The sequence below is a fragment of the Paraburkholderia sp. SEWSISQ10-3 4 genome (assembly GCF_030464785.1).
GTDB lineage: Bacteria > Pseudomonadota > Gammaproteobacteria > Burkholderiales > Burkholderiaceae > Paraburkholderia > Paraburkholderia aspalathi.
Genome location: NZ_JALPRI010000028.1, coordinates 1 through 57,531, shown reverse-complemented (window position 1 = coordinate 57,531; position 57,531 = coordinate 1). Strand labels below are relative to the sequence as shown.

The window sequence follows — 57,531 nt, the reverse complement described above, 5'->3', positions numbered from 1 at the left end:
ACGCTGGGTGGGGCCTACGCCGCTGTTCCTGCGCGCTGAGTTCCGCGCGCAAGAACGTGTTTGCCACGTTCGATGGCGGCATGTGGGGTCTGGTCAGGCTGCCGGGGACAGGTTGCGCCAGACGTGAAAATTAACCGTGCGGTAGCGGCTGGGTAGCCGCATCCGGGCTTTGACGTACTGCGCTTTTCTGCGCGGCGCGTTGTCGTCCATTGCCGCCGGAGTCGCAGGCAACACGCTCAACTTTTCGCGTGATGCGGCTCGACAATTTGATTGCACGTCTTATGAAAACTCGGTTATCCCGTGGTCTGGGGACTCTTTTTGCCTTTTTTGTGCTGGCCGGCTGTGCCACGCCTCCGGGCGCGAGCAGCACGTCTGACAGCGGCGCGCCGCTGAGCACAAAGAATGCGCAGGCAGGTTCCTTCGGCCCGCAAGCTTTCGGTAGCGCGCCGGCATCCGGCGCAGCCGCCCAAGGCTCGTCGCTGGCCGATGCGCAGCCGCTTACTGACGACAATTCCGGCGTCTCGGACTTTCATCAGATCGGTCGCGCCTCGTGGTACGGCCGCGGGTTCCATGGCCGCCGTACCGCCAACGGCGAACGTTTCGACATGCACGCGCTGACTGCGGCACATCGCACGTTGCCGCTCGGCTCGTATGTTCGCGTGACCAATCCGGCCACCTCGCGCTCGGTTGTCGTGCGCATCAACGATCGTGGCCCGTATGCGCGTGGCCGGATCATCGATCTGTCAATGGCCGCCGCCGCCGCGCTCGACATGCGCCACGCCGGTACCGCGCGCGTTCAGATCGAAGGATTGACGCGACAGGAAGCACGCGCTGAGATGAATGAAACGCTGGCGTCGAACTCAGAGAAGTAATGAAATGGCCGCGGGCGCGTCTCTGACGCGCTTGTGACGCCGCGCAACATGGCGCTTACTCGCGCCGTTGTTCGCCAAAAGACAAAGGGCCGCTTCGCGCGGCCCTTTTCTTTTACTCATCAACCGTGGCTGCACGCAGCCGCTCATCCCTTGTGGTCCGGGCTTGTGCTGCGAGCCTGATTCGCTGGCGGACCTCCCTTCTCGTCCGCCTTATTCCTCGTCTTTCTTCAACGCCAAAGCGCGCGCGTAGAGCGCATTGCGCGACGCGCCGGTGAGGGTCGCGGCAACTTTTGCCGCGCTGCTCACCGTCAATTCTTCCAGCAGGATGCCCAGCAACGCGTCGTGATCGTGTTCGCCCGCGGCTTCCGGCTGCGCGCCTTCCACCACCAGGACGAACTCACCGCGTTGCCGGTTCGGATCGGCTGCGAGCCACGTTGGCCCTTCGGCCAGGGTGCCGCGGTGCAGCGCTTCATGTAACTTCGTCAATTCCCGTGCGATCAGCAGTTTGCGTTCGCCGCCGAATGCGTCCGCCATGGCCTGCACCGTTTCGACGATCCGGTGCGGCGCTTCGTAGAACACCATCGCGTGCGGATGGTTCGCGAGCGCTTGCAGTGCCGCGGCGCGTGCTTTTGCCTTCGGCGGCAGGAAGCCGAGGAACGAGAACGTCGCGACCCAGTCGCCGGCCGCGCTCAAGGCGGTGGCGAGCGCGCTTGCGCCGGGTAGCGGAATGACCGGGAAGCCGGCTTCGCGCACCGCGTCGACGAGTTTCGCGCCGGGGTCCGAGATGCCGGGCGTGCCCGCATCGGATACGTAGGCCACGCGTTCGCCTGCTTGCAGATGCTCGATCAGGCGCAGCGCCGCGGCCCGCTCGTTGTGCTGATGAACCGCGACGAGCGGCTTCGAGATGCCGTAACGCGCGAGCAATTGGCCGGTGTTGCGGGTGTCTTCGGCGGCGATGCGGTCCACCAGTCCGAGCACATGCAACGCGCGCAGCGTGACGTCGGCGATATTGCCGATCGGCGTGGCCACCACATAGAGCGCGGCGGCAGGGTACTGCTGCCCTTGCGCGAGTTCGGAGAGAGGAGTCATGAGGCAGAAGACGCAGACAGACAGAACGAGGCCGCCATTGTGCCACGCAGCGGCGCGTGAACTGGATGGTGGGCAGGTGAGGGCGCGGGCCGGCGGCCACAACTTTTCGAGACCAACCGGGTCCAAACTCGTCGGCGCGGCTTTCGAGGCGCGTGCGATGGAGTTTTTGCAGCGGCAGCGTTTGCGTTTCGTCGCGCGCAACGTGCTGTGCCGGGGTGGCGAGATTGATCTGGTGATGCGCGACCGTGACGGCGCTCTGGTGTTCGTCGAAGTTCGCGCGCGTGCGCAGCAGCATTATGGCGGCGCGGCAGCCAGCATCGGCTGGCAAAAGAAGCAGCGGATCGTGCGTGCCGCGCGGCATTACCTGGCAACCCGCAGCAGGCGTTCGCATGATGAGCCCGCGTGCCGTTTCGACGTAATTGCGTTCGAAGCCGGCCGGCTCGTGTGGCTGCGCGATGCGTTTCGCGCGGACGAAGTCTGATGCAGTGCGGGGAGAACAGGCGTGAGTGCGATAAACTTGCGCTCGCGTGCGGACCTCGTGAACCACACCGGTGTATGGAAAGCAGCGACGGGATAGCGCATTTCGCGATGTTTTTGCGCACCTACACTGTGTGTCCGGCACGGTTCATCAGAGCGGCACGACTTCGCAATACGACTTCACAACACGGCCGCGTACTGCGGTCTATTCGCGGTAGAAACTAGAGACTCGATGTCAGTCGAACGCATTCAACAACACTTCCGCGACAGCGCGGCAGTCAAACTCGAAGCCCTCGAATCCCTGTCGATGCCGATCGCCGCAGCGATCGACACGATGTTCGCCGCGCTTGCCAACGGCAGCCGCATTCTTGCGTGCGGCAACGGCGGCTCAGCGGCCGACGCGCAACATTTCGCCGCCGAACTGATCGGCCGCTTCGAGCGTGAGCGCCCGGGCTTGCCGGCGATTGCGCTGACCACCGACACCTCCGTGCTCACCGCCATCGCCAACGACTACTCGTTCGAGCAGATTTTTTCGAAGCAGGTTTGGGCCCTCGGCCAGCCCGGCGATGTGCTGCTGGCCGTCACCACGTCCGGCAATTCCGCCAATGTGCTGGCCGCGATCGAGGCCGCGCACGAGCGCGAAATGATCGTGGTCGCGCTAACAGGCAAGGGCGGCGGCCGTATGCAGGAAGTGCTGGGCGATACCGATATCCACATTTGTGTGCCGTCCGATCGCACCGCGCGTATTCAGGAAGTGCATTTGCTGACCATCCATTGTCTGTGCGACGGCATCGATGCCATGTTGCTGGGCGAAGACTGAGATTGATTCCGAAGGAGAGCTAGTTGATGAGCGTATTCCGCGTCAAGAAGACACTGGTGAGAACCGTGCTGGTGGTCGGGTTCGCCGCGGGACTGTCCGCGACGTTGCAGGGATGCTTTCTCGCCGTTGCTGGCGCGGCGGGCGGCGGCGCGCTGGTGGCGACCGACCGGCGCACGCTCGGCGCGCAGACCGAGGATCGCGAGATGCAGGTGAAGGCGCTGTCGCAGATCAGCCAGAACTTGCCCGACAACGCGCACGTCAACGTGACGGTGTTCAACCGCCGCGTGCTGCTGACCGGCGAAGTGGCGGGTGACGTCTCGAAGCAACGCGCGGAGTCCATCGTGCGTGGCTTGAACAACGTCAACACGATCGTCAACGAACTGGCGATCATGCCGGCCAGCTCGTTCTCGTCGCGCACGAATGACACTTACCTCGAGACGCGCGTGAAGACCGCGCTGATCGCTGAGAAGAACATTTCGGCGAACAACTTCAAGGTCGTGGCCGAGCGCGGCTCGGTGTATCTGATGGGCCTTGTCACGATGGACGAAGGCAATCGCGGCGCCGATGTTGCGAGCCGCGTGCCGGGCGTGGTGCAGGTCGTGAAGGTGTTCCAGTACATTCAGCCGCAGGAAGCCGCGGCGGCGGCCGCTGCAGCGGCGACCGCACCGGTTGCCGCTTCGCAGCCGGACGCGAGCACGCCGACTGTCGGCGCGATCCCCGATTCATCGGTGAGTTCGCGTCCGCTCGATCAGCAGGCGCCGGCGCCGGTCACCAATTCGAACGCCGTGCATCCGGGTAATCCGAAGGCGACGACGCCATGACGCGGGGCGTTGCTTTCGCTGTAGCGATGTTGATGGCTGGCGCGTTGGCCGGCGCTTTTACCTCTTCAGCACGTGCGGCCGATGCACCGCGTGGTCAGATCGTTGCTAACTCGAATGCCTGCATGGGATGTCACGCGGTAGACCGCAAACTGGTCGGCCCGTCGTTCCAGCAGATCGCTACGAAGTACAAGGGCGATGCGCAAGCGCCGGCAAAATTGTCGCGCAAGGTGAAGGACGGGGGCTCCGGCGTATGGGGGATGATTCCGATGCCGGCGCATCAGTCGATGAGCGATGCGGATATTCGCACAGTGGTCGATTGGGTGCTGGCTGGCGCGCCGTCCAAGTGATGTTTTGCCGCCCCTTTTGCCTCCGGGTTTTACCGCCGCGGGGGCTTGGCAAAACGCAAAATGCCTGTGCTAGAATTGTTTGCACGTTGGGGGGGTAGCTCAGCTGGGAGAGCGTCGCGTTCGCAATGCGAAGGTCGGGAGTTCGATCCTCCTCCTCTCCACCAAAGATCACGTCGAAAGTTGTCCGAGATTGTCCGAAAACCCCGCAGCCGAAAGGCTTGCGGGGTTTTCTGTTTCTAACGAAATCCAATCGCCCTTATCTCCCCCAAAGGGAGATGTCGCGCATGCGACTTACGCTCACTCCCGAAACTCCACCCCATCCAAACGCCTCAATTGCGCGATGTCGCGAAGCGGCGGCGCGCCGAAGTGCCGGCTATATTCGCGACTGAACTGCGAAGGGCTGTCATACCCGACCCGGACCGCGACCGACCCGACATCTCCGCTATGCCGGAGCAGTAATCTGCGCGCCTCGTGTAGCCGCAGTTGCTTCTGATACTGCAGCGGAGTCAGTGTCGTGACGTTCTTGAAGTGATGATGGAGCGACGACACGCTCATGTTCACCGCATGTGCCAGCGTCTCCATCCGCAAAAGCTCGGTGTAGTGATTCTGGATCCACTCGATTGCCCGCGCGATCCGGTACGTCTGACTCCCGTTCACCGCGACCTGCCGCAGCCTTTTTCCTTGCTCGCTCGTCATCAGCCGGTAGAGCAATTCCTTTTCGATGAGCGGTGCGAGTACGGGAATGTCACCCGGAGTATCGAGCAATCGTACGAGTCGCAGCGCGGTATCGAAAACCGGTGCCGAGAGCGTGGCCACAGCGATGCCTTCGCCCGCCGACGCGGCATCCGGTTCAGGCAGGCGCAACTGCGTCGCCAGTTCGACGATCCGCTGCGGATCGAGCGTGAACTTCACACACAGATAGGGCGCGTCGGGTGAGGCCCGCGTCACCCGCGACATCACCGGCAGATCGACGGATGTCACGAGGCAATGCAGATGATCGTAGACGTACGCCTGCCCCGCGACCATGACCCGCTTGGCGCCCTGCGCCGCGAACACGAATGCGGAGCTCGTCACGCCGCAGCCGAGATCCACGGGCTGCGAGTAGCGATAGAACGTGAGCGATGGGATCGCCGTCTGATGGGTACCGTCCGTCGGCGCGAAGCGGCTGATGAGCGCGGCGAGTTCCCGGCGCGCGGTTTCGCGTTCCGCCGAAGGATCGGGCCGGGAGGAATGCTGTTTCATGCGCATGGAACTCCGTGAACGGAATTGAGCGTACCCAACCGCTGCCGGACAAGCGCGGCTGGCCTGCTCGATTTGCAGCATTGTTCAATAAATTTGCAGGATTGTGTAAGCGCAACCGCAGGCAGTCGGTACACACTGCCGCGTACACCCGGCGCCAAGTCCGGGCTTTCCCCACGGAGAGGTTCCATGTCCACATCGTTTGTCCTCAACGGCAAGAACGTTACGCTCGACGCCGATCCCACCACGCCGCTCCTTTGGGCAATCCGCGAGGACGCGGGCCTGCACGGCACGAAGTTCGGCTGCGGCATGGCGCAATGCGGCGCCTGCACGGTTCATCTGGAAGGCGAGGCCACCCGCTCGTGCGTGCTGCCGCTTGCGGCTATCGCGGGTAAGCGCATCACGACTATCGAAGGCATCGAAAGCCGGCCCGCGAAAGCCATCCAGGCTGCATGGGTCAAGCTGCAGGTGCCGCAGTGCGGGTACTGTCAGTCCGGACAGATCATGTCCGCGACAGCCTTGCTCGAACATAACGCCACGCCCACCGACGCCGACATCGATGCCGCGATGAACGGCAACATCTGCCGGTGTGCGACCTATACCCGCATTCGCGCGGCCATCCACGAAGCCGCTGCCACCCTGAAGGCCTGACCATGACGACCGATCTCGATCTCAAGGATGCGGTACGCCCGTCGCGCCGAACCTTTCTGAAAGCAGCCGGCGCCTTCGCGGCAGTCGGTCTCACCATCGGCTTCGAATGGGCGGGCACGGGCCGCCGCGCGCTCGCCGCCACGATGCCCGACGCGACGTTCGCACCCAACGCGTTCCTGCGCGTCGCGCCGGACAACAGCGTCACGGTCATCGCGAAGCATGTCGAGATGGGCCAGGGCGCGTATACCGGCATCGCGACGATCGTCGCGGAAGAGCTGGATGCGAACTGGCAGGACGTGCGTGTCGAAAGCGCGCCCGCCGATGCAAAGCGCTACGCGAATCTCGCGTTCGGCACGATCCAGGGCACGGGCGGCAGTTCGGCGATGGCCAACTCGTGGATGCAATTGCGCGAAGCCGGCGCGAAAGCGCGCGCGATGCTGGTCTCCGCCGCCGCTGCGCAGTGGCAGGTGCCCGCATCCGAGCTGACGACGCTCGACGGCAGCGTTCATCACGCGGCCACGAACCGGACCGCGACCTACGGTTCGCTCGCGTCGGCCGCGGCCCGCTTGCCGGTGCCGGATACGGTCACGCTCAAGTCGCCGAAGGATTTTCGTTTGATCGGCCATCAGCTGCCGCGTGTCGACGTGCCGCCGAAAACCAACGGCACCGCGCAGTTCACGCTCGATGTGACGTTCCCCGGCATGCTGGTCGCGCTGCTGCAGCGTCCGCCGCTCTTCGGCGCGACGGTCAAATCGTTCGATGCGTCGGCCGCGAAAGCAGTGCCCGGCGTCGTCTCGGTCGTGCAGGTGCCGGGTGGCGTCGCGGTGGTCGCGAAGGGTTTCTGGGCGGCGAAGCAGGGCCGCGATGCGTTGAAGGTCGAATGGGACGATTCAAAGGCCGAAAAGCGCAGCTCGGACGCGATCATGGCTGAATACCGGCAGCTCGCCGAGCAGCCCGGCATGTCCGCCCGAAAAGACGGTGATGCGACGAAGGCGCTCGCAGGCGCGGTGAAGAAAATCTCCGCCAGCTATGCGTTCCCGTATCTCGCTCACGCGCCGATGGAACCGCTCGACGCGGTTGTCAAACTCACCGCTGACAGTTGCGAAATCTGGGCCGGCGACCAGTTTCAGACCGTCGATCAGGCCAACGCCGCACATACGGCGGGACTCGATCCGCAGCAGGTCAAGATCCACACGCTGTATGCGGGTGGCAGTTTCGGCAGACGCGCGAACACCCAGTCGGACTATATCGTCGAGGCCGTGTCGATCGCGAAGGCGCTGGGTGCGAACGGCACGCCGGTCAAGCTGCAGTGGACCCGTGAGGACGACATCCACGGCGGCCTCTACCGGCCGATGTACTTCCACAAGCTCGACGCGGGCCTGAGCGCCGACGGCAAGCTCGTCGGCTGGCGGCATCGCATCGTCGGTCAGTCGATTCTTGCCGGCACGCCGTTCGCCAGCGTGATGGTCAAGAACGGGATCGACGGGACGTCCATCGAGGGCGCCGCTAACGTGGCCTACGCGATTCCGAACGTCTCGGTCGAACTGACGACCACACAGACCGGCGTACCTGTGTTGTGGTGGCGGGTGGTCGGCAGCTCGCATACGGCATTCGCGGTCGAGGCGTTCATGGACGAAGCCGCGCACGCCGCGCGCAAGGACCCGTTCGTCTTCCGCCGCGATCTGCTCGCGCATGAACCGCGTATGCGGGGCGTGCTCGAACTCGCTGCGCAGAAAGCGGGCTGGGACCCGGCCAAACCGTTGCCGAAAGGCCGCGGGCGCGGCATCGCGGTAGCCGAGGCGTTCAAGACGTTCGTCGCGCAAGTCGCGGAAGTCTCCGTCGACAAGGACGGTAACGTGAAAGTGGAGCGCGTCGTGTGTGCGGTGGATTGTGGCACGCCGATCAATCCGGACGTCATCGCCGCACAGATGGAAGGCGGCATTGGCTTCGGTCTCGGCGCGGCGTTGCACAGCGCGATCACGTTAAAGGACGGCAAGGTCGAGCAGAACAACTTCGACGGCTACCAGGTGCTGCGGTTCGCGGAGATGCCCAAGGTCGAGGTGCATATCGTGCAGTCCGGCGAAGCGCCGACGGGTGTCGGCGAGCCGGGTGTCGCACCGGTCGGGCCGGCGGTCGCGAACGCGATCTTCGCGGCCACCGGCAGGCGGATTCACTCGCTGCCGTTTCCTGCCGCTTCGGAAAAGACCGCCTGACGGGCTGACCTAAGACGACGCGCCGCGTCGTGATTGACTGCGCTCCCGCATGCTTGTCATGCGGGAGCGTGGCGCTTTCCTGAATCAGAACTTATCCCACCCTTCATCTACAGTTGCAGTAGCAAGCGCAGCAACCGGCGCAGCGGCCGTAGCCCGCGCAACGCGTTTAGGAGCAGCAGCAACCGCAACCTCGCGTCGCTGCGCCTCCCGCCGAGCAGGAACCGGAGCTGCCGCTACCGCAGCCGCCGAATCCTTCACCTGAAAAAACGCCACGGCGTCAGTCAGTTGTTCCCCCTGGTCTTCCATCGACCGCGAAGCCGCAGCCGCCTCTTCCACCAAAGCCGCATTCTGCTGCGTGACGTTGTCCATCTGCGTAATCGCAAGATTGACCTGCTCGATGCCACGGCTTTGTTCGGTCGATGCCGCCGCGATTTCCGACATGATGTCGGTGACTCGTGCGACTGCCTGAGTCACCTCGGTCATCGTCTTGCCCGCCTCGCCGGCAAGCGCGGACCCGTCACGGATCTTGTCCACGGAAGTGGCGATCAGATCCTTGATCTCCTTGGCCGCACTCGATGAACGTTGAGCCAGGCTTCTGACTTCGCTTGCCACCACCGCGAAACCCCGCCCCTGTTCGCCCGCACGCGCGGCTTCGACGGCCGCGTTCAACGCGAGGATGTTCGTCTGGAACGCAATGCCTTCGATGATGCCCGTGATGTCCGCGATCTTCGTCGAGCTGTCGCTGATGTCGTGCATGGTGTTCACCACCTGACCGACGACCTCGCTACCCTTCTGCGCCACCGACGATGCATTCGCAGCCAGCATGCTGCCTTGCTGCGCGTTGTCGGCGTTCTGCTTAACCGTGGAGGTGAGTTCTTCCATGCTGGAAGCCGTTTCCTGCAACGAAGCGGCCTGCTGCTCGGTACGCTGGCTCAGGTCCATATTTCCCGCCGCGATCTGACGTGCCGCGCCGGCGATGCTGGTGCTGCTGTCGCGCACCCGTCCAACGGTCACCGTCAGCCGTTCATTCATCTCGCGCAGGGCGGTCAGCAGTTTGCTGGTTTCGTCGCGCCCCTCGACCGTGATGCGCGTTCGCAGATCGCCTGCCGACACCGTGCGCGCGACGTCGATCGCAAAACGCAGCGGTCCGGTCACGGCACGCGTGATCACCACGCATGCGCCGACGGCGAGCCCCAGCGCGATAAGGCAGATCGCGATCAGCAGATTGCGCTGGCTTTCGTAATGCGCCGTGTACTCGTTGACCAGTTGTTCCTGGCGTGAGCGCGTGTAGTCAGCGTACGCGTTGGTCGCACGAATCAGCGCGGCGAGCAGCGGCCGGCAATGCTCGTCCATCTCGGCGATCGCTTCATCTCTCTTGTTAGTGAGCGCGAGATTGACGATGTTGAGGGCAACCGGGCCATAAGCCGACTCGACCCGGTTGATCTCGGCGACGAGACTGCGTGCTTTCTCCGACGTGTCGGTCGCGCTGGCGATCATGTCGTTGAGCTTTTTCAGGTCGGTTTGCACGTCTTCGTGCGCACGCGTTACGTCAGCTTTCTCTACTTCGAGGTCCTGGGGTTTGGTCACGAGCACAAGGTTGCGCGCCGCGATTGCTCTACGATCCACGGCGGTTCGAACCTGCACCGCCATATCGGCGCGTGCGTTGATGCCGTGTACGAAGTTGGAAAACCCATCGGTCGAATCGCTCAGCGCCTTCAGGGAAAGGCCGGAAACCGCGACGACAACGACAGACAGCATGCCGAAACCGGCGATGAGTTTGGTTTTGATGGTGAGGTTTTTGAGGGTCACGATTTTTTATTCTCCAATAACGAAACGTTGAAGCGTTCGCAGTGGACTCTCAGGTCCGGGCATGGGAGCGTCTATCTGGCAGCCGATCATCGTGGCCGCCCCGCGCGGTTTACCCTTCGTGCCTTTCGCAGGACGCGTCCGAAGGTGCGTCGAACGTCAGGCGATAAATGGGTATCCCATTTACTGGTTATCGGATCGAATTCTTACGGACTTAAGAAATCCCGGGTATTCCTCTACAAAGCTTGCGCACGATGCGCGAAGAACGCATCGTTTTCGGTTGATTTGAATATATTTAGGTGCGCGGTGAAAGCATGAAACTTACATATTCATTTCATTTTCCGACGTGCGTCCGGGCAAATAACCTACTGGCGAACATCAGGCAACAAAAAATGGCTTGAACTAGCGGCCACACATGGATATGATTGAGCAATCACTCATTAATTACTTGTAGTCGAAACGACCTGCATGGCCCGTCCGAAAAGCGAAGACAAACGCAACGCCATCCTTGCTGCCGCAACGGAGGTCATTGCCGAGCAGGGTTTGAGCGCACCCACCGCGCGCATCGCAAAACTCGCAGGCGTGGCTGAAGGAACGTTGTTCACGTATTTCGACAATAAGGACGAGCTGCTGAACCAGCTCTACCTGGACATCAAGGCGGAGCTGCGCGAAGTGATGATGACGACCTATCCGAAGCAAGCCAGCGTGCGCGAGCGCATCCAGCACGTGTGGAACAGGTTTGTCGACTGGGGCGTGGCGCAGCCGCAAAAACGCCGGGCCGTGGCGCAACTGTCCGTGTCGGAGCGTCTGTCCGACTGCACGCGTGCAACTGGCATGGAGTCTTTCGCAGACATCAACACAATGATTCAGGCAAGCGTGGCGAGCGGCGCCTTGCGTGATCATCCGCCGGCTTTCCTGTCGGCAATCATGGCGGCATTGGCCGAAACCACCATGGATTTCATCGCTCGCGAACCGGCTAACGCCGACCGTTATCGCAAGGCCGGCTTTGAGGCGTTCTGGCACGCGATTGCCCAGAACTAATTTTTTTACCTTATTAATGAGCGCGCACACGCTCAATTAATCGAAAGGAGCACATTATGTCGAAGGTCTGGTTGGTTACGGGAAGCGCCCGCGGGCTTGGGCGCGATATCGTCGAAACGGCGTTGCGTGCCGGTGAGCGGGTGGTGGCTACGGCGCGCGATCCGCGGCAGTTGGCGGATCTGGTGACACGCTACGGTGAGCAGGTTCGCGCGGTCGCGCTAGATGTCGCGGATCCGGCGGCGGCACGCGCGGCCGTGCAGGCCGCAGTCGATGCTTTCGGCCGGCTCGATGTGGTCGTCAACAACGCGGGCTTCGGTCATCTGGCGCCGTTCGAGCAAACGACCGAAGACGATTTCCGTGCGCAGATCGACACCAACTTCTATGGTGTGGTTAACGTCACGCGTGCGGCGCTTCCGGTACTTCGGAAACAGCGATCCGGCCACGTGATCCAGATTTCGTCGGTGGGCGGCCGCGTCGGGATCGCCGGTTTGAGCGCGTATCAGGCCGCGAAGTGGGCGGTCGGCGGTTTCACCGAGGTGATCAGCCAGGAACTCGCGCCGTTTGGCGTCCACGTCACTGCGCTCGAGCCGGGCGGTATGAAAACGGAATGGGGCACGGGCGCGATGGGTGAGGCGCCGGAATTGCTGCTGGACTATGTGCCGTCGGTTGGCGCCGTCGCGGATATGCTGTCCCAGTACGTCGGCAAGGAAGCCGGCGATCCCGCAAAAGTTGCGCAAGTGGTGCTGAAGCTCGCGTATCACGATTCGTTGCCGGCGCATCTTCTGCTCGGTAGTGACGCATTGCATTTCGCCGGCGAAGGCGACAAGGCGCGCGCTGCAGCCGCCGAAGCGTGGCGAGCGGTCAGCGCGGCCACCGATTTCTCCGCGCCGACGCCGCTGCCGGAATTTCCGGGCGCACCGGCGAAAGCCTGAGCACGCATGCGGCCGCCCCGGGCGTCGCCCAGATCGCCCGCCACACTCAGGACAAAGCGGTCGCCGCCTGCTTGTAGGACATATCTGAAGGTTCGACCAATGCGCGCTGGCCGGGCGCAATCATGGAGCACGCATCATGAAGGTTCTGATTTTCGGCGCGACCGGCATGGTCGGGCAGGGCGTATTGCGCGAATGCCTGCGCGCGCCTGACGTCGAGGTAGTCCAGACAGTTGGCCGCACCCGCACCGGCCAACTCGATCCGCGTCTGAACGAACTGATTCAACCGGACTTGATGGACTACCGGACGGTGGAAGACTCGCTGACGGGTTTCGACGCGTGCTTTTTCTGTCTGGGCGTCTCGTCGGCAGGTCTGCAGGAGGCCGAGTATGTGCGCCTTACCTACGACCTGACGCTGGCCGCCGCGCAGACGCTGGCCCGTCTCAATCCGCAAATGACTTTCGTCTACGTGTCGGGCGCGGGTACCGATAGCACTGAACACGGCCGCACCATGTGGGCGCGGGTCAAGGGCCGGACGGAGAATGCGCTGCTACGGCTGCCGTTCAAGGCCGTCTATCTGTTCCGACCCGGTGTGATCGAGCCGCTGAACGGAGCCGTTTCGAAAACGCGCTCGTACCGGTTGTTTTACACGGTGGCGAGGCCGCTTCTGTCGACGCTGCGCGCGCTCTTTCCCAATCACATTCTGAGCACCGAAGACATTGGCCAGGCGATGCTGGAAGTTGCGCGTCATGGCGCCGCCAAAGCGGTGCTCGAGGTCGCGGACATCAGGGCGCTCAGCCGCGCCGCAGCCGAGCCGGCGCTCGATCTGCACGCGGGCTGAGCGCCCGGACGGGGTGACGTCCGCGCGCCGCGCCGCGGCCCGAGACGTCCCCTAGTCGAAAAAATTCGTTTAATCCGCCAAAAACCTGTCTTTTCCCTGATTCGACGCGCCTCGGCGTCTGGTAGGCTACCGTTTCACGAGACGCGCCTTCCTGACGCGCCAACTTCTCCACGCGCGTAGGTCAGCGCATGCTCGAATGAAACGTTCATGGTGACGCGCCGACCGAACATCGTGATTGCCATCAGTATCGTGCTGGCCAGCGCGATCCTTGCGATCGCAGTGTGGGTATTGGCACAGATGCGCGACGATGCGCTGCGGCGCGCCCAGGATTCGGTCTTCAACGTCTCGCTGCTGGTCGAGCGCGACGTGTCACGCAATCTCGAGATCTACGATCTGTCGCTGCGGGCGGTAATCGACGGCCTGAAACAGCCCGGCGTGCTGGAGCTACCGCCGAAGATCCGCCAGATGGTGCTGTTCGACGGCTCCGCCAGCGCGAAAGACATGGGTTCGATTTTCGTACTCGACACAGCCGGCAACATCATCTTCGATTCGCAATCCTCGCCTCCGCGTCCCGTCAATCTCGCCGAGCGCGACTATTTCAAGGTTCAGCGCGATTCCCCCGATGTCGGCCTGTACGTTAGCCAGCCGTTCATGCCCAAGCTGACCGGCAAGGACGTGAGCATTGCGTTGAGCCGCCGGATCTCGCGGCCGGACGGCAGCTTCGGCGGCGTGGTGGTCGGCACGATGCGCCTTACTTACTTCAGGCATCTCTTCGCCGGCATGAATCTCGGTTCGGGCGGCTCGATGGCGCTGATGCTGAACGACGGCACGATGCTGATGCGGCGCCCCTACGATCCGAAAATCATCGGCCGGAGTCTGACTGGCACCTCGAACTATTCGCGCTTCCTCCAGCAGCCGAGCGGGGACTTCTTCGGCACGGCGGCGATCGACGGGGTCGAGCGCTGGTATGCATTCCGCCACATCGATATGTACCCGTTGATTCTCGACGTGGCGCTCTCTACGCGCGATATCTACGTGGAGTGGCGGCATCGCGCGTGGCTCATCGGCTCGCTGATTGCGGCGCTCGACGTGGTGATCATTGCGCTTGCGCTCCTGTTCTCGCAGCAACTGCGGCAGCGTCGCGCGGCCGAAGAAGAGTTGCGCGTGCTCGCGCGTACCGACGGCTTGACTGGCCTGAACAATCGCCGCACGTTCGAAGAACATGCGGAAGAGGAATGGCGCCGTGCGCAGCGTAACGGCTGGCCGTTGTCGATGCTGCTGATCGATGTCGATACGTTCAAGGGCTTCAACGATCTCTACGGCCACTCGGCCGGCGACGATGCGCTCATTGCCGTCGCGCGTTGCATTGGGCAGAGCGTACGGCGCCCGGGCGATACCGCTGCGCGCTACGGTGGCGAGGAATTCGCCGTGCTTCTGCCGGATACCGACGAAGCCGGGGCGGCGACCATTGCTGAGAAAATTCGCGCCGCGGTTCAGGCGCTTGAGCTTCGCCATGTCGCGAGCTCGCACCATGTGCTGACCGTCAGCATCGGCATTGCGTGCACCAGCCGCCAGGTATTCGCGACGAGCCGCGCACTCGCCATTGCGGCGGACGAGGCGCTCTACGAGGCCAAGGACGCCGGCCGCAACCAGGTGCTTTGCTACCCGGTGGCGGCACGGGCGGATCGACGGAGTGCCGTGGCGTCGCCGGCGCAGTGAGGCAGGACAATTTCACAGGTGTGCCGGCCCGCGAATCGCGCTGAGTTCGGTTGGCACCGGACACAGCGGCGAGTGCACCGGCCAACTAAACGTATAGACAAAAAAAAGCCGCTCACGCCGGGGAGCGTGAGCGGTAAGTCGGAGAGTTACATCAACATCACGTGCGCTCATGGGGGGTGAACGCAACAAACAAAGTCTAAAAGCCCAGCCCATTCCCAAATATCAGACAAATCCCAATCATTGCCTCGACGTGCAAAGCACGTTGACGTAGCGATCCGGCCCCTGTGTGCCAGGCATTCCTTACATCATCCTGTCCCGGTTATGCCCACCATTTATCGCATCAAGTCTCTGCTACGCACGCCGTAAAAGAGGTGGCGGCGTCGCCAAGTATCTGAAAAATGGCGAAACGGTTTGCCATGCCGCAGCGACGCGAGCGTCCCCTCAGGACTTATGAAGGATGGTGAGATGAAGTGGTTCGACCGCATGACCGTATTCAGGAAGCTGCTGTTGGCGTTTGCCGTCGTAATCGGGTTCTGCGTCGTGATCGGCGGGACTTCGCTGAAGACGTTGTCGTCGATGCACGCCATTACCGACGCCATCTGCGACCAGCACATGAACGGCCTCTACTGGATGGAAGAGGCGAACCGCCACAAGATCGATTCCGATCTTGCCGCCGCGAATCTCGGCTACGCCGCTGACGACGCCGGCCGTCAAAAGTTGAAGGACAGCATCGTCGCCTCGCTCAAGGAGATGCACGGCGCCTACGATCAGTATCGCGCGACCATTGCTACAGCCAAGGGTCAGGAGATGTTCGACGGGGTGCTGCGCAAGTCGGCGGTGTGGGAGGGCATCGTGCATCAGCAGATCGGTCTCGAACCGATTCCGGCCGGCGTCGACAACAACGAACTCGTGCGCCGCGCGATTGCGTCGAGCGAGGCGCTGCGCGATCGCATCACGGCGTTGATCGACTATCGCCGTCAGCAAGCCAACGAAGCCCAGCAGGAGGCGAGCGCCAACTATCAGCACATGCGCATCGCGATGCTCGCGCTGGTGTTAGGCGCGATCGCGGCGGGCACGTTGCTCGCGACGGTGATCGCACGGCGCCTCGCGCGTCAGCTCGGCGGCGAACCCGCTTACGCCATGCACATCGCCAACCGTATCGCCGATGGCGATCTGAGCGTGCGCGTCGATACCCGTGCGGGCGATACCCAAAGCATGCTGTTCGCGCTACGCAACATGCGTGAGCGGTTGGCCGGCATTGTCTCGGGCATCAGCGAGTCGAGCGAATCGATCCTGATGGCTTCCGGCGAGATCGCGCAGGGCAACACCGATCTGTCGCAACGCACCGAAGAGCAGGCTGCCGCGCTGCAGGAAACGGCATCGAGCATGCAGGAATTGACATCGACCGTGAAGATGAATGCCGAGAACGCGCAGCAGGCGGGTGGTGTTGCGCACGGTGCGTCGGAAGTGGCGGCGCGCGGTAGCCACCTCGTCGGCGATGTGGTTGAAACGATGCGCGAGTTGGCGGCTGGCTCGAAGCGCATGACCGACATCATTGCGGTGATCGAAGGGATCGCGTTCCAGACCAATATTCTCGCGCTGAACGCCGCCGTAGAAGCGGCGCGCGCTGGTGAGCAGGGCCGTGGCTTTGCGGTGGTAGCGGGCGAAGTGCGCTCGCTCGCGCAGCGCAGCGCGGTGTCCGCCAAGGAGATCAAGGAGCTGATCGAAAGTTCGACGGCGCGTGTGGGCAGTGGCGCCGAACTGGCCGAGCGGGCCGGTCAGACGATGGCGGAAGTCACACATGCGGTGAAACGCGTGACCGACATCATGGGTGAGATTTCGTCGGCGTCGCAGGAGCAAAGCACCGGCATCGAAGAGGTGAACCGCGCGGTCGCACAGATGGACGACGTGACCCAGCAGAACGCGGCGCTGGTCGAGCAGGCGGCGGCCGCGGCGGCGTCGATGGCGGACCAGGCGAGGCAACTGCAAGCGGCGGTCACGGTGTTCTCGCTGGACGCGCGGCACGCGTAGCACTCTTCACACGCGTTTTACCGCCCTTGCCAGGCCTGGTGGCTCTCCGTACACTCGCGCGTAATTCCCAGATGGCGCAGTTCCGCTGCGTCGTCCACTAAAACGCCGACAGAGGAGAACCCCCGCCATGGCAGATTCCTATTTCCCACGCTGGCGCGCCCAGCCCAACGCTGCCGAGGGCCGCATTGTCGGCACCGACGAGCGTCTCGCGTGGCCGCAGATGTTTGCAATGGGTATCCAGCACGTGGTCGCGATGTTCGGCTCGACCGTGCTTGCGCCGTTGTTGATGGGCTTCGATCCGAACCTGTGCATCTTCATGTCCGGGATTGGCACGCTGTTGTTCTTCGTGCTCGTGGGCGGGCGCGTGCCGAGCTATCTCGGTTCGAGCTTCGCGTTCATCGGTCTGGTGATCGCGGTGACGGGGTATGGCGGCCACGGTCCGAACATGAACATTCCGGTGGCGTTGGGCGGGATCATCGCGTGCGGGGTGGTGTACGCGATCATTGGCCTGATCGTGTCGGCGGTCGGCACACGATGGATTGAAACGCTGATGCCGCCGGTGGTGACAGGCGCGATCGTCTGCGTGATCGGCTTGAATCTCGCGCCGATCGCAGTGCATGGCGTGAGCGGCAGCAACTTCGACTCGTGGATGGCGCTGGTGACGGTGCTATGCGTCGGCGCGGTCGCGGTGTTTGCGCGCGGCATGCTGCAGCGTTTGCTGATTCTGGTCGGCTTGCTGATGGCATACGTGATTTACGCGATCGTGACGAATGGTCTCGGCATGGGTAAGCCGATCGACTTTGCGATTGTGGCGAACGCTGCGTGGTTCGGTATGCCGCAGTTCACGGCGCCGGTTTTCAACATGCAGGCGATGACCCTGCTTGCGCCGATCGCGGTGATTCTTGTTGCTGAGAATCTTGGGCACATCAAGGCGGTGAGCGCGATGACCGGTCAGAACCTCGACCGTTATGTCGGCCGTGCATTTATCGGCGACGGACTCGCAACGATTCTGTCTGGCTTCGCTGGCGGCACCGGGGTGACGACGTACGCAGAGAACATCGGCGTGATGGCCGTGACCAAAATCTATTCGACGCTGGTGTTTGTGATTGCCGCGGTGATTGCGCTGGTTTTGGGCTTTTCGCCAAAGTTCGGCGCGGTGATTCAGACCATTCCGGGGCCGGTGCTGGGCGGCGTATCGATCGTTGTGTTCGGTCTGATCGCGGTGACTGGCGCGCGCATCTGGGTCGTGAATAAAGTCGATTTCTCCGACAACCGGAATCTGATCGTGGCGGCGGTGACGCTTGTCCTGGGCGCCGGTGATTTTTCGTTGAAGCTCGGTGGTTTTGGACTCGGCGGGATCGGTACCGCGACCTTTGGCGCGATCATTTTGTACGCGCTTTTGAGAAGGAAGCCGGCGCAGGGGCCGGTGGCCTGATTGGCCTGGGCGACGGTCTTTTTCTTTTGCGATTGAGAGTTCAAGCGATCAAGAAAAAGGCCATCGCCACGTTGTAACGCTGACCGCTACCTCTATCGCTTCCGCACGGTCAGCGCCGTCTCCGACAGATCCACTTCGCGCATGAGCTTGTTCAAAGTCTCGTCATTGATTGCCTGACTATTACGCAGCGCAAGCAGCACCTTCCGCTCGGCTCGCATCGCCGCTAACTTCATCCGGAATTCCAGCGCATCGGCGCGGCGCGCCATTTCACGTGGCTCCTGTTCGTCCTCTAACGTGGCGAGCCGTCGTCGATAAATGTCCATGACTCGCGCGGTGACATCCGCGGCGTATGCCGAGGCCGACTCATCCAGATCCGCGCAGTCTCTGTCGTGCACTTCGTCAACCGCGCGAATCGCGGCTTGCGCCGCCATCGTGCGCGCCATCGCCTCCTCCGCGGCATGCGGATCCTTACCCCGCCGCCAGCCGCTCAACAACAGCGGCAACGCCACGACTGCCACCAGCAGCGATAGCAGAATCACGCCCGAGGCAATGAAGATCGCCAGGTCTCGCCCCGGCAACGGCGTACCGTTCGGCAACATCTCGGGCAACGACAACACGCCCGCCAGCGTCACCGCGCCACGCACGCCGGCCACCGTCGTCACCGTGACCGTGCGCAACCCCGGCACGGCACTCGCCATGCCGTGCTTCGCAGCGCCACGGCTCGCGAACCAGCGCAGCAACCACACCCACACGAAGCGCATTGCGTAGAGCGCCGCCGCCACCGCAGCGATGTAGCCGATCAAGCGCCACACCTCCACATCGCTGGTCTCGTGCGCGTCGAGCAGCGCGCGGCCGAGAATGTGCGGAAACTGCAGCCCCAACAGAATGAACACCATGCCGTTGAAGACGAATTCGATCATCGTCCACGTGCTGTTCCCACGCACGCGCGACGACACCGGGCCGGCGTTCGCAATGTTCGCGTAGTTCATCATCATCCCGGCCGAGACCGCGGCCAGAATGCCCGAGAACTCGAAGCGCTCGGCGATCAGATACGCGGCGAACGGAATCAGCAGCGTCATTACTACGCCGGGCGCCGGATCACCTTCTTCGTTAAGACTCAGAAAATGCGCGGACACAAAGCTGAACAGCCAGCTCACCGCTGCGCCCGTCGCGAGACCGCCCACCGCGATGATCACGAAGCTGATCGACGCGTCGCGCAGCGAAAACACTCCCGTCAGCGCCGCGGCAATCGCGAACTTCAGCGCGACAAGGCCCGACGCGTCGTTCATCAACGCCTCACCTTCGAGGATATGCATCAGCCGACCGGGAATTTTGCCCTTGCCGGCGATACCGCTCAGCGCCACCGCATCGGTTGGCGATAGCACCGCGGCAAGCGCGAACGCGACCGGCAGCGAGATCGACGGCACCAGCGCGTGGATGAAGTAGCCGACCGCCAGCACCGTCATGAAAACCAGGCCGAGCGCGAGCATCAGGATGGAGCGGCGCGCCATGAACAATTCGCGCTTCGGAATTCGCCATCCATCCGCGAACAGCAACGGCGGAATGAACAGCATCATGAAAATTTCCGGATCGAAGGTGACGTGCAGCCCTAGCTTCGGCCATGCGAGCAATGCGCCAATCGCGATCTGGACCAGCGGCAGCGGCAACGCGACCCGCATCATCCGGGTCACGATGCCGGACGCGGCGACGGCGAGCAAAAGAATCAGTACGGTAAAGACAATATCCATCGGTCTATTTCTGGAGATATAGCGGTCCGTCCTCTGCGATCGTCGACGATGCGGCCGCATATCGATCACGAGGCGCGCGTGAGGCACAAGGCAGAAGTTTAGCCCGCTGCAGCGTCACGTCATTGTTAACCCCGCAAGGTCCCGCGAGAGCGGTCGGCAAGCGTCCAGGTAAGGCAATGCACCTTAACGGTGCGTTCTGCGCCCACGCGCGGCGCATCGGCTCGTTCATCGGTGCAATCTTTCATGCAAATTTCATTCGAATGTGCGCCAGCGTGCGCATGGAGCTTGCTTAAGGAATATCGATGACGCACATTTTGAGAAACGGTGCCGAGGTTGTTCGCTTCCGCGTTCGGACCGGCCCGGCTCTCGCGTGAGAGGATTGCATGACGATTGCGCAACAGGAAAGGACGGCCAGCGCGCCGCACGGCTTCGACGTCGAGGTGACGTCGGGGCTCGAACGTTTTTCGGTGCAGCATGGCGAGCTGACGTTGACTAGCGTGTTTCAACCCATTTTCAGCCTGTCGCATATGCGGGCAGTGGGCTACGAGGGGCTGCTGCGCGCGCACGATGCGCTCGACCGGCCCGTGTCGCCGCTCGACGTCTTCGGCGAGGCGGCGCGTCTGGGCGACGTGCTGCAAGTCGACCGGCTCGCCCAGACCCTGCATCTGGAGAACTTCAAGGTACTCGGCGCAGAGCGCGAATGGCTGTTTCTGAATGTCCATCCCGGTGCGCTCACCGATCCGTATCTCGCCGCTGCCTTGCTGGCCAATCTCAAGCGGCTCGATCTTTCGCCACGGCGAATCGTGCTCGAGGTGCTCGAACAACGCGCGGAAGATCTCGAACGTCTTGCCGACGCGGTGCGTCAGTTCCGCGAGCGTGGTTTCCTGATTGCACTCGACGACTTCGGCGCGGGCCATTCCAACGTCGAACGGATCTGGCAATTGAATCCCGACATCGTGAAGCTCGACCGCATCATGCTGTCGCACGCAGCGCATCGCGCTGACATGGCGACGATTCTGCCGGGGCTGGTGGCGCTGCTGCACGAAGCGGGCAAGCTCGTGCTGATCGAAGGTGTCGAGACGGAGCATGAAGCGCAGATGGCGCTCGCTTGCGATGCGGACTTCGTGCAGGGGTTTTTCTTCGGCCGACCGAATCCAGGGGCAGCCGACGCGGCGCACGCCGCGACTTGCATCAGCGAAGTCACCGACCGTTATCGCGATCAGGCCGAAGCGCGCGAGCGCCGCAATGCGAGCCGTCTCACACCGTATCTGCGGGCGTTCGAGCGTGCCGCGGAACGGCTCGCCGCCGGCGAACCGCTCGAGGAAGTGTGCTGGAATTTCCTCGCACTCGACCATGCCGCGCGCTGTTTCCTGCTCGATGCGAAGGGCAAGCAGGCGGGCCGCAACGTCGTGTTGCGTGCCGATCGCGCGGCGCATGAGACGCGCTTTTTGCCGCTTGCCGACGCGCAAGGGGCGAACTGGCTGCGTCGTCCGTATTTCCGTGCGGCGATCAATGCGCCGGAGCGCGTGCATGTGACGCGTCCGTATCTGTCGATCAACGAGGCGTTGCCGTGCGTGACGCTGTCGGTGGCGACGCGCGTCGGTGATCAGACGTGCGTGCTGTGCGGCGATATCGATTGGGTCGAAGAATAGCGATTCGGATGCTTCGATTGGCAGGGCGCGCGGCGGTTCTGAGATCATGTCGTTTTTAACGACCTACGGCCGCGCTCATGTCAGTCCTACTCGAAGTCATCGCCACGACCGTTGCCGACGCCAGGCTTGCCGCGCAGGCCGGTGCGAACCGTCTCGAACTCGTCACCGCGATGGGCGAGGGCGGTTTGACGCCGAGCCTTGGCTTGATCGAAGCAGTGGTTGCCGCGAGCGTCGTGCCCGTGAACGTGATCGTGCGACCGCATAGCCGCTCGTTCGTGTACGACGCCGACGACTACGCCGTGATGCTGCGCGACGTGCGCGCAGTCAAAGCGGCGGGCGCGAACGGCGTGGTGATCGGCATGCTGAAGGCGGATGGCGAGATCGACCGCGAAGGCCTCGCGCGTGCGATCGATGCGGCGGATGGCTTGGCGATCACCTTCCATCGTGCGTTCGACGAGACGCGGGATCTGCAGAAAGCGCTCGACGTGCTGCTCGGTTTCGACGCCGTGACAAATGTGCTGACCTCGGGCGGAAAACCTTCTGTGCTGCAGGCGGAGTCGATCGTGCGTGATCTGGTACGACAAGCGTCGGGCTCGCACTGCACGGTGCTGGCAGGCGCGGGTTTGACCATCGATGCAGTAGCTGGCTTCGTGAGTGCGACGCAAGTTCAAGCGGTTCACTTCGGTTCGGGTGTGCGCGTTGGCGGCAATGGTCTTGCTCCCGTCGATGCGGCGAAAGTCGCGCAGGTGAGAGCGCTGCTCGACGTAACGCGTAGCTGAACGCTGCTAAACCACCAGGCAAAAAAATGCCGCTTCGAGGTTCAACCCGAAGCGGCATTTTTCATCCACAAAGCGAAAGAATTACTTCGCGACGACCACCGGAATCCCGCGCAACTGCCCGGCGCCCTTCATCTCTTCCAGCGACTTCTTCACCGACACGCTCGTCGCTGCTTCAATCTGCAAGCGTGCCGCGAGATCGCGTTCGCCGCGCTTCACGCCCGCCAGATTCGCCAGCTTCACGTGACCATAACCGCGTACACGCGCATGCAGATCGGCGAGCTTCGCGACGTCTTCCAGATTGTTCGCGTTGAGCTTCGCGAACGCGCGCTGCAACGTGGTTTCATAGTCGCCGGCGAGTTCGCGCTCCATCTTGCGTTCGAGCGTGCGGCCGAACGGATCGAGCATCGTGCCACGCAAGCCGCTGAATTTCGCCATCACACCCAAAACCGGCCACATCCACTGACCGAAGGTCTTCTTGGTCGGATTCACGCCCGGTTGAGGACGTGTGAGCGTCGGTGGCGCGAGGTTGAACTTGATGCCAAAGTCCTTGCCCGCGACACCTTCGAATTGCGCTTCCAGTGCTTCGCGGAAAGCCGCATCCGTATGCAGGCGCGCTACTTCGTATTCATCCTTCACCGCGAGGAGGCGATAGAACGTCGTCGCCACTGCACGCGTGATGCGCTCGCTCTTTGCATCGACGGCGGTTTCGGCACGGCGCGCCGCATCGACCAGCGCGCGATATCGCTTCACATAGCTCGCGCCGCCGTATGTTTGCAGACGGCCTTCGCGATGCGCGATCAGTTCGTCGAGCGTATCGACGCGCGCTGCCTGCTTCGCCAGATGCCGCGCTTGCCACAACGATTCGAGCGCAGCGGGGTCTTCCGCAGCAACACGCCCGATCGAAAACGCCAGTTGATTCATCTGCACCGCGACGTTGTTCAATTCGATCGCGCGCATCATCGCGGCGAACGACACCGGCACGAGGCCAAGTTGCCAGGCATAACCGAGCATCAGAATGTTCGCGCCGATGGTATCGCCGAGAAAACGCGTGGCGAGCGCCTGGGCGTCGCACGTCGACATGCGGTCGTCGCCGGCCGCGTGGCGCATCTTGTCGATCAACGCGTCGGCATGCAGCGTCGCATCCGGGTTCTGCACGAAGGTCGCGTTCGGGATTGCATGCGTATTGACGACGATACGCGTGCGGCCATGACGCACCGTTTGCAAGGCATCGGCGCTCGCGCCCACCACCATATCGCAGGCAAGCAGCACGTCGGCCTGTTGCGTGTCGATGCGCACCTGATTGAGCCACTCGTCGCGCGCGGCGAAGCGCACGAACGACAACACCGAGCCGCCCTTTTGCGCGAAGCCCATGAAGTCGAGCACCGACGCGCTCTTGCCTTCCAGATGCGCGGCCATGCTGATCAATGCGCCGACCGTCACGACGCCCGTGCCGCCGACACCCGTCACCAGAATGTCGTACGGCGCGGCATCGAGATGTGTCGCGGGAATCGGCAAGGCGTCGACGCGAGCGGCGAGCGCGGCCGGATCGAACGCGGCACCCGCGGCTTTCTTCAGCTTGCCGCCTTCCACTGTGACGAAGCTCGGGCAGAAACCATTCACGCAGGAATAGTCTTTATTGCACGACGATTGATCGATGCGGCGCTTACGCCCCAACGCAGTCTCAAGCGGCTCGACCGACAAGCAATTCGATTGCACTCCGCAATCGCCGCAGCCTTCGCAAACTTCTTCGTTGATGAAGAGACGCTTGTCCGGATCGGGAAATTCGCCTTTCTTCCGGCGACGCCGTTTTTCAGCCGCACAGGTCTGGTCATAGATCAGCACGGTCACGCCGTCGATATCGCGCAGCGCGCGCTGCACCGTGTCCATTTCGCTGCGATGGTGGAACGTCGTGCCTTTCGGGAAGAGGTCGTGATGGCCGTCGTATTTCTCCGGCTCGTCGCTGACCACGACGAAACGCGACACGCCTTCGGCTTCCACCTGACGTGCGATCTGCGGCACCGAGATGCTGCCGTCGACCGGCTGGCCGCCCGTCATCGCGACGGCATCGTTATAGAGGATCTTGTAGGTGATGGTGGTGTTCGCGGCCACCGCCTGGCGGATCGCGAGAATGCCGGAGTGAAAGTAGGTGCCGTCGCCGAGATTCTGGAATACGTGGCGCGTTTTCGTGAACATCGAATGCGAGGCCCAATCGACGCCTTCGCCGCCCATCTGAATCAGGCCGGTGGTGTCGCGCTCCATCCACGACGCCATGAAGTGACAGCCGATTCCCGCATGCGCGATCGAACCCTCAGGCACTTTGGTCGACGTGTTGTGCGGACAACCAGAGCAGAAATACGGCGTACGTTTCACGCTATCCGCCGCATTCGAGAGGATTTGCGGCGCCACCAGATCGACCACGCGCTCGCGACGATCGAGCGCCGGCTTGTGCTTCGCGAGCCAGTTCGCGAACACCGGCAGAATGCGCGACGGCCGCAATTCACCCAGCGACGACAGCAGCAGCGTGCCGTCTTCGGCGTTCTTGCCGACCACGATCGGCCGCGTGCCTTGCGTGCGGTTGTACAGATAGTCTTTGATCTGCTGCTCGATGACCGGGCCTTTCTCCTCGATCACCAGCACTTCGGACAAACCGGACACGAACGCGTCGATGCGCGTCATTTCCAGCGGGAACGACAAGCCGACCTTGTAGATGCGTACGCCGGCCGCTTCCAGATCGGCGACCGTCAGATCGAGCCGGCGCAGCGTTTCCATCAAGTCCAGATGCGCTTTGCCGCACGTGACGATGCCGACATTCGCATGCGGACTCGGCGCGATCCATTTGTCGATGCTGTTGGTGCGTGCGAAATGACGAACCGCGTCGAGCTTCGCGTGCATCCGTGCTTCGATCGTGAGACTCGGCAGATCGGGCCAGCGGTTATGCAGGCCGCCAGCCGGTTCCTGAAAGTCCTGTGGGGTGGCCCATTCGGTTTGCAGCGCATCGAGGTCCACCGTCGAACCCGATTCGACCGTTTCCGAAATCGCCTTATAGCCGACCCACGCCCCCGAGAAACGCGACAGCGCCCAGCCGTACAGGCCGAACTCGAGCATGTCGGCAATGTTCGACGGATTCACCACCGGCATATGCCAGGCCATCAAGGCGAAGTCGCTCTGATGCGGCATCGATGACGATACGCAGCCGTGGTCATCGCCCGCCACCACCAGCACGCCGCCGTGCGGCGACGAGCCGTACGCGTTGCCATGCTTCAGCGCATCGCCCGCGCGATCCACGCCAGGGCCCTTGCCGTACCACATCGCGAACACGCCTTCGACGGTGCGCTCCGGGTCCGATTCCACCCGCTGCGTACCGAGCACCGCGGTGCCACCCAGTTCTTCGTTGATTGCCGGCAAAAAACGAATATCACTCGCCGTGAGCAGTTTCTTCGCTTTCCACAACTGCTGGTCGACCATGCCGAGCGGCGAGCCGCGATAGCCGCTGATGAAGCCGGCCGTGTTCAGGCCCTGCGCGCGGTCTGCGGCGCGCTGCATCAGCGCAAGGCGCACCAGCGCCTGCGTGCCGGTCAGGAAGATCCGGCCGCGCGTGGCGGTGAGGTTATCGGACAGCTTGTAGTCGGCGAGAGCGGGCGTGCCGTCGATGGGCAGGCGAGCGGTCATGGGTGAGTCTCCTAATTTTGCGTCCGCGCGCCGTGGGGTGGGGGCCACAAAAGGCGGCGCGGCGAAAGAGACTCTATTTTTTAGCGCCAATTGGAGTGAATTTTTTCTACTTGGCGACGCGTTCAGCGAAACAGCGCGACGGCTCGCGCGTTTTAATGAAGTTTTGAGATGGATCTGCCACGCGACGGACGGATTCGGGTATGCCCTGGTGCGTTTCAGTCCTGTTTTTACGGCGCGGGCGCCTTCGCCACAGACGCGGCAACAGGCGTCGAATCGAGCGGTACGACCTCGTCGAAATGCGAGTAGTCGATGTGGCTCACGCCGTTCTCCTCACGCATGACGTCGACGAAGCGGTGTTGCCAGAGAATCTGCTCGCAGGGCCACATGTGACGCGCCTGCATGGTCTGCGAGGTCGATTCGTCGACGCCTTCAAGCGTAAGCAGCAGCGACGCGTCGCGCCCTTTGAGCGTTTCGGCGTTCTCGCCGAACAGCGGACTGTTTTCGTCGATGACGTGCATCAGGACCCAGCCCAGCTTGAACACGGGATGCTGGTCGCGTACCAGCGTCAGATCGTAGAGCTTGCGCAGCGTAAAACCTTCGACGGTGGTGTCCAGACGCATGATGCGCAGCCTCGCACGCGCTTCGGCGATCACATTCTGGCGCGCGTTGGCCGCGCGCACCATCAGCGTCATACGGCCGTCGAGCGGCCGCACGACCGCGTAGCGGGCAAACATGATCTTTGCGTGAGGTCGGGAGAAGCGCGCGAAAATCAGCCCCGTCGCCAAGGCGATGCTGGACATGCCGACAAAGATTTCAAACGTCGCGACCCAGTGCGCGTAGACGGTTTGCGGATGCATGTCGCCATAGCCGACCGTCGCGAGTGTTTCGACGCTAAAGAAAAATGCGCCGCCGAAGCCCGACGGAAACTGATTGGCGATCGGCGCGTTGCCGAGCATGTAGAGCGCGGCAAAAAAGATATTGAGCAGCAGGAACAGGACGCCGAGCGAGATAAAAAACATCGGCCAGCGGACGACGAGCGCACGGTGATAGAGATCCTGCCAGAGCGGCGTCGGCATGCCGTGGGCAATGACCACGCGATCATCCAGGCGCATCTCGCGGCTACCGCGCGGGCGATGTTTTCGCGCTTGTGCCTCGGCTTCCGTTTCGGTGTCGCCGATGGCGGAAAAGCGGTCTGACGGTTCGGTAGCCATCGCGTGCTCGTGAGGATGAAAACGCGCAAAGCGTAGCACGCCGCCTCGCGTGCTAAAGGTGATTTTCGGCGTGCCGCGCAGGCGGTGAAGGCGGCGTCCGGACCGGGCGTTTAGCGCGATTCGGGTTGCGCCCAGCGGGTGCCGCTGCTAAGCATGCTTCGCGCGTGCGCGCTGCCTGATGCGCCTGTTTTGCGGTTACGGAAAGGCCCGCGGCTTCGGAATGCCGGCGCCGTGTTCGATGTCGTCGACCGCTTGCTGGTGCGCTGCGGCGACGGCTTCGGTTTCGTCCGCGTAGCCGTTGTCGCCGCCGACGGTAGTCCACGACTTCACCGCTTTCTCGCGATGCCGGATCTCGTACTCCGCGTCCCAGCGTGCACCGTTGAGTTCGATAGGGCGGACGTGAATCGAATACACGCCGTAGAGGAAGAGCTGTTCAGCCATGATCGCCTCCAGCCGGTTGATTCAGATGTGGCGCAGCGTGATGGGCGCGGCGCCGGGTTGCCTAGAGTTCGATTTCCCCGAGGATGCGGTGGGCGAGCGCCTTGGCTTCCTCGAGCGCCTCCTCGGGCGTGGACGAAGTGGCTTCGACTTCGTAGACCGTGGTTTCCTGGTCGGTGCTTGCGTCGCCGTCGTCGCGGGAAAGGGTAACCGTGCCCTGCCACGTGTCGCTTTGTACTTCTCTTATCGACGCAGTGGCCGTGTAGATGCCTTTGGTGTAGGTGATGTCATCCATGGCGACGCTCCTTGTTCCAAAGGGTTGGATTTTTTCATCCTAGCACGATGACCGGGGTTCGGTTTTTCGCCTGCGCGGCGCCCGATGTTGGCAACCGGTGTCGACAACAATACGCGCCGCACAAGGCAAAAAAACTACAGGAGCGCCACCACCTCATCCAAAGAAGGTGCATGCGCGCCGGCATGGCGGCACGCCGCGGCGCCGGCGGCCAGAGAAAAGGCCAGGTGCTCCGGCCACGCTCGCTGCGGCGCCGTCATCAAGCTGAACAGCAGACCGCCAATCGACGCATCGCCCGCTCCAACCGTATCGACCACTTCCACCCGTGGCGGTCGAGCCTCCACCACCATGGCGCCGTCGATCAACATGGACGTCTCCGGCCCACGCGTGACCAGCACGGTGGCGGCCGGATTCATCGCACGCAACTGGGCAAGCGCGCCGGCCTCGTCGTCTGTCTTGAACAGCATGCGCAAATCTTCGTCCGACACCTTGATCAGATCGGCCAGCGCGGCCATCTTCCGCAACGTGGGCTCGTAGTCGTGCTCCATCAGATTCCGGTAATTCGGATCGAAACTGATCTTCACTCCCCGCGAGCGCAACTCGGCGGCCAACGCGGCCAGCGTGTCGCCAAGCGGCTGACGCACCAGGCTGATGCAGCCAAAATGCGCCCACTTCACCTGGCCGATCCAGCCAGCCGGCAAGCGTGCCGGATCGAACGCCAGATCGGCGCCGTTCTCACCCATGAAAAAGTACGCAGGCGGATGCGTTTGATGAACGATTGCCAGCAGCGGCGGACGCTCCACGCGCTGCATGAAGCGCATGTCGAGTCCTGCGGCGATGCTCGCGTTCCACAACTCATCGGAAAAATTGTCGACGCCCAGTGAGCCGGCGCACGCAGTCGGCAAGCCGAGTCGCGCCACGCAGCGTGCGACGTTCCAGCCGGCGCCGCCAGGACGCGAGAGCCATTGCGAGGCGCCGGTCCGCACGAGATCGGTGAGGATGTCGCCGGCCGAGACGAAGAAGGGGAATTCGGTGTTCGCGTTCAAGTTGCTCATTTTGCTTACTCCGCGGATTCGGACGCAGCGGCCGCGCCGTCAGGCAGTGCGTGCGCCAGCACTTCGTAGCACGCGCCCATCGTGTGATAGTCGGTCTTGCCGGCGGGACTCTTTTCGTCGCTGTATTTACGGTTGTCGCACGTGAGAATGCGGTACCACGCGCCGTACTTGTGATCGACGAAATGCGCCCAGCTGTAGCGCCAGATCTCGTCGTACCAGTCCCAGAAGCGTTCGTTGCCAGTGCGCTTGGCAAGCAGCGCCGCGGTGGCGAACGTCTCTGCCTGAACCCAGAAATACTTGTCGTGGTCGCACACGGTGCCATCGGGGCCGAAGCCGTAGTAGAGGCCGCCGTGGTCTTCGTCCCACGCATGCGTCATCGCAGCGTCGAATAGTTCGATCGCGCGCGGCAGCAGCCACGGCAACGGGCGATAGCGTTCCAGAATCAGCAGCAGCTTGGCCCACTCGGTCTGGTGTCCCGGCTGGAAACCCCACGGACGGAAGATGTTCGAACTGTCTTCCTCGTTGTAATGCCAGTCGACCGACCAGTCCGCGTGAAAGTGCTCCCACACGAGACCTTGCGACAGCTTCGCCTGGCGCAGCGTGATGTTCGACGCCACCCGTTCCGCGCGATCGAGATAGACCAGGTGTCCGGTTGCCTCGTGGGCGGTCAGCAGTGCCTCGGTGGTGTGCATGTTCGCGTTCTGACCGCGGTACGAACTGACACGCCAGTCGGGCGTCGCTTCGTCGGCGTAGAGGCCGGCGGCGGCGTCCCAGAAGCGATGTTCCATCAACTCGAAGGTCGCGCCGATCATCGGTTTGGCTTCCTCGATACCGGCCATCGCCGCATGCGAATACGCGAGCAGCACGAACGCGAGGCCGTAGCAGTGACGCGTCGCGTCGAGTGTGCGTTTGCGGCCGTCGTGCCATTCGAGTTCCCAGTCGTAGCCCTGGTGCTCAGCGTCCCAATGCGCGTCGCGCAGGAAGCGCAAACCGTGGCGCGCGTACTCGAGATGCTGCGGGTCGCCGAACTGGCGATACGCCATCGCGTAGTTGAAAACGTAGCGGCACGTGCTCACCAGATGCCGCGTGGTCTTGTCGTAGACCGAGCCGTCGTCGCGGAAGAAATGGAAGAAGCCGCCGCTCGGATCGAGCACGTTCGGCGCGTAAAACTTCAGCGTGTCCTGCACGTGAGAGAGCAGGAAGTCGCGGCTGCGAAAGCTGTCGACGGGCGGCGCCGCGGCGGCGCCGTTAGCGGGGTGAAGCGGATCGGATTGCGTCATGGCGTTTTTACCAAAGTACTGGCACGGGCAATGAGATGGACGGGCAAGCGGACTTCGAGTTCAGCGGGTGTGTCTTCAAGCAGCAACTCGACGCCGCGCCGGCCGAGCGCTTCCTTGTCGACCGAAATGGTCGACAGCGGCGGCGTGGCATGAGCGGCGGCGGGAATGTCGTCGAAGCCGATGATCGCGATGTCCTCGGGCACGCGGACGCCGCGTGCGAGGCACGCGCGCAGCGCGGCGAGCGCGGCGGCGTCGTTGTAGGCGAATACGGCGTCGGGTCGCGGGCCGGGCGCGTCGAGCAACTGGTGCATCGCGCGCGCGGCGCCGCTGTCGGGATCGAGGCCGGCGTCGATCGTGAGTTCCAGCGAGGGGTCGAACAGCAGGCCTGCTTCGAAAAACGCGCGCCGGTAACCGAGCGCGCGCTGGGCGATGCTGAAGTGCGCAAGCGAGCCGCCGATGAAGGCGACGCGCTTGCGCTGCTGTTCGAACAGATGCCGCATGGCGAGCGTGGCGCCCGCGGCGTTGTCGAGATTCACCGAGCGCAGGCCCGGTGCCCACAGGTCGATCAGTACGAGCGGGCGCTGCATCGCCACCAGCGTGGTCAGCGTCTCGGGCTCCACGAAACCGGCGATCGCTACCGCGTCCGGCGCATGCAGGCGCATCTGCTGGATTACGTCTTCGGTCGGACCGGCGGTCAGCACGGAAGGCACGATGCCGCGTTCGCGGCACGCGTCTTCCACGCCGTGCAGCACGTGCGAAAAGAACGGGCTGACAGCGAAGTTGTTGTGCTGACGGTGCAACAGAAAGGTGAGGCGGCGGATGCGCGGACGCAATTGGGCTGCGTCATAGCCGAGTTGCCGCGCGGCTTCGACCACGCGTTCGCGGGTGGCCTCGGAAAGGCCGGGCTGGTTCTTCAACGCGCGTGAGACGGTGCCGATCGACACGCTGGCCGCGCGGGCGACGTCGCGGATGGTTGTGGCCATCGAATGAAGCGGCCGCAAGTGGGGCGGCCGCACGGTGTTTGGGTTCGGCCGATTGTATAGTAAAACGTCGCTAAAACAGCCTTGGAAACGTGTGATCCGTACCCGGAAATACCCGTAGGAAGCACTGCTGGTCTGATTTATGTTGTTTAGTAAAATAGACTAAACAAAGCGTGGGCGTTGCCCTCGGCGCGCCAGCGCACTCAGTCGACGGGCAGCGCCGCCATGTCGGCTTGCCCTCGTAACAGCGCCACGCTCTCATCCGCATCGATCAGCACGAAGCCGCTTGTCTCGTGCTTCGCGCGCCGCTTCGCCAGCGCTGCGACGGAGGCAATTTCCTCACTGCTGTAAAACGACGGTCCGCCGTCCGACTCGACGCGCACACAGCCGATCGCCATCGTCACGAAGCCGAAGAAGGTCGGATTGCCACGCCGGTCTTCACCGTGGATGCCGCCGGCCAGCCGGTCGGTGGGCGCGTAGAAGCGCTGCGCGCCTTCGTTGAACAGGTGAATCGCGCGCAGTACACGTTCCCGCCAGTCCTCGCTCTGGAACAGGATCAGGAAATCGTCGCCGCCGACGTGACCCAGGAAATCGCGGGTCGGGTCGCAGACGTCGGCGAGGACGGCGGCGGCGAATTTCAGCACTTCGTCGCCTTGCCAGTAGCCGTACTGATCGTTGAAGGGCTTGAAGTGGTTCAGGTCGACATAGCACGCGTAGAAGCCCGCGTCGTGACCCAACAGGCGGGCGATGTGCGAGCTGATCGGGATGTTGCCCGGCAGGAAGGTCAGTGGGTTCGCGTAGCGCGCGGCTTCGATGCGCACCTCGGTGACCGCGCGCACCAGCTTCTCGCCGGTGCCGAGACCGGCGTACTTGCCGTGGTTGTCGGTGATGACGAAGCCGTCGGCGAGATAGCGCTGGTCGTCGCTGGCGAGAAGCTTGGCCATCTGTTCGACGGTCATCGATTGCTCGATGATCACCGGCGACGCGTTCGCAAACTGCAGGCACGGCCGCTTGCCGAACAGCTCGCGGTGGTAAGGCAGCGCGTAGCGGTCCATGAAGCTGCGGCGGTTGATGAGCGCAACCGGCTCGTCGTTTTCGACCACCGCTACCGCGTGCAGATCGGGGAGGCGGTTGAACAGTTCGAGCACGTCGTTGTTGGTCGCGTGACGCGGCAGCGCGGGCGCATGCACCATCATCTTCGCCGATGCCATGCCGCCCGACGGCGACGCGCTGCTTGCTGTGCGCGTGGTCTCCGGAAATACGGCGATGTGCCCGGCGCGCAGTGCGTCGCGGGCGTCGTCGGTGACGCTGCTGGCCGGCTGGGCATGCGGCCGGCCGAAGAAAAACCCCTGCCCGCAGCCGATCCCCATGTCGCGCACCACGATCAGATCCGCTTCGTCTTCAATGCCTTCGGCCACCAGCCGCGCGCCGCTTGCGTTGGCGAAGTGCTGCATCGCGCGCACGGCTTCGAATTTCAGCGAGTCGGTGGCGATGCCGTGGATGAAGAAGCGATCGATCTTCACGACGTCCGGTTGCAGGCGCACCCAAAGATTCATGCTGGCGTTCGCGGTGCCGTAATCGTCGAGCGCGAACTGCGCGCCGGCCGCGCGCAACGTCGAAATCACCGGCAGGAAACTGGCGACATCCAGAATCGTGCTTTGCTCGGTCAGCTCGATCACGATCCGTTGCGGATCGACGCCGCGATGACGCAGCAGCGCGAGTGTGTCCTCTTGCGCGTCGGCCAACTGAAGGATCGCGCCCGCGCTGAAATTGAGAAACAGCTTGCCGTCGAAATCGAGCTTCGCGAACGCGTTGATGCAGGTGCGCGCAGCGGCCTGCTCGAGTTCAAGCGCGCAACCCTCGGCGAGCGCTTGCGAAAACAGGGCGAACGGCGTTTCGAGCGGTGTGCCGGCGGGGCCGCGGATCAGACCTTCGTAGCCGAGGATCGCACCGTCGTCGAAATCGATGATCGGCTGGAATACGGCGGACAAGTCACGCCGGGCGATCAACTCCTCGATGCGCGGCGTAGCGGATCGGGAGGGCGAACGAGGTTGCATGGCAGTTAGGCGTAGCGATCGACCTTCGTCTTATCGACCCATCCAGCCAGGAGTTAAGTGAAGTTTTAGTGAAGCGTTGCACCGGGGTGGTGCGTCGCGGCTCGGGCACGCTGCCGGCGGGTGTTGCCACGGCCAGGACTTTGCCTATGCCATCCGGCTGAGGCGACAGCAAAGGCGTTTGAGCGTGAAATAACAAAAAAGCCGCACGAGGCGGCTTTCTTCAAATAACGCTCAGGGAGGGCGCTTATGAATGTCCTGTTTGCATTGCGCGCGTATTCAACGGCGCGCGACAGCGGCGGCGGGCCGCTCGCGCGAAGCCACGCGGGTTTCGCCGCTGGTATCGCGAGCCCCCCAGCGCTGCGCGAGCGCGGCGCAGACCATCAGCTGGATCTGGTGGAACAGCATCAGCGGCAAGACCACGGCGCCCACCGCATGCGAGGCGAAAATTACCTTGGCCATCGGCACGCCGGCGGCGAGGCTTTTCTTCGAACCGCAGAAGATGATCGTGATCTGGTCGGCGCGGTTGAAGCCGAGCCGCTTGCTGACCAGGATCGTCACAGCCAGCGCGAGCGCGAGCAGCACAATGCTGATCAACAGCAGGCCGCCAAGCGCGGACAGCGGGATCTGGTGCCACAGGCCTTCGTCAACGGCCTCGCTGAACGCGCCGTACACCACCAGCAGGATCGAGCCCTGGTCGACGAACTTCAGCACGCCGCGATTACGCTCGATCCACTTGCCGATCAGCGGGCGCAGCAACTGCCCGGCCACGAACGGCACCAGCAACTGCAAAACGATGTTGCCCACCGTATGCCACGGCGAGGCGCCGCCGCTCGCAGCCTGGTTGGTGACGACGAGGCTGACGAGGGCGGGGGTAATGAAGATGCCCAAGAGGCTCGAGGCCGACGCGCTGCATACGGCGGCCGGCACGTTGCCTTTGGCAATGGAGGTGAACGCGATCGACGATTGAACCGTCGACGGCAGCGTGCAGAGGAAGAGGACCCCCGCATAGAGCGCCGGCGTGACAAGTGGCGAAAGGAGCGGCTTAAGCGCGAGGCCGAGCAGCGGAAACAGCGCGAACGTGCTGAGCAGCACTACCAGATGCAAACGCCAATGCGTCGCGCCGGCCACGATCGCTTCGCGTGAGAGCTTGGCGCCGTGCAGGAAAAACAGCAGGCCGACCGCAACGTTCGTCACCCAGTTGAACCCGACGGCGGCCTGCCCATGAACCGGCAGGAAGCTGGCAAGGATCACGGTGCCTACGAGGCACAAGGTGAAATTGTCGGGAAGCAGTTTCGGGCGAGCCATGGCGGAATCTCGATTCGGTGATGCGGAAAGCAGGGCGCGCACGAAGGCGCCCGACTCAGGCTATGGAAAACGCCTATTGTTGTCGAAAATTGATTAAATACGCAAATTCATTTGCCGAATCGATTAATGAGCATCACGCATCAGATGCGTTGCCATGACGGTCTCATGCGGCGCCCATGGGCAGTTCCAGTATTGGCGACCGTATCTGTTTGGTCCACTGCCGTTTTGACAATCCGGCGAAAAAAACCGGCCTGGATTTGTCATACGCAAGCGCCTTCAACTAATCTCGCAAAAGCCGCTCAACCAAGCTGTTTCAAGGCTTTCGCGCAAGGGCTCTGTCGCAGAAAAACGTCGCAGTAACAAGGTGTTACAACAGCGGTCCGGGCCTAACACTTTTTGGCTCGACACCCTTTGCCGGGACCCATAAATTACTGCTCAAAGGCCATCGGGATGCCCCGCGCCGCGAAAGATACGCAGCGCTCGCGCCGGTCCCAGAACAAGTCCATCGCAGCTCGAACGGTGGGCTTCAGGCAGGTCTTCGGGCATGTGAGTCACTTGGTGGACGGGTTGTCGAGAACGAAGCACTGGGCGTTGGGCGCGGTTATCGCTGCGCTGTGCTCGTTCGCCTATGCGAAAGTGCCGGGCGTACCGCACGGTGGTGGTGGCGGTTATTCGCATGCTCCCGCGGGCCACGCAATGCGTGGCGATGCGCGCAACAACGGCTATTACTACGGCGCCGCCAATACGAGACCAGCTCGCAACAACGTCGCCGACAACAACGCGCGCTTGCCCCGTGGCGGCGCGAACTTCGCTACCGGCGGCTACGCCAACGGCTTCGGCGCTTACAACCCAGGCATGCGTCGCGCTACCGGGCCGGCCGGATATCCAAACGACGGCCGCGGTGGCATGCAGTATGCCGGCGCTATCACGCCTGTCAGCGCCGAATCGCGCGCGGTACCGCGTCCGCCGCCCAACGCGCCGGTTCGCACCGGTTCGATTCGCGCCGATGTCGCCCGCTACAACGAAGAGCGCGGCACGTCGCGCGCAATGCAGCGCCCGGGGGACGACCCGCGTCAGCAGGAAGGTTCGCCTTACCGTAACTAATGGCAGCACGGGAGTTTTGCTCCCGCGCAACGCGGTCTGACATCGCTCCTCGCCTTACCGTTCGTTTCACCGAACTCCTCTCCCACGCTTCGTCAAATCCGCTTTGCCGGCTTTCAAATCGATTGCTGCGGTATTGCGCGTCGCCGCCGTCCAAAAAGCCCCTGTCAATGTGACGTTTCGACGCCACACTTTTTTGAAAACATTCGGCAGCAAACCCTCTCCCGTCGTCAAATTTGGTCGTTTTCGCCGCGGCGCGTCATCCGCCTGTCATCTGAACCGTTATCACCCAGTCGGGCGCAATGTCAGTAACGCTTTGCGCCGAACCGCGAAGTCCGCGGCGATGCAGTGAGGACGTACAAGGCCTCTGCTTTATCAGGCCGATAAGTGACAAAACTAATCAGATCGCTATACCCGCAATAACCCACGATATTTTTGTCCATAAAAATGGTCCGCAAAGATGGTCCCGCCCAGATTGGCTCGATGATCGAACGGACAACAACAATCATTCGCGCGAGCTCCCCCTTTCGCACAGCCTTACCTTTTTGACAAAGACAGGAGAACCCATGAAAACAAGCATCAGCAGTGCGCTGAAGACCACCCTCAAGGTAACCGCGTGTGCCGCCCTGCTGGCCAGTGCATCGTCTGCTTTTGCGCAATCGAGCGTACAACTCTACGGTCAGGTCGACGAATGGGTTGGCGCGCAGAAATTCCCGGGCGGCAAGTCGGCTGCTGAGGTGTCCGGTGGCGGTATGTCGACGTCGTACTGGGGCTTGAAGGGGGCCGAGGATCTGGGCAACGGCTACAAGGCGATCTTCACGATTGAAGGCTTCTTCCTCGCGCAGAACGGCCAGTACGGCCGCTTCACTGGCGACACGATGTTCTCGCGTAACGCCTACGTCGGTATCGAGTCGCCGTACGGCACGGTGACAGCAGGCCGTCTAACCACGCCGCTGTTCGTGTCGACGATTCTGTTCAACCCGTTCGTCGACTCGTACCAGTTCTCGCCGATGGTATGGCACACCTATCTCGGTCTCGGCACATTCCCGACCTACTCGACCGATATGGGCGTGACGGGCGATTCGGGCTGGAGTAACGCGGTGTCGTACTCGTCGCCGAACTTCAACGGCCTGTCCGCAACGGCGATGTACGCGCTCGGCAACACGGCCGGCGAGAACGGCTCGAAGAAGTGGAGCGGCCAGGTGCTGTATTTCCACGGCCCGTTTGCGGCGACCGCAGTCTACCAGTACGTGAACTTCAACAGCGTGCCGGGCGACCTCGGCAGCTTCAGCACGTCGGGCGTTCCGGGCCTGAAGAGCCAGAGCGTCGCGCAAGTCGGCGCGTCGTACGATCTGAAATTCGTGAAGTTCTATGGCCAGTACATGTACACGTATAACCAGCAGACCGTTTCGAGCTGGCACGTGAATACGGGGCAGGGCGGCGTGACGGTCCCGGCCGGCCCGGGCTCGGTGATGGCGTCGTACGCCTATTCGCGTGATGGCGGCGGCTTCAACCAGACCCGTCAAACGGCTTCGGTCGGCTACGACTATCCGCTGTCCAAGCGCACGGATATCTACGCGGCTTACATGTACGACAAGATCAGCAGCCAGTCGAGCGGCGACACGTACGGCGTGGGCCTCCGCGCGAAGTTCTAAGCGTCTGGAGCCAAGGCGAGCGGCGCCTCTGAGCGGGTGCCGCGTGATGCCAACCCTGTCGGACCAGGCAATACCTGCAAAGCCCACCTTCCCCGGAAGGTGGGCTTTGCTGCTTCTGACGTCCGTTTCTGGTGCCCGCGTTCGTCCGATTTGCCGCCCAGTCTTTGATAAACCCGGCAAAATGGCGTCGATTGATTCCTGAGGCGAGCGATTGAGATGGATACCCTGGTCAGCATGAAAGTGTTTCGCCATGTGGTCGAAGTCGGCAGCTTCGTCGGCGCGGCCGAACGGATGGAGATGTCGGCGGCAATGGCGAGCAAGCACGTGATGCACCTTGAGCAGCAGCTCGGCGCGCGTTTGCTGAACCGCACCACGCGCCGTGTCGCACCGACCGAGGCGGGCCGCGAATACTACGAGCGCTTAAGCCAGGTGCTCAGCGAACTCGAAGAAGCCGAGCAGGTGGTCGGTGCGGCGAGCGTCGTGCCGCAAGGGCGCTTGCGGGTGTCGTCGCTATCGGCATTTGGTTTGAGCCACGTGATGGCCGCGGTGGCCGACTACGCCGCGCAGTATCCGCAGGTCACCGTTGACATGACGCTGTCCGACCGTGTGGTCGAACTGATCGACGAAGGCTTCGACGTCGCGATCCGGGCTTCGCCGAACGGACTGAAGTCGTCTTCACTCATCGCGCGGCAGATTGCGACCGCCCATCTGGTGCTATGCGCGTCGCCGGCCTATCTGCGCCGACACGGTACGCCGAAGACCGTTGCCGATCTGGCGCGCCACAATTACCTGCAGTACGCGGGCGTGTCGGCGCTCGAAATCGCGCCCACGACCGGCGATAGCTCGCCGCGCGTGCGTCTGTCCGGCAATCTGATCGTCAACCACCTGGAGGCGCAGCGCGTGATCGTGCTGCAAGGCGCGGGCATCGCGATGCTCGGCACCGAGGTGATCGGCGACGACCTGGCCACGGGGCGTCTCGTGCCGCTGCTGGTGGACGACGTGCCGCCGCGCGAGTTGCCAATCCATGTCGTCTACGCGAGCCGCCGGCATTTGTCGGCCAAGGTGCGTTCGTTTGTCGACTTCCTGGCCGAGCGGTTCGCGAACGAATCGCTGTGGCCTTCGCTCGAGCAGATCAAGGCGCTCGCGGTGCGATAGGCGGCCCGGTCGAGTCGCTCCTACCCGTTTAGCTATACTGGTTGCCAGCACCCATACGCGTAACGATCTGGGGGAGACATGACCGATCTGTCCACGCCGCAGCGCGCCGGTGGCCACAAGCTGCCTGCGGGCCGGCGCCTGCGTTTCGTCACCGCTGCTGCCCTGTTCGACGGCCACGATGCGTCGATCAACATCATGCGGCGCATCCTGCAAGCGAGCGGCGTCGAGGTGATCCACCTCGGCCACAACCGCTCCGTCGATGAAGTGGCCACCGCCGCGCTGCACGAAGACGCCGACGGCGTCGCCGTGTCCAGCTATCAGGGCGGCCATAACGAATACTTCCGCTATCTCGTCGACTTGCTGCGTGCGCGCGGCGGCGAGCGTATCAAGGTGTTCGGCGGAGGTGGGGGCGTGATCGTTCCTGACGAAATCGCCGAGCTCGAGCGTTATGGTGTCGAAAAGATCTACTCGCCGCATGACGGCCAGCGGCTCGGCCTGCAAGGCATGATCGACGACATGATTGCGCGCTGCGCTGAAGTGGCGCGCGCCGCTGCCGCCGTTCGGGAGAGTCCGGTTGGCGAGTGGGAGGCCGATCTGTCGGCGAATGGGCTGCCGCGTTTCGAGCCGCGTGCTGCGTCGCACGTTGAGACGCGGGCTGATGATCACGCCAACGCGCGCAATGTTTCCGGGAAGGCGCGGCAGGCAGGTGGAGCGCTCCAAGGCAGCGAGATCGCTGGCACCACGAACGCAGCCGAACAACCCGATCCTGCCGCCTTCACCTTCCGCCGACTCGCGCAACTGGTCAGCGCGTACGAAGCGGGCCGCGTCAAATCAGCCGAGCAGGAAATACTATCGGTCCTCGCCGAAGCGATCGATGTCCCCGTCCTCGGCATCACCGGCACCGGCGGCGCCGGTAAATCCTCGCTCACCGACGAACTGATCCGCCGTTTCCGGCTCGACTACGGCGACGCCCTCACGATTGCCGTGCTGGCCATCGATCCGTCGCGTCGCAAATCCGGCGGCGCGCTGCTCGGCGACCGCATCCGCATGAACGCGATCGGCGATTGGGGCGGCGGCGCGCGCGTCTATATGCGTTCGATGGCGACGCGCGACGCATCGAGCGAAATCACCGATTCGTTGCCTGATGTGCTCACGTTGTGCAAGGCCGCGGGTTTCGATCTGATCATCGTCGAGACGTCCGGGATCGGGCAGGGCAATGCGGCGATCGTGCCGTTCGTCGACGAATCGCTGTATGTGATGACGCCGGAATTCGGCGCGGCGAGTCAGCTGGAAAAGATCGACATGCTCGACTTCGCCAGCTTCGTCGCGATCAACAAGTTCGACCGCAAAGGTGCGCCGGACGCGTTGCGCGATGTCGCGAAGCAGGTGCAGCGCAACCGTGGCGACTTCGCGAAGGCGCCCGACGCGATGCCGGTGTTCGGCACGATCGCCTCGCGCTTTAACGACGACGGGGTGACCGCGCTGTATCAGCATGTGGCCGAGTCGCTGCGCACGCATGGTCTGCGTTCAGGCGGTGGCCGTCTGCCGGTGCTTGATGAGTTGCGCTTTTCGAGCGGCCGCAATGCCATCGTGCCGCCGGCACGCGTGCGCTATCTGGCCGATGTCGCGCAGACTGTTCACGCGTATCGTGAGCGTGCCGACGCGCAAGCGCGGGTGGCGCGTGAGCGCTGGCAACTTACAGAAGCGCGCCGTATGCTCGCTGAAGGTGATGCAGGCACAGGCGCATCATTTGATGCCGATGCCACTGCCTCCACAGGTTCAGACTCAAGTGTCGCGGCAAACTCCGCCAACACACCCCAAACCCAACTCGACACCCTCATCACCCAACGCACCGCCGCCCTCGGCGAACGTGAACGCAAACTCCTCGATGCCTGGCCGCAAACCGTGGCCGCCTATTCCGGGGACGAACACATCGTCCGCATACGCGACCGCGAAATTCGCACCGCACTCACCGTCACGACACTATCCGGATCCGAAGTCCGCAAAGTCGCGCTGCCGAAATTCATCGACCATGGAGAGATCCTGCGTTGGCTGATGCTCGACAATCTCCCCGGCTACTTCCCGTTCACCGCCGGCGTGTTTCCGTTCCGCCGCGAAAACGAAGACCCGACACGGATGTTCGCCGGCGAAGGCGATCCGTTCCGCACCAACCGCCGTTTCAAATTGCTCTCCGAAGGCATGCCGGCCAAACGTCTTTCGACTGCTTTCGATTCGGTCACGCTCTACGGCGAAGAGCCGCACGAGCGCCCCGACATCTACGGCAAGGTGGGCAATTCAGGCGTCTCCGTCGCGACGCTCGACGACATGAAAACGCTCTACGACGGCTTCGATCTGTGCGCGCCAGAGACGTCGGTATCGATGACGATCAACGGCCCGGCGCCGACGATTCTCGCGATGTTCTTCAACGTCGCGATCGATCAGCAGATCGCGCGTTTAAATGACAGGCTGCAACAGGCAGGACGCCAACCCACCAGCGAAGAACTCGCCGCCGCGCGCCGCACAGCCCTGGAAAACGTGCGCGGCACGGTGCAGGCCGACATCCTGAAGGAAGACCAAGGCCAGAACACGTGCATCTTTTCAACCGAGTTCAGCCTGAAAGTCATGGGCGATATTCAGGCGTACTTTGTCGACCACGGCGTGCGCAATTTCTATTCGGTGTCGATCTCCGGCTATCACATCGCCGAGGCGGGCGCGAATCCGATCTCGCAGTTGGCCTACACGCTCGCGAATGGCTTCACCTATGTCGAGGCCTACCTCGCGCGCGGCATGTCGATCGACGACTTCGCGCCGAATCTCTCGTTCTTCTTTTCGAACGGTATGGACCCGGAGTACACAGTGCTCGGCCGTGTCGCGCGACGCATCTGGGCCATTGCAATGCGCGAGCGTTACGGCGCGAACGAACGCAGCCAGAAGCTCAAGTACCACGTGCAAACCTCAGGCCGCAGCCTGCATGCGCAGGAAATCGACTTCAACGATATCCGCACCACGCTGCAAGCGCTGATCGCGATCTACGACAACTGCAATTCGTTGCACACCAACGCATTCGACGAAGCGATCACCACGCCCACGGAGGATTCGGTGCGCCGTGCGGTGGCAATCCAGTTGATCATCAACCGTGAATGGGGGCTCGCGAAGAATCAGAATCCGAATCAGGGCAGCTTCGTGATCGAGGAACTGACGGATCTGGTGGAAGAGGCGGTGCTGGCGGAATTCGATCGATTGACTGAGCGCGGCGGCGTGCTAGGCGCGATGGAAACGGGCTATCAGCGTGGGCGCATTCAGGACGAGTCGATGCTGTACGAGCACTGCAAGCACGATGGCTCATATCCGATCGTGGGCGTGAATACGTTCTTGAGCGCGCATCCGCATGAAGCGCCGCAGCCGATCGCGCTCGCCCGTTCCACCGACGAAGAAAAACAGAGCCAGTTGAAGCGTCTGCGCGATTTTCAGGCACAGCATCGTGACGACGCACCCGCGGCGCTTGAACGCCTGAAGCGCGCAGTGATCGACGATGACAACGTGTTCGCGGTGCTGATGGACGTCGTGCGCGTCTGCTCGCTAGGGCAAATCACGCACGCGTTGTTTGAAGTGGGCGGGCAATACCGCCGCAATATGTAGGGGCCGGACATGCTGCGGCTCCAAAACCGGGAGCCGCAGCAAAACACCTTAACCAGCCACTTACCAGGCGATCCCCAGCCGCGCTTTCGCGTCGTCATATTCCTTCGTCAGACGCTGAACCAGCTCACCAACGCTCGGCACGTCGTCCATCAGGCCGACGCCCTGGCCTGCACCCCAGATGTCTTTCCACGCCTTCGCCTTGTCGCTGCCGAAGTTCATCGCGGTCTTGTCCGATTCCGGCAACGCATCCGGATCCAGCCCTGCGTTCAGGATACTTTCGCGGATGTAGTTGCCGTGCACGCCGGTGAACAGGTTCGTGTAGATGATGTCCGAGGCCGTGGAATTGACGATCGCCTGCTTATAGCTGTCGACCGCATGTGCTTCTTTGGTCGCGATAAAACGCGTGCCCATGTAGGCGAGGTCCGCGCCCATGGCCTGCGCGGCGAGAATCGAGCCGCCGTTGGCGATCGAACCGGACAGCACGATCGGGCCGTCGAACATGCGCCGCACTTCGCCGACCAGCGCGAACGGCGAGGTCGTGCCCGCATGGCCGCCGGCGCCCGACGCCACCAGGATCAGCCCGTCGACGCCTGCTTCCAGTGCCTTCTGCGCATGCCGCAGGTTGATCACGTCATGCAGCACGATGCCGCCGTAGCTATGCACTGCGTCGACAATCTCACGCGCCGGTGCCCGCAGGCTGGTGATGAAAATCGGCACCTTGTGTTCGACGCACACACGCACGTCGTGCTCGAGCCGCGTATTCGACTGATGGACGATCTGGTTGACGGCGATCGGCCCGATGATCGCGTCCGGATTAGCCGCCTTGTGCTCGGCGAGCTGTGCCTGAATCTGCGTGAGCCATTCGTCGAGCAGTTCGGCCGGGCGAGCGTTCAGCGCGGGGAACGAGCCGACGATACCGGCCTTACATTGAGCCAACACGAGTTCGGGATAGCTGACGATGAACATCGGCGAAGCGACGACGGGCAGCGCGAGTTTTTGCAGGACGGCGGGCAATGCCATGGTGCGAGTCTCCTGATAAACGGGCCGGTGCGGTGTAGAGCGCCCGGCGATAATGAGTTTAGCGGCACATGACCTGTGGTGCGTCGAGACTGGCCAGCAGCCGTGCTGCCGCCACGATCCCACTCCGCATTTGCCATGCGTTTGCCATGACCGCTCAAAAATTTAAGAACGATCGTTCGATTATAGGCGAAGCGGCCGCATCGTGTCCGTTTAGAACAGTTGGAAGGAGTGTTCAGGTTCTATGCCTGCGTGGGCTATCCCACCCCGCATCGACACATTGCGCTTCTACAATGGTTTGACTCCCAAACGACAAGAGACCCGCTATGGCCTTCGAGGATTTCACGCCCTTTCGTGTCGCCGTGGGCGACGTCGATATTTTCGGAGTGAAGGGCGGGTCAGGGCCGCCCCTGCTGTTGTTGCACGGTCACCCGCAGTCGCATCTGATCTGGCAGCGGTGCGCGGCGCAACTGGCGGAACACTTCACCGTCATCGCCACCGACCTGCGCGGCTACGGCGCTTCGGGCAAGCCAGCCAGCGACCCCGACCACACGCCATATTCCAAACGCGCAATGGCGGCCGATCAGGTCGCCGTGATGCGCCACTTCGGCTTCGAACGGTTCCTCGTGTGCGCCCATGATCGTGGCGCCCGCGTCGCGCACCGGATGGCGCTCGATCATCCCGACGCCGTCGAGCGTTTGATGCTGCTCGACATCGCGCCGACGCTCGCGATGTACGAAGCCACCGACCGCGCCTTTGCGACCCATTACTTCCACTGGTTCTTCCTGATCCAGCCGGAGCCGCTGCCGGAAACGCTAATCGGCGCCAACCCAGCCGCGTATGTCGATGCGGTGATGGGGAGCCGTCACGCGGGCCTTGCGCCGTTCGCGCCCGAAGCGCTCGACGCGTATCGCAGCGCGCTGGCGCAGCCCGGCGCCGTGCATGCGATGTGCGAGGACTACCGGGCGTCGGCGAGCATCGATCTTGAACACGACCGGGCCGACATCGAGCGCGGCCACAAGATCGGCTGTCCGCTGCGTGTGTTGTGGGGCGAGCAGGGGGTGATCGAGAAGTGCTTCGACGCGCTCGCGGAATGGCGTCACGTTGCGCGGGACGTGAGCGGGCGCTCACTGCCGTGCGGCCATTACATTCCCGAAGAGGCGTCGGAGGAATTGGTCACGGAAATGCTGTCGTTCTTCGAGGCGGTCGAGCAGTAAGTGGTTTCGTTCAGCGCGCGGCACTGCCGCGCGCTCCGCTCAGCCTAGCGGCGGCAAGCGGCGCGCAACCGGCGTCGACTTGACGATGGCGGTGCTGGTCTCCGCGCGCTCGGTCACCTTCGAGAGAATCTCATCCAGCTGCTCGATCGAATGCAGGTAGAGGCGGCAGATGAAGCAATCGTCGCCCGTCACCTTGTCGCATTCGACAAACTCCGGAATTCGCCGGATCACGTCTTCCACGAGATGCAACTGCCCGGGTAAGGGCTTCACGCGCACGATTGCCTGCAGCGTGAAGCCGAGCGCGCGCGGATCGATCTGCACGGTGAAGCGCTCGATCACGCCTTGTGCTTCGAGCCTGCGGACGCGCTCGGCCGTACTTGGCGCCGAGAGGCCAACCCGGCGCGCCAGTTCGCTGACCGGCTGGCGGGCGTCCGCCGCCAGCGCGGCGAGCAGCGCGCGGTCGGTTTCATCGAGTGTCGCGGGTGTGGCAGGAGCAAGGCGTTTCGTCATGACAGCCTTCGATTATTAGGTTTCTTCGCAGGAAGACTTAAGTTTAGCCCTGTATTCGGGCGATCGGATTAATTACACTGCTTCTCATGCAGGAATCAATTCGAGGATCGAATCATGGCGTCAAATGAGATTCGCCGCGGCGCGGCGGAAATGACCATGGCCATGCTGATGTCCGGCACCATCGGCTGGCTGGTGGTGTCGTCGCAGCAGAGTCCGTTCAACGTGGTGTTCTTTCGCTGTATTTTTGGTGGCGCGACGCTGGCGCTCGTGTGCGCCGTGCTCGGCCTGTTCAGGCGCAAGCTCTTTTCCTGGAAGATGCTCGGCCTCGCGCTGCTCGGCGGCGCGGCCATCGTCATCAACTGGGTGCTGCTGTTCGCGGCCTATTCACGCGCGTCGATCTCGATGGCGACCGCCGTCTACAACACGCAGCCGTTTATGCTGGTCGCGCTTGGCGCACTGGTGTTTCGCGAGCGCATCAGCGCGTCGGCGGTGGCCTGGCTGGTGGTCGCGTTTATCGGCCTCGTGTTCGTGGTGAAGGTCGAGCCCGCGGTATTGGCGGTGCCGGGCCAGTATCTGGTCGGGGTCGCCTATGCCGTGGGCGCAGCGGCTATGTACGCGGTCTCGTCGATTATCACGAAGCGCCTGAAGGGTACGCCGCCGCATCTGATTGCGCTGATCCAGGTGTCGCTCGGCGTCGTGATGCTGGCGCCGTTCGTGCGCTTCGATGCGCTACCGACCAACGGCGTGCAGTGGCTCGAATTGATCGTGCTCGGTATCGTCAACACGGGGCTCATGTACGTGCTGCTCTACGGCGCAATCCAGAAGCTGCCGACTTCGATGACCGGCGCGTTGTCGTTCATCTATCCGGTGGTGGCGATCATCGTCGACCGGGTTGCGTTCGGGCAGACACTCGCGTGGATTCAGGTGCTCGGTGCGGTGCTGATCCTGCTCGCGGCCGCCGGTGTGAATCTCGGCTGGCGGATCGTGCCGCAGAAACGCCTGTCTTCGACCTGATGGAATGGCTGAGATGCCGATGGATCACTCGGCAATAGTACGGATTCCGGAGCAATCGGCGCGTTCAATTGTTCATATGGACGGACCAATGACGCCCAACGCGCGCGGCTACGAAGCTTCGTAATGCTGTCTGTATGCGGGTTTAAAAGGCAGTGTCAAGCTTCTGTAGGGAAATCACTGATGCGGTCAAAAAACCGGCACGCGTATCATTCATATCGACGCTGATCACGTCCGACAGAATTTCCGCCGCTCGCCTTGATGGTCGAGCGGCTTTCTTTTTGGCGCGACGGTTTTGGTGTTGTGCTTGCCGCGCGGCCGCCGGCCCCCTGTGCGTCAAGCCTGGCGGGCGATGATGCGCTCGCCATCGATCTCCAATGGCCCGTTTTTGGCCGCCAACTCCTCGACGATCGTGTGCACCAATGTGGACCATTCACCACGCGGCTTGAGCATGGTCGCGGCGGCGCGCATTGCCACGGCATCGTCGAGCATCCGCAGCAAGGTGTCGAAGCTCATCGCGCGGACTTCGAGCAGCTTGAACACGATCAACACCTTCAACGCATTCTTCGCATTACGTGCCGGATCGGCACGTAGCCACGCAACGCGTGAAAATGCCCGTTCCAGCGCCTGCTCGACATTCGTGAAGGGTCCACCATGGCCAGGAATCACGAGCCGCACGTCGAGCTTCGCAATGGCTTCGAGCACCGCCTGTTCTTCGGCGAAACCGCTTTCACCTTCCAGTTCGGGAAAGATGACGCCGAAGCCGTTTTCCCATAGCGCGTCCGCGCTGATCAGGATGCGTTCATCCTGGCAATACAGCATCAACGAATGCGGATCGTGGCCAGGCGCGCCAAGCACTTGCCAATCGAGCGCACCGAGCCGCAGTTGCGCGCCTGGCGCGATCGTCTCGGTGAAGGTGAAACGTTCGCAGGTCTGGCCGGTGGCGCGAAACGTCAGACGGGTTTCGTCCCAATCGCGCACCGCGTCGGCTTCGGATGCGGGAATCGCGGTACGGCACGGCCATGTCGACTGCAACAGCGCGTTGCCGCCGCAGTGATCCGAATGCAGATGCGTGTTGACGATCAGATCGAGCGGTCGCGCGCCGAGCACTTGCTGCACGAGCGCGACGGTTTGCGGCGCGTGTGTCGCGTAGCCGGTATCGACAAGAGCGGCACACGTCTCATCGACCAGCAGCACATTGTTCGACGATAGCCAGCCGCGTTCGAACACTCTGACCGATGCCGGTAGGTTGATCATGGTGCGCCTGTGTCCGGGTTTGTGCTTGCGTCAGCATTCGCCGATGCTTCGGGTTTCGGCATCACCAGGATTGTCGACGTGCCGATCAACATGGTGTCGCCGCGCTGATTCACCACGCTTCCTTCGAGATGCGTCAGATCGCCGTTCAGACTCGGCTTCCAGTACGCGTCGCGCACGCGCCACGTGATCGTCAACGTATCGTTCGCGTGCACGGCTTTCTTCAGCTTGATATCGAACTCGAGGCCGAGCGGCTGCGCGTACGTCGAAAAATAGGTCGCCAGTAGCGCCATGAAATACGCGGTCGGTTGCGTGCCGGACGCGATCAAACCGCCGAAGCGGCTTTGCGCGGCGTAGGCGTCGTCGTGATGCAGCGGGTTGAAGTCGTTGACGAGCGTGGCGAACGACTTCACCGATTCTGCCGATAGCTCGAGCGTCGAGCTGAACGTCTCGCCGATCTTCACGATACGCGGCGCGGCGTTCACCGCTGCACCTTCGCTTGCCTGGCCATGAACTCCGCGTGGCGTTCCTCGATCGCGTCCCAGACGGCGCGCTTCGCGTCGTCGTCGAACGACGACCAGCTGGCGATCTCGTCGATCGTGCGCAAGCAGCCTTCGCACCAACCGGTCGAAGCGTCCATCCTGCACACGCTGATGCACGGTGACGGCACGGCAGCCTCGTCGTCTTCGTTATCGATGCCCGCTGTCATTGCTTCACGCCGTCTCGCGCAGCGCCACGTCGAGCGCCGGCGCGCCCGTCAACGCAATCAGTTCCTGCGCCGTCAGATTGAACACCGCATGCGGATGACCGGCGGCGGCCCACAGGCTGTCGAGTTCCAGTAGGTCGGCATCGATCAGCGTGACAGGCGCCGTGGCGTGGCCGATCGGGCAGACACCGCCGATCGCATAACCGGTTTTCTCGCGGACGAACTTCGCATCCGCACGGCCGATCTCGCCGACTTGCGCCGCGACTTTCTTTTCGTCGACGCGATTCGCGCCGCTCGCGACCACCAGTACCGGTGCGTCGTCTTCGCGGCGGCGAAACAGGATCGACTTGGCGATCTGCGCAACCGAGCAGCCAAGGCCGGCTGCGGCTTCGGCGGAAGTCTTGCCAGTTTCCGGCAGCATCACGATCCGTCCAGCGTGGCCGCGTTCGCGCAACAAAAGCGCGACGCGGCGTGCGGAGTCAGGCAATGCGGCGAGATCGTCGGCGTCGAGGGAAGCGTGATCCGTCATTGTTTCAGGTCCTGAATGATTTGGCTAAGTGTGTGGCCTGCGTCAAACGCAGTTGGCCTGTTCGCTGCGTGCTTTGGCAAGCAAGGCCTTGCCGGCGCGCGAGACATTGGGCCGGCCGATCGACGTCGAAATGAAATCACCGATCGCGACGACTTGCGCGAGATCGACGCCGGTCTCGATGCCGAGGCCGTTCATCAGATACAGCACGTCTTCGGTCGCGACGTTGCCGGTTGCGCCCTTCGCATACGGGCAGCCGCCGAGCCCCGCCACCGACGCGTGATAGATCTCGATGCCTTCCTGCAAGGCCGCGTAGATGTTCGCGAGCGCCTGACCGTAGGTATCGTGGAAATGCCCCGACAGACGTTCGCGCGGAAACGCCTTGGTGACTGCCTCGAACACTTCGCGCGTGCGCTTCGGCGTGCCGACGCCGATGGTGTCGGCGATATCGATCTCGTCGCAACCGAGCGCCGCGAAACGTTCGACCACATCGACCACCGACGCCACCGGCACTTCGCCTTGATACGGACAGCCGAGCGCACACGACACGCTGCCGCGAATCCGCAGACCATGTTCCTTCGCCGCCTGCGCGACGGGCGCGAATCGATCGATGCTTTCCGCGATGCTGCAATTGATGTTCTTCTGCGAGAACGCTTCGCTGGCGGCGCCGAAGATCACGATCTCGTCCGCCCGCGCGGCGAGTGCGCCTTCGAAACCGCGCAGATTCGGCGTCAGCACCGAGTAGATCGTGCCGGCGCGGCGCTCGATGCCGGCCATCACCTCGGCGCCGTCGGCCATCTGCGGCACCCATTTCGGCGAGACGAACGAGGCGGATTCGACGTTGCGAAAGCCGGCTGCCGACAAGCGATTGATCAACTCGATCTTGATCGCGGTGGGGACGAATTCTTTCTCGTTCTGCAGTCCGTCACGCGGACCGACTTCGACGATTTTGACGCGTTGGGGCAAGGCCATGATGTGTCTCCCATGCAATGAGCCCGCGCGTGGCGGCGCTCCTTCAGATGAATTCGGTGGTGTGCAAACCCCGCGCTCAGTATCCACGCTCTATATCGACCACACCGCTCACCGTTTCGCCACGCATCAGCGCCGTCATTTTCCGCGCGACTTGCGCGACGCTCTCTTCGCGCAAGGTCAGCGCGGAAATATGCGGCGTAATCGTGATGCGTGGCTCCTGCCAGAACGGATGATCGGGCGGCAACGGTTCTTCGCGGAACACGTCCAGCGTCGCGGCGGCGACCTGGCCGCTTGCCAGCGCTTCGAGCAGATCCTGTTCGACCAGATGCCCGCCGCGTGCGACGTTGATCAGATAGGCACCCTTCGCAAGCTTCGAGAAAGTGCGGGTGTTCAGCACGTCGCCCGTATCCGGCGTATGCGGCAGCAAATTGACCAGCACTTTCACGTCGTCGAGAAACGCGTCGAACTGTGCTTCGCCGGCGAAGGTCGTGATGCCGTCGATTTGCCGCGCACTGCGGCTATACCCGCGCACCGGCATGCCGAACGCCGCGACTGCTTGCGCGACATGCGTACCGAGGACGCCGAGGCCAAGCACACCAACCGTGAAGGTCTCGCGCGGATGCGGATCGAGCACTTCCCAGCGGCGTTCGTTTTGCAGCGTCTGGTATTCGTCGAAACGGCGCAGGTAGCGCAGCACCGCATGCGTCACATACTCGGCCATCTGCAGGGCCATGCCGGTGTCTTCGAGCCGGATCAACTGGGCGCTGCGCGGCAACGTGCCGGGTTGCTCGTGTTCGAGTCCGAGGATCCCATCGACGCCCGCGCCGAGATTGAAGATCGCGCGCAGACCGTCGCGGCCGGCCAGCATTTCACGCGGCGGGCGCCACACGACCGCGAAATCGGCTGGGTCGGTGTCGCCCGGCTGCCATTCGCGCAGATCGGCTTCCGGCAGCGCATGGGCGAAGTCGTGAAGCCACGCGGCGGCGTCGGAATGCGGCATGTAGAAGAGGATTTTCATACGGTCCGGAAGGCGCGTGCTTTGTCGAGTCGGATGACGGGAGAGGCCCGGTAGAACGGCTGCAACGCCCGCGGCACTTCACACGACGCTTGCGGCATGGGCCTCCTCCTTTTACGGATAGGCTTCATTCTACTTTTTCGCCGTGAATCGCGCGCGTTTGCGCACGAGCGTGCGATTTGCCGCTACTACATGGCCGCGCGTTTGCGCCATAAACAAAGCACAAAAACTTGGTTCGCCCTTGCGACGCCCGGCGGGACAATCATTTCCCGGATTCCGGCAGCGAGGGACAGACATGCTTTCATGCACCAAATCGACATGGCCGCCGCGGCTCGTCACCGTTCCCGGCCTCCACGGCAGCGAGGGCGCGCACTGGCAAACATGGCTCGAACGGCAATTCGCGCGTTCGCTGCGCGTCGAACAGGCCGACTGGGACGCCCCGGACGTCGCCGTCTGGGCGAAGTCGCTGCGCGATCTGCTCGCGCGCGAACGCGGGCCGTTCGTGCTGGCTGCCCACAGCTTCGGTTGCCTCGCGACTGCGCACGCGTTGCAGCAGGCGTCATATGCGAACGATGTGGTCGGCGTGCTGTTCGTCGCGCCGGCAAGCCCGGAGAAATTCGCCTTCGCCGGACCGTTCGACGCGCGGCGTCTCGGCGTGCCGTCGATTCTGATCGGCAGCGAAACCGACCCGTGGATGCCGCTCGCCGGTTCGCGCGATCTCGCGCAGCGTTTCGGCAGCGCATTCGTCAATCTCGGCGACGCGGGACATATCAATACGGCGGCGGGATTCGGCCCGTGGCCGCGTGCCAAGTATTTCGTCGATACGCTGGTGCATTGCGCGGCGCCGCTGCGGTTTCGTGAAGAGACGTTCGAGGTCGCGCAGCACGCGTATGTCTGAGTGAGGGAGGACTTGAACACGTAGTTGAGCGCGCCGTTGAGCCCGCAGATGAGCGCGAGTGAACCAGTAAGCGATCCGTTAGAATCCCGCTTCACGCTGCACGTTTGTGCGGCCACCGGTTTTCATCATCGATAGGCGGGGACAAGATGGCAGGCAAGACGGGGACATCGCGCTGGCTGGCAGCCGGCATGACGGCAATGACGCTCGCGCTCGGCAGCATCTCGACGGCGCACGCAGACACGTCGCTGCTCAACGTGTCGTACGACGTGACGCGCGAGCTGTACAAGGACATCAACGCTGGCTTCATCGCGGCATATAAAGAGAAGAGCGGCGAGACCGTGTCGATTCGCCAGTCGCATGGCGCATCGAGCGCGCAGGCGTTGTCGGTGCTGCAAGGACTGCAGGCTGACGTCGTGACGATGAACCAGCCGAACGACATCGACCTGCTCGCCGAAAAGGGCCAACTGGTGCCCGCCAACTGGCGTGCGCGCCTGCCGGACGACAGCGCCCCGTACACCACGACGATGGTGTTCCTCGTGCGCAAGGGCAATCCGAAGCACATCAAGGACTGGGACGACCTCGCCAAACCCGGTGTGCAAGTGGTAATCGCGAATCCGAAGACTTCGGGTAACGGCCGCTACGCGTATCTGGCTGCATGGGGTTATCGCAAGCAGCACGGCGGCACCGATGCGCAGGCGATCGATTTCGAAAAAGCGATCTTCAAGAACGTGCCGATTCTCGACACGGGCGGCCGCGGTGCGACGACGACCTTCACGCAACGCGGTATCGGCGACGTGCTGGTGACGTTCGAAAACGAAGTGTCGTTGATCGACACGGGCGTGGGTGCGGGCAACTTCGAAGCGGTGTATCCGTCGGTGAGCCTGCTGGCTGCGCCGCCGGTTTCGATCGTCGACAAGGTGGTCGACAAGCGCGGCACGCGCAAGGAAGCGCAAGCGTACCTCGACTATCTGTGGTCGCCGGCTGCGCAGGAAATCATTGCGCAACACCACCTACGTCCGCGTGACAAGAACGTGCTCGCGAAGCATGCGGGCGAGTTCAAGCCGATCAAGACCTTCACCGTCGAAGAGATGTTCGGTAGCTGGCAGAAAGCCCAGCAAACGCATTTCTCCGATGGCGGGACGTTCGATCAGATCATCGTCGACAAGAAGTAGATCTTTGCTTGGAAGTAGAAAGGCCACCTCGGAATCGAGGTGGCCTTTTTCATTGCGTGCGATCTATCGCACGCGCTTCGTACGCGTAGTTCTTTAGTTCGGCGCAGCGTGCGCGTTTTGATCATGCTCGCAACCGCTCTGATCCAACGGCATCTGCTGCGCTGCTTCTGCGCGAATGCCAAGGCGTTCGAGCAGCTTGCGGTCCGCTTCGGCTTGCGGGTTGCTGGTGGTCAGCAACTGGTCGCCGTAGAAAATCGAGTTCGCACCGGCGAGGAAGCACAGCGCCTGCAACGCTTCGTCCATCTGCTCGCGGCCTGCCGACAGACGCACCATCGCGCGCGGCATCGTGATACGCGCAACTGCGATCGTGCGGACGAACTCGAACGGATCGATCGCTTCGGTGCCGGTCAGCGGCGTGCCTTCCACTTGCACCAGGTTGTTGATAGGCACCGATTCCGGATACGGCTCCATGTTCGCCAGTTGCGCGATCAGGCCGGCGCGCTCGCGGCGCGATTCGCCCAAACCGACAATCCCGCCGCAGCATACGTTGATGCCTGCATCACGCACGCGTTCCAGCGTATCGAGACGATCCTGATACGTGCGCGTCGAAATGATCTGGCCGTAGAACTCCGGCGACGTATCGAGGTTGTGGTTGTAGTAATCGAGACCCGCTTCGCGCAGACCTTGCGCCTGATGCGTTTCCAGCATGCCGAGCGTCACGCAGGTTTCGAGGCCCATCGCCTTCACGCCGCGGATCATGTCCTTGATCGGCTCGAGGTGGCGGTCCTTCGGATTGCGCCACGCCGCGCCCATGCAGAAGCGCGTCGCGCCGTTTTCCTTGGCGACCTTAGCGGCGGCCAATACTTCATCGACCGGCATCAGCTTGTCGGCTTGCAGGCCCGTGTCGTGATGCACCGACTGCGGACAATACGCGCAATCTTCTTCGCAACCGCCGGTCTTGATCGACAGCAGCGTCGACAGCTGCACAGTGTTGGCGTCGAAGTGTTCGCGATGGGTTTGCTGCGCGCGGAACATCAGGTCGTTGAACGGCAGTTCGTACAGCGCGACGATGTCGGCGACGCGCCACTTGGCCATCGGCTTGGCGCCTGCTGCTGCGTTGTTGTTGGCGGCGGCCGTGTCGGCTGGCGTCGGAGCGATGTTCAGTTGCGTCATGTCGTCAATCCTCATGGATGGATGTAATGGGTTTTCAGCGCTGCGCGTGGTGCAGCGTCTGCAGGAGTCGGTTGATGTCGAGTTGATCGGCCGCGAGCTCGGGCGAAGCCGGGCTCAAATGCGGCACGATGCCGAGCAAGGGGGCGTCGTATTCACGCGCAAGATGCTCGCGAATCGAGGCGATGTTTTCGTCGGGGAACGTCATGTCCGGATCGACACGGTTCGCCACCCAGCCGGCGAGCGTCAAGCCACGCGCGGCGATCGCTTCGGCGGTGAGCAGTGCATGGCTGATGCAGCCGAGGCGCATGCCGACCACCAGCACGACCGGCAGCTTCAGCGCGACGGCGAGGTCGGCGGTATCTTGCGTTGCAGTCAGCGGCACGCGAAAACCGCCCACGCCTTCCACCACGACGATCTCGGCTTGCTTCAAAGCCTGCGCATGGCAATCAACGATGTGATCGATATCGAACGTGACGTTTTCCAGTGCGGCGGCGATGTGTGGCGCGGCCGGTTCCTTCAGCAGATACGGCGTGCGAATCTCCGGCGGCAGCAGAACGCTCGACGCGGCGTCGAGTTGATCGGCGTCTTCGTTGTGCAGCACGCCGTTCACTTCGAACGCGCCCGCGGCGATCGGCTTCATCGCGGCGGCTTGCAGGCCTTCGCGAACGAAACCGCGCAGCAGCGCTGCGGAGACGAAGGTCTTGCCGATTTCCGTATCTGTACCGGTGACGAATAGAGACAGGGCGCTTTGACTCGAGCTACTCATGCCGCCTTCGCCCCGAGTTGTTGCAAGCCTGCTTCGAGCCGATCCAGATCCGCTTGCGAATGCGCGGCGGAAAGCGAAATACGCAGCCGCGACGTACCCGCGGGCACGGTCGGCGGACGGATCGCCGGCACCCAGAGACCTGCACGATCGAGCGTGGCCGCGATGTCGAGCGTGGCATCGTTCGCGCCGATGATCAGCGGCTGCACGGCAGTGTGCGAATCGACCGGCAGCCACGGCGTCGCTTTGAGCATCGCGCGCGTGCGTTCGATCAGTTTCTTGAGATGCGCACGGCGCGCATCGCCTTCTTCGCCGCCGATGATGCGCAGGCTCGCCGACACCGCATGCGCCGCAGCCGGCACCGACGCAGTCGTGAAGATGTACGGACGCGCGCGCTGCACGAGCCATTCAATCACAGTTCCGTGAGCGACGACGAATGCACCCGACACGCCCGCGGCCTTGCCGAGCGTGCCGATCGAAATCAGATTCGGCGAGCGTAGCGCGGCTTCTGCAATCGCGCCACGGCCTTGCGGACCGAGCACGCCGAAACCGTGCGCGTCGTCGACGATCAGCCATGCGCCGTGCTGCTCTGCAAGTTCAAGCAGACGTGCCAGGGGCGCGATGTCGCCGTCCATGCTGAATACCGTATCGGAGACGATTACTTTGACTTCGGCGTCCGAGGCAGCGAGCATCGCGCTTAGCGCTTCCGTATCGCAGTGCGGATAGATCTGCACGTCAGCGCGGGACAAACGCGCGCCGTCGATCAGCGACGCGTGATTCAACGCGTCGGAGAAGAGCGTCGTGCCGCGGCCAGCGAGCGCAGTGAGCGTCGCGAGATTCGCCATGTAGCCGGTGCTGAAGTAGAGCGCGCGCGCATTGTCGACGAAGCCGCCGACGAATTCGGCCAGATCGTCTTCGAGTTGCGCGTGCGCGCGAGAGTGGCCGCCGAGCAGATGGGAACCGCCGCTGCCGGCGCCATAGCGTTCCGCGCCTTCAGCGATAGCGGCAATCAGTTTCGGATGCGCGGCGAGGCCAAGATAGTCGTTGCTGGCGAAGCCGATGATCGCGCGGCCGTCGACCGTCATGTGTGCGGCGCACGGCGTGTCAGCGGTACGGCGATGGCGGCGCAGACCGCGTTCGTCGATTTCCTTGAGGCCTTCGGTGAGTGTGTCGAGCAGATGCATTAGCGGGTCTCCGCGAGCGTGGCTTCAAAAGTTTCGCGTGTGCGCGAGGCGAGCAGCGCGATTTCTTCGTCGTCGAGGATGTAGGGGGGCATCAGATACACCGTGGTCGAAATAGGGCGCAGCAGCAGTTCGCGCCGCAACGCGTTTTCGAAGAAACGGCGCGAGAATGTTTTGGCTTGCTGAGCGTCATCGATCACGGCATCGAACGCGAAGATCGTGCCGCACTGACGCAGATTGCGCACGTGCTTATGTTCGGCGAGCGGCGCGAGCGCGGCCTTCAGCCTGGCGGATTTCTGCGCGTTGACGGCGAGCACGTTGTCGCTCGCGAACAGATCGAGCGTGGCGAGCGCCGCGCGGCACGCGAGCGGATTGCCCGTGTACGAATGCGAGTGCAGAAAACCGCGCGCGGTATCGTCGTGATAGAAGGCGTCGAAGATTTCATCGCGCGACAGCACGATCGAGAGCGGCAGATAGCCGCCGCTGATCCCTTTCGACAGACACAGGAAGTCCGGCCAGATGCCGGCCTGTTCGCACGCGAAGAACGTACCGGTGCGACCGCAACCCACGGCGATTTCATCGGCGATCAGATGCACGCCGTACTGATCGCACAGCGCGCGCAAGCCGGCGATATACGACGCGTCGTGCATTGCCATGCCGGCCGCGCATTGCACGAGCGGCTCGACGATCAGCGCCGAGATTTTCGTCGCGCGTGCTTCGAACAACGAGCGAACCTGATCGAGCGCGCGGCGCGCGACGTCGGCGGCGGTTTCGCCTGCTTGTGCGAGGCGCGCATCGGGCGAGGCGACGACATGCGCGTTGCGGATGAGCGGGTCGTAGGCGTCTTTGAAGAGCGCGACATCGGTGACACCGAGCGCGCCGATGGTTTCGCCGTGATAGCTGTTGGCGATGCAGACGAATTCCTGCTTGTCCGCGAAGCCGCGATTGCGCCACGAGTGGAAGCTCATCTTCAGCGCGATTTCAACGGCGGATGCGCCGTCTGATGCGAAGAACGCGTGACCGAGCGTGTTGTTGGTGAGCGCGCCGAGGCGCTCCGCGAGTTCGATGGCTGGCTCGTGCGTGCAGCCGGCGAGCATTGCGTGTTCGAGGGTATCGAGCTGATCTTTCAATGCCGCGTTGATGCGCGGGTTGGCGTGGCCGAACAGGTTGACCCACCAGGAGCTGATCGCGTCCAGATAACGGTTGTTTGCGCGGTCGTAGAGCCACGCGCCTTGCCCACGCGCGACCGGGATGAGCGGCAGACGTTCGTGGTGTTTCATCTGGGTGCAGGGGTGCCAGACGGCACGCAGGCTGCGGGTGATCCAGTCTTCAGGGGATGCTGACTTTTCCAAAAGGTACTCCGAGGTGCTTTTTTTGCCGTTGCACGGCTGGCTTTTTTAGGGCCATTTCAGTCGCGGCGCGGGTTGTTTCTTGCGCTGCGCGCGGCCTTTGGGGAGGCTTGCGGGGTCGAGATTAGCGGTTTATTTCTCGCTGTGCACTAGGGGGTGAGGGGTGGTTTTTGCCTTCGGCGATGGGGTTGGGTGCTGTTCGCGGCAGGTGGTTTCTGTTTTGGTTTGAAGGCCGCTGATGGGGGGAGTTGACGACGTCAAAGTAGTTGCGCCTTATGGGCGGGGATTTGGGGTTTGGTGCCTGCTCGGCGGATTTTTGGCGGGGTTTTGGTCTGCTTGGCGCTTGTTGGCCGTGTTATTAGGGCTTTGGCCTTTCCTTGAATTGTTAGTGGTCTATTAGCGTTGCCCCTGTGCGGGGCG

48 protein-coding genes and 1 tRNA gene are annotated in these 57,531 nt (G+C 62.9%); 24 read left to right on the top strand and 25 right to left on the bottom strand.

What is annotated here, in order from left to right:
- Positions 1-251 precede the first annotated feature (251 nt).
- On the top strand, positions 252-872 hold the full coding sequence (locus M0D68_RS32870; protein ID WP_266226482.1) for a septal ring lytic transglycosylase RlpA family protein: 621 nt from the start codon (positions 252-254) through the stop codon (positions 870-872).
- A gap of 210 nt (positions 873-1,082) precedes the next feature.
- Here the strand turns inward: M0D68_RS32870 and rsmI are convergent, their stop codons facing one another.
- On the bottom strand, positions 1,083-1,961 hold the full coding sequence (gene rsmI / locus M0D68_RS32865) for a 16S rRNA (cytidine(1402)-2'-O)-methyltransferase (protein WP_266226480.1): 879 nt from the start codon (positions 1,959-1,961) through the stop codon (positions 1,083-1,085).
- Here rsmI and M0D68_RS32860 point away from each other — a divergent pair.
- The 5 genes from M0D68_RS32860 to M0D68_RS32840 all read left to right on the top strand — a co-directional run bounded on the left by M0D68_RS32860 (position 1,960) and on the right by M0D68_RS32840 (position 4,590).
- Entirely contained in the window at positions 1,960-2,442 is a 483-nt protein-coding gene (locus M0D68_RS32860; protein ID WP_266226479.1) for a YraN family protein, read from the top strand. The genes rsmI and M0D68_RS32860 overlap by 2 nt on opposite strands.
- A gap of 228 nt (positions 2,443-2,670) precedes the next feature.
- Complete coding sequence (locus M0D68_RS32855) at positions 2,671-3,258, top strand: phosphoheptose isomerase (RefSeq protein WP_093644827.1); 588 nt, start codon at positions 2,671-2,673, stop codon at positions 3,256-3,258.
- Positions 3,259-3,284: 26 nt separating this feature from the next.
- Positions 3,285-4,079, top strand: a complete 795-nt coding sequence (locus tag M0D68_RS32850) for a BON domain-containing protein (RefSeq protein ID WP_266226477.1) — start codon at positions 3,285-3,287, stop codon at positions 4,077-4,079.
- Complete coding sequence (locus M0D68_RS32845) at positions 4,076-4,426, top strand: c-type cytochrome (RefSeq protein ID WP_266226476.1); 351 nt, start codon at positions 4,076-4,078, stop codon at positions 4,424-4,426. Before M0D68_RS32850 ends, M0D68_RS32845 begins: the two co-directional genes overlap by 4 nt.
- Positions 4,427-4,514: 88 nt before the next feature.
- Positions 4,515-4,590 (top strand) — tRNA-Ala (locus tag M0D68_RS32840).
- Positions 4,591-4,723: 133 nt separating this feature from the next.
- On the opposite strand, the gene M0D68_RS32835 is transcribed toward M0D68_RS32840, so the two are convergent.
- The gene (locus tag M0D68_RS32835; protein ID WP_093644889.1) at positions 4,724-5,668 is read right to left on the bottom strand and encodes an AraC family transcriptional regulator; all 945 of its coding nucleotides are present in this window, start codon (positions 5,666-5,668) and stop codon (positions 4,724-4,726) included.
- A gap of 186 nt (positions 5,669-5,854) precedes the next feature.
- Between M0D68_RS32835 and M0D68_RS32830 the strand changes: the two genes are divergently transcribed.
- A complete protein-coding gene (locus M0D68_RS32830; RefSeq protein WP_093644821.1) occupies positions 5,855-6,316 on the top strand; it encodes a (2Fe-2S)-binding protein in 462 nt (153 codons plus the stop codon).
- A 2-nt stretch (positions 6,317-6,318) separates the two neighbouring features.
- The gene (locus M0D68_RS32825) at positions 6,319-8,529 is read left to right on the top strand and encodes a xanthine dehydrogenase family protein molybdopterin-binding subunit (protein WP_266226474.1); all 2,211 of its coding nucleotides are present in this window, start codon (positions 6,319-6,321) and stop codon (positions 8,527-8,529) included.
- Between the two features lie 84 nt (positions 8,530-8,613).
- Here the strand turns inward: M0D68_RS32825 and M0D68_RS32820 are convergent, their stop codons facing one another.
- Positions 8,614-10,338, bottom strand: a complete 1,725-nt coding sequence (locus M0D68_RS32820) for a methyl-accepting chemotaxis protein (RefSeq protein ID WP_266226473.1) — start codon at positions 10,336-10,338, stop codon at positions 8,614-8,616.
- A 465-nt stretch (positions 10,339-10,803) separates the two neighbouring features.
- Between M0D68_RS32820 and M0D68_RS32815 the strand changes: the two genes are divergently transcribed.
- From M0D68_RS32815 to M0D68_RS32790, 6 genes are all read left to right on the top strand, one after another.
- Positions 10,804-11,376: a TetR/AcrR family transcriptional regulator gene (locus tag M0D68_RS32815; RefSeq protein WP_266226472.1), complete on the top strand. Its 573-nt coding sequence runs from the start codon at positions 10,804-10,806 to the stop codon at positions 11,374-11,376.
- 56 nt (positions 11,377-11,432) lie between these two features.
- Positions 11,433-12,308 (top strand): SDR family NAD(P)-dependent oxidoreductase, encoded by an 876-nt coding sequence (locus M0D68_RS32810; protein WP_266226470.1) that lies wholly within the window; start codon positions 11,433-11,435, stop codon positions 12,306-12,308.
- Positions 12,309-12,444: 136 nt separating this feature from the next.
- Positions 12,445-13,146: an NAD(P)H-binding protein gene (locus M0D68_RS32805; protein WP_093644811.1), complete on the top strand. Its 702-nt coding sequence runs from the start codon at positions 12,445-12,447 to the stop codon at positions 13,144-13,146.
- A gap of 207 nt (positions 13,147-13,353) precedes the next feature.
- Positions 13,354-14,865: a sensor domain-containing diguanylate cyclase gene (locus tag M0D68_RS32800; RefSeq protein WP_093644809.1), complete on the top strand. Its 1,512-nt coding sequence runs from the start codon at positions 13,354-13,356 to the stop codon at positions 14,863-14,865.
- Between the two features lie 465 nt (positions 14,866-15,330).
- A complete protein-coding gene (locus tag M0D68_RS32795; RefSeq protein WP_093644807.1) occupies positions 15,331-16,896 on the top strand; it encodes a methyl-accepting chemotaxis protein in 1,566 nt (521 codons plus the stop codon).
- Between the two features lie 127 nt (positions 16,897-17,023).
- A complete protein-coding gene (locus M0D68_RS32790) occupies positions 17,024-18,331 on the top strand; it encodes a solute carrier family 23 protein (protein WP_054037841.1) in 1,308 nt (435 codons plus the stop codon).
- Positions 18,332-18,423: 92 nt separating this feature from the next.
- Here the strand turns inward: M0D68_RS32790 and M0D68_RS32785 are convergent, their stop codons facing one another.
- Positions 18,424-20,079 (bottom strand): Na+/H+ antiporter, encoded by a 1,656-nt coding sequence (locus M0D68_RS32785; RefSeq protein ID WP_200651896.1) that lies wholly within the window; start codon positions 20,077-20,079, stop codon positions 18,424-18,426.
- Positions 20,080-20,462: 383 nt separating this feature from the next.
- Here M0D68_RS32785 and M0D68_RS32780 point away from each other — a divergent pair, with 383 nt between their 5' ends.
- Positions 20,463-21,731 (top strand): EAL domain-containing protein, encoded by a 1,269-nt coding sequence (locus M0D68_RS32780; protein WP_093644803.1) that lies wholly within the window; start codon positions 20,463-20,465, stop codon positions 21,729-21,731.
- Positions 21,732-21,808: 77 nt separating this feature from the next.
- Positions 21,809-22,510 (top strand): copper homeostasis protein CutC, encoded by a 702-nt coding sequence (locus tag M0D68_RS32775; RefSeq protein WP_266226469.1) that lies wholly within the window; start codon positions 21,809-21,811, stop codon positions 22,508-22,510.
- Between the two features lie 81 nt (positions 22,511-22,591).
- Here M0D68_RS32775 and M0D68_RS32770 read toward each other — a convergent pair whose 3' ends face one another.
- The 9 genes from M0D68_RS32770 to M0D68_RS32730 form a co-directional block, all read right to left on the bottom strand.
- On the bottom strand, positions 22,592-26,179 hold the full coding sequence (locus M0D68_RS32770) for an indolepyruvate ferredoxin oxidoreductase family protein (protein ID WP_211706098.1): 3,588 nt from the start codon (positions 26,177-26,179) through the stop codon (positions 22,592-22,594).
- A gap of 227 nt (positions 26,180-26,406) precedes the next feature.
- A complete protein-coding gene (locus tag M0D68_RS32765) occupies positions 26,407-27,390 on the bottom strand; it encodes an ion channel (RefSeq protein WP_211703939.1) in 984 nt (327 codons plus the stop codon).
- A gap of 195 nt (positions 27,391-27,585) precedes the next feature.
- Positions 27,586-27,831, bottom strand: a complete 246-nt coding sequence (locus M0D68_RS32760) for a hypothetical protein (RefSeq protein WP_054037832.1) — start codon at positions 27,829-27,831, stop codon at positions 27,586-27,588.
- A gap of 61 nt (positions 27,832-27,892) precedes the next feature.
- On the bottom strand, positions 27,893-28,123 hold the full coding sequence (locus tag M0D68_RS32755; protein WP_093644793.1) for a hypothetical protein: 231 nt from the start codon (positions 28,121-28,123) through the stop codon (positions 27,893-27,895).
- A 134-nt stretch (positions 28,124-28,257) separates the two neighbouring features.
- Positions 28,258-29,175: a carbohydrate kinase gene (locus M0D68_RS32750; RefSeq protein ID WP_093644791.1), complete on the bottom strand. Its 918-nt coding sequence runs from the start codon at positions 29,173-29,175 to the stop codon at positions 28,258-28,260.
- Positions 29,176-29,180: 5 nt separating this feature from the next.
- A complete protein-coding gene (locus tag M0D68_RS32745; RefSeq protein ID WP_054037828.1) occupies positions 29,181-30,455 on the bottom strand; it encodes an AGE family epimerase/isomerase in 1,275 nt (424 codons plus the stop codon).
- Positions 30,452-31,438, bottom strand: a complete 987-nt coding sequence (locus tag M0D68_RS32740; protein WP_054037826.1) for a LacI family DNA-binding transcriptional regulator — start codon at positions 31,436-31,438, stop codon at positions 30,452-30,454. The genes M0D68_RS32745 and M0D68_RS32740 overlap by 4 nt, the downstream gene beginning before the upstream one ends.
- Positions 31,439-31,638: 200 nt before the next feature.
- Entirely contained in the window at positions 31,639-33,492 is a 1,854-nt protein-coding gene (locus tag M0D68_RS32735; RefSeq protein ID WP_266226468.1) for a phosphodiesterase, read from the bottom strand.
- Positions 33,493-33,768: 276 nt separating this feature from the next.
- The gene (locus tag M0D68_RS32730; RefSeq protein WP_093644787.1) at positions 33,769-34,797 is read right to left on the bottom strand and encodes a bile acid:sodium symporter family protein; all 1,029 of its coding nucleotides are present in this window, start codon (positions 34,795-34,797) and stop codon (positions 33,769-33,771) included.
- A gap of 558 nt (positions 34,798-35,355) precedes the next feature.
- On the opposite strand from M0D68_RS32730, the gene M0D68_RS32725 reads away from it, so the two are divergent.
- The 4 genes from M0D68_RS32725 to icmF all read left to right on the top strand — a co-directional run bounded on the left by M0D68_RS32725 (position 35,356) and on the right by icmF (position 42,347).
- The gene (locus tag M0D68_RS32725; protein WP_266211063.1) at positions 35,356-35,901 is read left to right on the top strand and encodes a hypothetical protein; all 546 of its coding nucleotides are present in this window, start codon (positions 35,356-35,358) and stop codon (positions 35,899-35,901) included.
- A gap of 563 nt (positions 35,902-36,464) precedes the next feature.
- A complete protein-coding gene (locus tag M0D68_RS32720; protein WP_093644785.1) occupies positions 36,465-37,553 on the top strand; it encodes a porin in 1,089 nt (362 codons plus the stop codon).
- Between the two features lie 216 nt (positions 37,554-37,769).
- Positions 37,770-38,708 carry a LysR family transcriptional regulator gene (locus M0D68_RS32715; protein ID WP_093644775.1) on the top strand — a complete coding sequence of 313 codons (939 nt, stop codon included), beginning with the start codon at positions 37,770-37,772 and terminating at the stop codon, positions 38,706-38,708.
- 78 nt (positions 38,709-38,786) lie between these two features.
- A complete protein-coding gene (icmF, locus tag M0D68_RS32710; RefSeq protein WP_266226467.1) occupies positions 38,787-42,347 on the top strand; it encodes a fused isobutyryl-CoA mutase/GTPase IcmF in 3,561 nt (1,186 codons plus the stop codon).
- A gap of 60 nt (positions 42,348-42,407) precedes the next feature.
- Here icmF and M0D68_RS32705 read toward each other — a convergent pair whose 3' ends face one another.
- Positions 42,408-43,367, bottom strand: a complete 960-nt coding sequence (locus M0D68_RS32705) for a nitronate monooxygenase family protein (protein ID WP_266226466.1) — start codon at positions 43,365-43,367, stop codon at positions 42,408-42,410.
- Positions 43,368-43,690: 323 nt separating this feature from the next.
- Here M0D68_RS32705 and M0D68_RS32700 point away from each other — a divergent pair, with 323 nt between their 5' ends.
- A complete protein-coding gene (locus M0D68_RS32700) occupies positions 43,691-44,581 on the top strand; it encodes an alpha/beta fold hydrolase (protein WP_266226465.1) in 891 nt (296 codons plus the stop codon).
- 39 nt (positions 44,582-44,620) lie between these two features.
- Here the strand turns inward: M0D68_RS32700 and M0D68_RS32695 are convergent, their stop codons facing one another.
- Complete coding sequence (locus M0D68_RS32695; protein WP_093644768.1) at positions 44,621-45,091, bottom strand: Lrp/AsnC family transcriptional regulator; 471 nt, start codon at positions 45,089-45,091, stop codon at positions 44,621-44,623.
- A 114-nt stretch (positions 45,092-45,205) separates the two neighbouring features.
- Between M0D68_RS32695 and M0D68_RS32690 the strand changes: the two genes are divergently transcribed.
- Positions 45,206-46,105 carry a DMT family transporter gene (locus tag M0D68_RS32690; protein WP_211703935.1) on the top strand — a complete coding sequence of 300 codons (900 nt, stop codon included), beginning with the start codon at positions 45,206-45,208 and terminating at the stop codon, positions 46,103-46,105.
- 333 nt (positions 46,106-46,438) lie between these two features.
- Here the strand turns inward: M0D68_RS32690 and M0D68_RS32685 are convergent, their stop codons facing one another.
- The 6 genes from M0D68_RS32685 to M0D68_RS32660 form a co-directional block, all read right to left on the bottom strand.
- Positions 46,439-47,359: an MBL fold metallo-hydrolase gene (locus tag M0D68_RS32685; RefSeq protein WP_266226464.1), complete on the bottom strand. Its 921-nt coding sequence runs from the start codon at positions 47,357-47,359 to the stop codon at positions 46,439-46,441.
- Positions 47,356-47,841, bottom strand: a complete 486-nt coding sequence (locus M0D68_RS32680; protein ID WP_266226463.1) for a MaoC family dehydratase — start codon at positions 47,839-47,841, stop codon at positions 47,356-47,358. The genes M0D68_RS32685 and M0D68_RS32680 overlap by 4 nt, the downstream gene beginning before the upstream one ends.
- Positions 47,838-48,065 (bottom strand): DUF1289 domain-containing protein, encoded by a 228-nt coding sequence (locus M0D68_RS32675; protein ID WP_054037809.1) that lies wholly within the window; start codon positions 48,063-48,065, stop codon positions 47,838-47,840. Before M0D68_RS32675 ends, M0D68_RS32680 begins: the two co-directional genes overlap by 4 nt.
- Before the next feature lie 4 nt (positions 48,066-48,069).
- Positions 48,070-48,591 carry a YbaK/EbsC family protein gene (locus M0D68_RS32670; protein WP_200652540.1) on the bottom strand — a complete coding sequence of 174 codons (522 nt, stop codon included), beginning with the start codon at positions 48,589-48,591 and terminating at the stop codon, positions 48,070-48,072.
- 42 nt (positions 48,592-48,633) lie between these two features.
- Entirely contained in the window at positions 48,634-49,560 is a 927-nt protein-coding gene (locus tag M0D68_RS32665; protein WP_211703932.1) for a hydroxymethylglutaryl-CoA lyase, read from the bottom strand.
- A gap of 76 nt (positions 49,561-49,636) precedes the next feature.
- Positions 49,637-50,578, bottom strand: a complete 942-nt coding sequence (locus tag M0D68_RS32660) for a glyoxylate/hydroxypyruvate reductase A (RefSeq protein WP_266226462.1) — start codon at positions 50,576-50,578, stop codon at positions 49,637-49,639.
- A 292-nt stretch (positions 50,579-50,870) separates the two neighbouring features.
- Here M0D68_RS32660 and M0D68_RS32655 point away from each other — a divergent pair, with 292 nt between their 5' ends.
- Both M0D68_RS32655 and M0D68_RS32650 read left to right on the top strand, forming a co-directional pair.
- Complete coding sequence (locus tag M0D68_RS32655; RefSeq protein ID WP_093644754.1) at positions 50,871-51,473, top strand: alpha/beta hydrolase; 603 nt, start codon at positions 50,871-50,873, stop codon at positions 51,471-51,473.
- Positions 51,474-51,619: 146 nt separating this feature from the next.
- Entirely contained in the window at positions 51,620-52,645 is a 1,026-nt protein-coding gene (locus tag M0D68_RS32650) for a sulfate ABC transporter substrate-binding protein (RefSeq protein WP_266226460.1), read from the top strand.
- 93 nt (positions 52,646-52,738) lie between these two features.
- On the opposite strand, the gene bioB is transcribed toward M0D68_RS32650, so the two are convergent.
- Genes bioB through bioA form a run of 4 tightly spaced genes read right to left on the bottom strand, consistent with a single transcriptional unit; the run spans position 52,739 to position 57,114 of the window.
- A complete protein-coding gene (bioB, locus tag M0D68_RS32645) occupies positions 52,739-53,818 on the bottom strand; it encodes a biotin synthase BioB (protein WP_211706108.1) in 1,080 nt (359 codons plus the stop codon).
- Between the two features lie 34 nt (positions 53,819-53,852).
- Complete coding sequence (bioD, locus tag M0D68_RS32640; RefSeq protein WP_211706109.1) at positions 53,853-54,584, bottom strand: dethiobiotin synthase; 732 nt, start codon at positions 54,582-54,584, stop codon at positions 53,853-53,855.
- On the bottom strand, positions 54,581-55,765 hold the full coding sequence (bioF, locus tag M0D68_RS32635; protein WP_266226459.1) for an 8-amino-7-oxononanoate synthase: 1,185 nt from the start codon (positions 55,763-55,765) through the stop codon (positions 54,581-54,583). The genes bioD and bioF overlap by 4 nt, the downstream gene beginning before the upstream one ends.
- Entirely contained in the window at positions 55,765-57,114 is a 1,350-nt protein-coding gene (gene bioA, locus M0D68_RS32630; protein WP_266226457.1) for an adenosylmethionine--8-amino-7-oxononanoate transaminase, read from the bottom strand. Before bioA ends, bioF begins: the two co-directional genes overlap by 1 nt.
- Between the last annotated feature and the right edge of the window lie 417 nt (positions 57,115-57,531).

What these genes read in the sequence shown, in the direction of transcription:
- M0D68_RS32870 (WP_266226482.1), top strand. Translation starts at nt 252, where the DNA reads ATGCGGCTCGACAATTTGATTGCACGTCTTATGAAAACTCGGTTATCC.
- M0D68_RS32860 (WP_266226479.1), top strand. Translation starts at nt 1,960, where the DNA reads ATGAGGCAGAAGACGCAGACAGACAGAACGAGGCCGCCATTGTGCCAC.
- rsmI (WP_266226480.1), bottom strand. Translation starts at nt 1,961, where the DNA reads ATGACTCCTCTCTCCGAACTCGCGCAAGGGCAGCAGTACCCTGCCGCC.
- M0D68_RS32855 (WP_093644827.1), top strand. Translation starts at nt 2,671, where the DNA reads ATGTCAGTCGAACGCATTCAACAACACTTCCGCGACAGCGCGGCAGTC.
- M0D68_RS32850 (WP_266226477.1), top strand. Translation starts at nt 3,285, where the DNA reads ATGAGCGTATTCCGCGTCAAGAAGACACTGGTGAGAACCGTGCTGGTG.
- M0D68_RS32845 (WP_266226476.1), top strand. Translation starts at nt 4,076, where the DNA reads ATGACGCGGGGCGTTGCTTTCGCTGTAGCGATGTTGATGGCTGGCGCG.
- M0D68_RS32835 (WP_093644889.1), bottom strand. Translation starts at nt 5,668, where the DNA reads ATGAAACAGCATTCCTCCCGGCCCGATCCTTCGGCGGAACGCGAAACC.
- M0D68_RS32830 (WP_093644821.1), top strand. Translation starts at nt 5,855, where the DNA reads ATGTCCACATCGTTTGTCCTCAACGGCAAGAACGTTACGCTCGACGCC.
- M0D68_RS32825 (WP_266226474.1), top strand. Translation starts at nt 6,319, where the DNA reads ATGACGACCGATCTCGATCTCAAGGATGCGGTACGCCCGTCGCGCCGA.
- M0D68_RS32815 (WP_266226472.1), top strand. Translation starts at nt 10,804, where the DNA reads ATGGCCCGTCCGAAAAGCGAAGACAAACGCAACGCCATCCTTGCTGCC.
- M0D68_RS32810 (WP_266226470.1), top strand. Translation starts at nt 11,433, where the DNA reads ATGTCGAAGGTCTGGTTGGTTACGGGAAGCGCCCGCGGGCTTGGGCGC.
- M0D68_RS32805 (WP_093644811.1), top strand. Translation starts at nt 12,445, where the DNA reads ATGAAGGTTCTGATTTTCGGCGCGACCGGCATGGTCGGGCAGGGCGTA.
- M0D68_RS32800 (WP_093644809.1), top strand. Translation starts at nt 13,354, where the DNA reads ATGGTGACGCGCCGACCGAACATCGTGATTGCCATCAGTATCGTGCTG.
- M0D68_RS32795 (WP_093644807.1), top strand. Translation starts at nt 15,331, where the DNA reads ATGAAGTGGTTCGACCGCATGACCGTATTCAGGAAGCTGCTGTTGGCG.
- M0D68_RS32790 (WP_054037841.1), top strand. Translation starts at nt 17,024, where the DNA reads ATGGCAGATTCCTATTTCCCACGCTGGCGCGCCCAGCCCAACGCTGCC.
- M0D68_RS32785 (WP_200651896.1), bottom strand. Translation starts at nt 20,079, where the DNA reads ATGGATATTGTCTTTACCGTACTGATTCTTTTGCTCGCCGTCGCCGCG.
- M0D68_RS32780 (WP_093644803.1), top strand. Translation starts at nt 20,463, where the DNA reads ATGACGATTGCGCAACAGGAAAGGACGGCCAGCGCGCCGCACGGCTTC.
- M0D68_RS32775 (WP_266226469.1), top strand. Translation starts at nt 21,809, where the DNA reads ATGTCAGTCCTACTCGAAGTCATCGCCACGACCGTTGCCGACGCCAGG.
- M0D68_RS32770 (WP_211706098.1), bottom strand. Translation starts at nt 26,179, where the DNA reads ATGACCGCTCGCCTGCCCATCGACGGCACGCCCGCTCTCGCCGACTAC.
- M0D68_RS32765 (WP_211703939.1), bottom strand. Translation starts at nt 27,390, where the DNA reads ATGGCTACCGAACCGTCAGACCGCTTTTCCGCCATCGGCGACACCGAA.
- M0D68_RS32760 (WP_054037832.1), bottom strand. Translation starts at nt 27,831, where the DNA reads ATGGCTGAACAGCTCTTCCTCTACGGCGTGTATTCGATTCACGTCCGC.
- M0D68_RS32755 (WP_093644793.1), bottom strand. Translation starts at nt 28,123, where the DNA reads ATGGATGACATCACCTACACCAAAGGCATCTACACGGCCACTGCGTCG.
- M0D68_RS32750 (WP_093644791.1), bottom strand. Translation starts at nt 29,175, where the DNA reads ATGAGCAACTTGAACGCGAACACCGAATTCCCCTTCTTCGTCTCGGCC.
- M0D68_RS32745 (WP_054037828.1), bottom strand. Translation starts at nt 30,455, where the DNA reads ATGACGCAATCCGATCCGCTTCACCCCGCTAACGGCGCCGCCGCGGCG.
- M0D68_RS32740 (WP_054037826.1), bottom strand. Translation starts at nt 31,438, where the DNA reads ATGGCCACAACCATCCGCGACGTCGCCCGCGCGGCCAGCGTGTCGATC.
- M0D68_RS32735 (WP_266226468.1), bottom strand. Translation starts at nt 33,492, where the DNA reads ATGCAACCTCGTTCGCCCTCCCGATCCGCTACGCCGCGCATCGAGGAG.
- M0D68_RS32730 (WP_093644787.1), bottom strand. Translation starts at nt 34,797, where the DNA reads ATGGCTCGCCCGAAACTGCTTCCCGACAATTTCACCTTGTGCCTCGTA.
- M0D68_RS32720 (WP_093644785.1), top strand. Translation starts at nt 36,465, where the DNA reads ATGAAAACAAGCATCAGCAGTGCGCTGAAGACCACCCTCAAGGTAACC.
- M0D68_RS32715 (WP_093644775.1), top strand. Translation starts at nt 37,770, where the DNA reads ATGGATACCCTGGTCAGCATGAAAGTGTTTCGCCATGTGGTCGAAGTC.
- icmF (WP_266226467.1), top strand. Translation starts at nt 38,787, where the DNA reads ATGACCGATCTGTCCACGCCGCAGCGCGCCGGTGGCCACAAGCTGCCT.
- M0D68_RS32705 (WP_266226466.1), bottom strand. Translation starts at nt 43,367, where the DNA reads ATGGCATTGCCCGCCGTCCTGCAAAAACTCGCGCTGCCCGTCGTCGCT.
- M0D68_RS32700 (WP_266226465.1), top strand. Translation starts at nt 43,691, where the DNA reads ATGGCCTTCGAGGATTTCACGCCCTTTCGTGTCGCCGTGGGCGACGTC.
- M0D68_RS32695 (WP_093644768.1), bottom strand. Translation starts at nt 45,091, where the DNA reads ATGACGAAACGCCTTGCTCCTGCCACACCCGCGACACTCGATGAAACC.
- M0D68_RS32690 (WP_211703935.1), top strand. Translation starts at nt 45,206, where the DNA reads ATGGCGTCAAATGAGATTCGCCGCGGCGCGGCGGAAATGACCATGGCC.
- M0D68_RS32685 (WP_266226464.1), bottom strand. Translation starts at nt 47,359, where the DNA reads ATGATCAACCTACCGGCATCGGTCAGAGTGTTCGAACGCGGCTGGCTA.
- M0D68_RS32675 (WP_054037809.1), bottom strand. Translation starts at nt 48,065, where the DNA reads ATGACAGCGGGCATCGATAACGAAGACGACGAGGCTGCCGTGCCGTCA.
- M0D68_RS32670 (WP_200652540.1), bottom strand. Translation starts at nt 48,591, where the DNA reads ATGACGGATCACGCTTCCCTCGACGCCGACGATCTCGCCGCATTGCCT.
- M0D68_RS32665 (WP_211703932.1), bottom strand. Translation starts at nt 49,560, where the DNA reads ATGGCCTTGCCCCAACGCGTCAAAATCGTCGAAGTCGGTCCGCGTGAC.
- M0D68_RS32660 (WP_266226462.1), bottom strand. Translation starts at nt 50,578, where the DNA reads ATGAAAATCCTCTTCTACATGCCGCATTCCGACGCCGCCGCGTGGCTT.
- M0D68_RS32655 (WP_093644754.1), top strand. Translation starts at nt 50,871, where the DNA reads ATGCTTTCATGCACCAAATCGACATGGCCGCCGCGGCTCGTCACCGTT.
- M0D68_RS32650 (WP_266226460.1), top strand. Translation starts at nt 51,620, where the DNA reads ATGGCAGGCAAGACGGGGACATCGCGCTGGCTGGCAGCCGGCATGACG.
- bioB (WP_211706108.1), bottom strand. Translation starts at nt 53,818, where the DNA reads ATGACGCAACTGAACATCGCTCCGACGCCAGCCGACACGGCCGCCGCC.
- bioD (WP_211706109.1), bottom strand. Translation starts at nt 54,584, where the DNA reads ATGAGTAGCTCGAGTCAAAGCGCCCTGTCTCTATTCGTCACCGGTACA.
- bioF (WP_266226459.1), bottom strand. Translation starts at nt 55,765, where the DNA reads ATGCATCTGCTCGACACACTCACCGAAGGCCTCAAGGAAATCGACGAA.